This window comes from Mesorhizobium subarcticum (assembly GCF_055456085.1).
Genome location: NZ_CM144237.1, coordinates 3,457,781 through 3,513,958, shown reverse-complemented (window position 1 = coordinate 3,513,958; position 56,178 = coordinate 3,457,781). Strand labels below are relative to the sequence as shown.

General features: G+C 63.5%; 53 protein-coding genes and 3 pseudogenes (2 of these 56 only partly in view). 28 read left to right on the top strand and 28 right to left on the bottom strand.

Going from position 1 to position 56,178, the window contains the following annotated elements; all coding sequences use genetic code 11:
* Together ACZYHG_RS17190 and ACZYHG_RS17185 are read left to right on the top strand one after the other, a co-directional pair.
* Positions 1–761, top strand: a pseudogene (locus ACZYHG_RS17190) (LysR family transcriptional regulator) (it extends 134 nt beyond the left edge of the window).
* A gap of 94 nt (positions 762–855) precedes the next feature.
* Complete coding sequence (locus tag ACZYHG_RS17185; RefSeq protein ID WP_464609563.1) at positions 856–2,502, top strand: acyl-CoA synthetase; 1,647 nt, start codon at positions 856–858, stop codon at positions 2,500–2,502.
* A 44-nt stretch (positions 2,503–2,546) separates the two neighbouring features.
* Here the strand turns inward: ACZYHG_RS17185 and ACZYHG_RS17180 are convergent, their stop codons facing one another.
* On the bottom strand, positions 2,547–3,530 hold the full coding sequence (locus tag ACZYHG_RS17180) for a methyltransferase (RefSeq protein ID WP_464609562.1): 984 nt from the start codon (positions 3,528–3,530) through the stop codon (positions 2,547–2,549).
* 113 nt (positions 3,531–3,643) lie between these two features.
* Complete coding sequence (locus tag ACZYHG_RS17175) at positions 3,644–4,093, bottom strand: hypothetical protein (protein WP_464609561.1); 450 nt, start codon at positions 4,091–4,093, stop codon at positions 3,644–3,646.
* A 183-nt stretch (positions 4,094–4,276) separates the two neighbouring features.
* On the opposite strand from ACZYHG_RS17175, the gene ACZYHG_RS17170 reads away from it, so the two are divergent.
* On the top strand, positions 4,277–5,251 hold the full coding sequence (locus tag ACZYHG_RS17170; RefSeq protein ID WP_464609560.1) for a nucleoside hydrolase: 975 nt from the start codon (positions 4,277–4,279) through the stop codon (positions 5,249–5,251).
* Positions 5,252–5,311: 60 nt separating this feature from the next.
* Here ACZYHG_RS17170 and ACZYHG_RS17165 read toward each other — a convergent pair whose 3' ends face one another.
* Positions 5,312–5,923: a TetR/AcrR family transcriptional regulator gene (locus tag ACZYHG_RS17165; RefSeq protein WP_464609559.1), complete on the bottom strand. Its 612-nt coding sequence runs from the start codon at positions 5,921–5,923 to the stop codon at positions 5,312–5,314.
* A gap of 119 nt (positions 5,924–6,042) precedes the next feature.
* Between ACZYHG_RS17165 and ACZYHG_RS17160 the strand changes: the two are divergent.
* The 3 genes and pseudogenes from ACZYHG_RS17160 to ACZYHG_RS17150 all read left to right on the top strand — a co-directional run.
* Positions 6,043–6,129: pseudogene (locus tag ACZYHG_RS17160) on the top strand (SDR family oxidoreductase); the annotation flags it as partial.
* Positions 6,130–6,154: 25 nt separating this feature from the next.
* Entirely contained in the window at positions 6,155–7,036 is an 882-nt protein-coding gene (locus tag ACZYHG_RS17155; protein ID WP_464614863.1) for a Rossmann-fold NAD(P)-binding domain-containing protein, read from the top strand.
* A 99-nt stretch (positions 7,037–7,135) separates the two neighbouring features.
* A complete protein-coding gene (locus tag ACZYHG_RS17150; protein ID WP_464609558.1) occupies positions 7,136–7,882 on the top strand; it encodes an SDR family oxidoreductase in 747 nt (248 codons plus the stop codon).
* Positions 7,883–8,243: 361 nt separating this feature from the next.
* Here the strand turns inward: ACZYHG_RS17150 and ACZYHG_RS17145 are convergent, their stop codons facing one another.
* Entirely contained in the window at positions 8,244–8,525 is a 282-nt protein-coding gene (locus ACZYHG_RS17145) for a hypothetical protein (protein WP_464609557.1), read from the bottom strand.
* A gap of 358 nt (positions 8,526–8,883) precedes the next feature.
* On the opposite strand from ACZYHG_RS17145, the gene ACZYHG_RS17140 reads away from it, so the two are divergent.
* The 7 genes from ACZYHG_RS17140 to ACZYHG_RS17110 all read left to right on the top strand — a co-directional run bounded on the left by ACZYHG_RS17140 (position 8,884) and on the right by ACZYHG_RS17110 (position 16,834).
* Positions 8,884–9,747 (top strand): hypothetical protein, encoded by an 864-nt coding sequence (locus tag ACZYHG_RS17140; protein ID WP_464609556.1) that lies wholly within the window; start codon positions 8,884–8,886, stop codon positions 9,745–9,747.
* 364 nt (positions 9,748–10,111) lie between these two features.
* Complete coding sequence (htpG, locus tag ACZYHG_RS17135; RefSeq protein ID WP_464609555.1) at positions 10,112–11,998, top strand: molecular chaperone HtpG; 1,887 nt, start codon at positions 10,112–10,114, stop codon at positions 11,996–11,998.
* Between the two features lie 245 nt (positions 11,999–12,243).
* The gene (locus ACZYHG_RS17130; protein WP_464609554.1) at positions 12,244–12,645 is read left to right on the top strand and encodes a GFA family protein; all 402 of its coding nucleotides are present in this window, start codon (positions 12,244–12,246) and stop codon (positions 12,643–12,645) included.
* A gap of 171 nt (positions 12,646–12,816) precedes the next feature.
* A complete protein-coding gene (locus ACZYHG_RS17125; protein WP_464609553.1) occupies positions 12,817–13,695 on the top strand; it encodes an ABC transporter permease in 879 nt (292 codons plus the stop codon).
* 13 nt (positions 13,696–13,708) lie between these two features.
* Complete coding sequence (locus tag ACZYHG_RS17120; protein ID WP_464609552.1) at positions 13,709–14,548, top strand: ABC transporter permease; 840 nt, start codon at positions 13,709–13,711, stop codon at positions 14,546–14,548.
* Positions 14,545–15,687 (top strand): ABC transporter substrate-binding protein, encoded by a 1,143-nt coding sequence (locus ACZYHG_RS17115; protein ID WP_464609551.1) that lies wholly within the window; start codon positions 14,545–14,547, stop codon positions 15,685–15,687. Before ACZYHG_RS17120 ends, ACZYHG_RS17115 begins: the two co-directional genes overlap by 4 nt.
* Complete coding sequence (locus tag ACZYHG_RS17110) at positions 15,680–16,834, top strand: ABC transporter ATP-binding protein (protein ID WP_464609550.1); 1,155 nt, start codon at positions 15,680–15,682, stop codon at positions 16,832–16,834. Before ACZYHG_RS17115 ends, ACZYHG_RS17110 begins: the two co-directional genes overlap by 8 nt.
* A 7-nt stretch (positions 16,835–16,841) precedes the next feature.
* On the opposite strand, the gene ACZYHG_RS17105 is transcribed toward ACZYHG_RS17110, so the two are convergent.
* Both ACZYHG_RS17105 and ACZYHG_RS17100 read right to left on the bottom strand, forming a co-directional pair.
* On the bottom strand, positions 16,842–17,822 hold the full coding sequence (locus ACZYHG_RS17105) for a GlxA family transcriptional regulator (protein ID WP_464609549.1): 981 nt from the start codon (positions 17,820–17,822) through the stop codon (positions 16,842–16,844).
* Between the two features lie 227 nt (positions 17,823–18,049).
* Complete coding sequence (locus ACZYHG_RS17100) at positions 18,050–18,751, bottom strand: alpha/beta hydrolase (protein ID WP_464609548.1); 702 nt, start codon at positions 18,749–18,751, stop codon at positions 18,050–18,052.
* A gap of 208 nt (positions 18,752–18,959) precedes the next feature.
* Here ACZYHG_RS17100 and ACZYHG_RS17095 point away from each other — a divergent pair, with 208 nt between their 5' ends.
* The gene (locus tag ACZYHG_RS17095; protein WP_464609547.1) at positions 18,960–20,549 is read left to right on the top strand and encodes a winged helix-turn-helix domain-containing tetratricopeptide repeat protein; all 1,590 of its coding nucleotides are present in this window, start codon (positions 18,960–18,962) and stop codon (positions 20,547–20,549) included.
* 16 nt (positions 20,550–20,565) lie between these two features.
* The gene (locus ACZYHG_RS17090; RefSeq protein ID WP_464609546.1) at positions 20,566–20,985 is read left to right on the top strand and encodes a hypothetical protein; all 420 of its coding nucleotides are present in this window, start codon (positions 20,566–20,568) and stop codon (positions 20,983–20,985) included.
* 9 nt (positions 20,986–20,994) lie between these two features.
* Here ACZYHG_RS17090 and ACZYHG_RS17085 read toward each other — a convergent pair.
* Positions 20,995–21,114: pseudogene (locus ACZYHG_RS17085) on the bottom strand (glycerol-3-phosphate 1-O-acyltransferase PlsY); the annotation flags it as partial.
* Positions 21,115–21,238: 124 nt separating this feature from the next.
* On the opposite strand from ACZYHG_RS17085, the gene ACZYHG_RS17080 reads away from it, so the two are divergent.
* The 4 genes from ACZYHG_RS17080 to ACZYHG_RS17065 all read left to right on the top strand — a co-directional run bounded on the left by ACZYHG_RS17080 (position 21,239) and on the right by ACZYHG_RS17065 (position 27,222).
* The gene (locus ACZYHG_RS17080) at positions 21,239–23,872 is read left to right on the top strand and encodes a bifunctional diguanylate cyclase/phosphodiesterase (protein ID WP_464609545.1); all 2,634 of its coding nucleotides are present in this window, start codon (positions 21,239–21,241) and stop codon (positions 23,870–23,872) included.
* 275 nt (positions 23,873–24,147) lie between these two features.
* A complete protein-coding gene (locus ACZYHG_RS17075) occupies positions 24,148–25,671 on the top strand; it encodes an FAD-dependent monooxygenase (RefSeq protein WP_464609544.1) in 1,524 nt (507 codons plus the stop codon).
* A gap of 111 nt (positions 25,672–25,782) precedes the next feature.
* Positions 25,783–26,487, top strand: coding sequence for a hypothetical protein (locus ACZYHG_RS17070; protein WP_464609543.1), 705 nt, complete (start codon positions 25,783–25,785; stop codon positions 26,485–26,487).
* A gap of 87 nt (positions 26,488–26,574) precedes the next feature.
* On the top strand, positions 26,575–27,222 hold the full coding sequence (locus ACZYHG_RS17065; protein ID WP_464614710.1) for a glutathione S-transferase family protein: 648 nt from the start codon (positions 26,575–26,577) through the stop codon (positions 27,220–27,222).
* Positions 27,223–27,237: 15 nt separating this feature from the next.
* On the opposite strand, the gene ACZYHG_RS17060 is transcribed toward ACZYHG_RS17065, so the two are convergent.
* Both ACZYHG_RS17060 and ACZYHG_RS17055 read right to left on the bottom strand, forming a co-directional pair.
* Positions 27,238–27,408, bottom strand: a complete 171-nt coding sequence (locus ACZYHG_RS17060; protein WP_464609542.1) for a hypothetical protein — start codon at positions 27,406–27,408, stop codon at positions 27,238–27,240.
* 200 nt (positions 27,409–27,608) lie between these two features.
* Complete coding sequence (locus tag ACZYHG_RS17055; protein WP_464609541.1) at positions 27,609–27,971, bottom strand: hypothetical protein; 363 nt, start codon at positions 27,969–27,971, stop codon at positions 27,609–27,611.
* Between the two features lie 269 nt (positions 27,972–28,240).
* Here ACZYHG_RS17055 and ACZYHG_RS17050 point away from each other — a divergent pair, with 269 nt between their 5' ends.
* Positions 28,241–28,681, top strand: a complete 441-nt coding sequence (locus ACZYHG_RS17050; RefSeq protein ID WP_464609540.1) for a hypothetical protein — start codon at positions 28,241–28,243, stop codon at positions 28,679–28,681.
* Between the two features lie 71 nt (positions 28,682–28,752).
* Here the strand turns inward: ACZYHG_RS17050 and ACZYHG_RS17045 are convergent, their stop codons facing one another.
* Positions 28,753–30,375, bottom strand: coding sequence for an ABC-F family ATP-binding cassette domain-containing protein (locus tag ACZYHG_RS17045; protein WP_464609539.1), 1,623 nt, complete (start codon positions 30,373–30,375; stop codon positions 28,753–28,755).
* Between the two features lie 385 nt (positions 30,376–30,760).
* Between ACZYHG_RS17045 and ACZYHG_RS17040 the strand changes: the two genes are divergently transcribed.
* Positions 30,761–31,072: a hypothetical protein gene (locus ACZYHG_RS17040; protein ID WP_464609538.1), complete on the top strand. Its 312-nt coding sequence runs from the start codon at positions 30,761–30,763 to the stop codon at positions 31,070–31,072.
* On the opposite strand, the gene ACZYHG_RS17035 is transcribed toward ACZYHG_RS17040, so the two are convergent.
* Positions 31,062–32,300, bottom strand: a complete 1,239-nt coding sequence (locus tag ACZYHG_RS17035; RefSeq protein ID WP_464609537.1) for an SDR family NAD(P)-dependent oxidoreductase — start codon at positions 32,298–32,300, stop codon at positions 31,062–31,064. The two genes, ACZYHG_RS17040 and ACZYHG_RS17035, sit on opposite strands and share 11 nt — an antisense overlap.
* A gap of 404 nt (positions 32,301–32,704) precedes the next feature.
* On the opposite strand from ACZYHG_RS17035, the gene ACZYHG_RS17030 reads away from it, so the two are divergent.
* Complete coding sequence (locus ACZYHG_RS17030; protein ID WP_464609536.1) at positions 32,705–33,334, top strand: glutathione S-transferase family protein; 630 nt, start codon at positions 32,705–32,707, stop codon at positions 33,332–33,334.
* A 6-nt stretch (positions 33,335–33,340) separates the two neighbouring features.
* Here the strand turns inward: ACZYHG_RS17030 and ACZYHG_RS17025 are convergent, their stop codons facing one another.
* A complete protein-coding gene (locus tag ACZYHG_RS17025) occupies positions 33,341–33,940 on the bottom strand; it encodes a YdeI/OmpD-associated family protein (protein ID WP_464609535.1) in 600 nt (199 codons plus the stop codon).
* 195 nt (positions 33,941–34,135) lie between these two features.
* On the opposite strand from ACZYHG_RS17025, the gene ACZYHG_RS17020 reads away from it, so the two are divergent.
* Together ACZYHG_RS17020 and ACZYHG_RS17015 are read left to right on the top strand one after the other, a co-directional pair.
* A complete protein-coding gene (locus ACZYHG_RS17020; protein WP_464609534.1) occupies positions 34,136–34,480 on the top strand; it encodes a VOC family protein in 345 nt (114 codons plus the stop codon).
* 153 nt (positions 34,481–34,633) lie between these two features.
* Positions 34,634–35,362: an SDR family oxidoreductase gene (locus ACZYHG_RS17015; protein WP_464609533.1), complete on the top strand. Its 729-nt coding sequence runs from the start codon at positions 34,634–34,636 to the stop codon at positions 35,360–35,362.
* On the opposite strand, the gene ACZYHG_RS17010 is transcribed toward ACZYHG_RS17015, so the two are convergent.
* Positions 35,359–36,333 carry a LysR family transcriptional regulator gene (locus ACZYHG_RS17010; protein WP_464609532.1) on the bottom strand — a complete coding sequence of 325 codons (975 nt, stop codon included), beginning with the start codon at positions 36,331–36,333 and terminating at the stop codon, positions 35,359–35,361. The two genes, ACZYHG_RS17015 and ACZYHG_RS17010, sit on opposite strands and share 4 nt — an antisense overlap.
* 19 nt (positions 36,334–36,352) lie before the next feature.
* Positions 36,353–37,258 (bottom strand): S1C family serine protease, encoded by a 906-nt coding sequence (locus ACZYHG_RS17005; RefSeq protein ID WP_464609531.1) that lies wholly within the window; start codon positions 37,256–37,258, stop codon positions 36,353–36,355.
* 271 nt (positions 37,259–37,529) lie between these two features.
* On the opposite strand from ACZYHG_RS17005, the gene yghU reads away from it, so the two are divergent.
* Positions 37,530–38,402 (top strand): glutathione-dependent disulfide-bond oxidoreductase, encoded by an 873-nt coding sequence (gene yghU, locus ACZYHG_RS17000; RefSeq protein ID WP_464609530.1) that lies wholly within the window; start codon positions 37,530–37,532, stop codon positions 38,400–38,402.
* An 88-nt stretch (positions 38,403–38,490) separates the two neighbouring features.
* Here yghU and ACZYHG_RS16995 read toward each other — a convergent pair whose 3' ends face one another.
* Complete coding sequence (locus ACZYHG_RS16995) at positions 38,491–38,820, bottom strand: DUF1236 domain-containing protein (RefSeq protein WP_464609529.1); 330 nt, start codon at positions 38,818–38,820, stop codon at positions 38,491–38,493.
* 829 nt (positions 38,821–39,649) lie between these two features.
* Between ACZYHG_RS16995 and ACZYHG_RS16990 the strand changes: the two genes are divergently transcribed.
* From ACZYHG_RS16990 to ACZYHG_RS16980, 3 genes are all read left to right on the top strand, one after another.
* A complete protein-coding gene (locus tag ACZYHG_RS16990; protein WP_464609528.1) occupies positions 39,650–40,390 on the top strand; it encodes a sulfotransferase family protein in 741 nt (246 codons plus the stop codon).
* A gap of 104 nt (positions 40,391–40,494) precedes the next feature.
* On the top strand, positions 40,495–40,779 hold the full coding sequence (locus ACZYHG_RS16985) for a hypothetical protein (protein WP_464609527.1): 285 nt from the start codon (positions 40,495–40,497) through the stop codon (positions 40,777–40,779).
* Between the two features lie 73 nt (positions 40,780–40,852).
* Complete coding sequence (locus ACZYHG_RS16980; protein WP_464609526.1) at positions 40,853–41,869, top strand: DUF535 family protein; 1,017 nt, start codon at positions 40,853–40,855, stop codon at positions 41,867–41,869.
* A 205-nt stretch (positions 41,870–42,074) separates the two neighbouring features.
* Here the strand turns inward: ACZYHG_RS16980 and ACZYHG_RS16975 are convergent, their stop codons facing one another.
* The 13 genes from ACZYHG_RS16975 to ACZYHG_RS16915 all read right to left on the bottom strand — a co-directional run.
* Positions 42,075–43,280 carry an amidohydrolase family protein gene (locus tag ACZYHG_RS16975; protein WP_464609525.1) on the bottom strand — a complete coding sequence of 402 codons (1,206 nt, stop codon included), beginning with the start codon at positions 43,278–43,280 and terminating at the stop codon, positions 42,075–42,077.
* A 176-nt stretch (positions 43,281–43,456) separates the two neighbouring features.
* Positions 43,457–44,008 (bottom strand): isochorismatase family protein, encoded by a 552-nt coding sequence (locus ACZYHG_RS16970; protein WP_464609524.1) that lies wholly within the window; start codon positions 44,006–44,008, stop codon positions 43,457–43,459.
* Between the two features lie 132 nt (positions 44,009–44,140).
* Entirely contained in the window at positions 44,141–44,854 is a 714-nt protein-coding gene (locus ACZYHG_RS16965; RefSeq protein WP_464609523.1) for a hypothetical protein, read from the bottom strand.
* A gap of 307 nt (positions 44,855–45,161) precedes the next feature.
* Positions 45,162–46,754 carry a WD40 repeat domain-containing protein gene (locus tag ACZYHG_RS16960; RefSeq protein ID WP_464609522.1) on the bottom strand — a complete coding sequence of 531 codons (1,593 nt, stop codon included), beginning with the start codon at positions 46,752–46,754 and terminating at the stop codon, positions 45,162–45,164.
* A 430-nt stretch (positions 46,755–47,184) separates the two neighbouring features.
* Positions 47,185–48,378 carry a hypothetical protein gene (locus ACZYHG_RS16955; protein WP_464609521.1) on the bottom strand — a complete coding sequence of 398 codons (1,194 nt, stop codon included), beginning with the start codon at positions 48,376–48,378 and terminating at the stop codon, positions 47,185–47,187.
* Positions 48,379–48,507: 129 nt separating this feature from the next.
* The gene (locus ACZYHG_RS16950; protein ID WP_464609520.1) at positions 48,508–49,278 is read right to left on the bottom strand and encodes an exodeoxyribonuclease III; all 771 of its coding nucleotides are present in this window, start codon (positions 49,276–49,278) and stop codon (positions 48,508–48,510) included.
* Positions 49,279–49,285: 7 nt separating this feature from the next.
* On the bottom strand, positions 49,286–49,930 hold the full coding sequence (locus ACZYHG_RS16945; protein ID WP_464609519.1) for an alpha/beta hydrolase family protein: 645 nt from the start codon (positions 49,928–49,930) through the stop codon (positions 49,286–49,288).
* Positions 49,927–50,643 carry a hypothetical protein gene (locus ACZYHG_RS16940; protein ID WP_464609518.1) on the bottom strand — a complete coding sequence of 239 codons (717 nt, stop codon included), beginning with the start codon at positions 50,641–50,643 and terminating at the stop codon, positions 49,927–49,929. Before ACZYHG_RS16940 ends, ACZYHG_RS16945 begins: the two co-directional genes overlap by 4 nt.
* Positions 50,644–50,652: 9 nt before the next feature.
* A complete protein-coding gene (locus tag ACZYHG_RS16935) occupies positions 50,653–51,777 on the bottom strand; it encodes a tetratricopeptide repeat protein (RefSeq protein ID WP_464609517.1) in 1,125 nt (374 codons plus the stop codon).
* A complete protein-coding gene (gene ku / locus ACZYHG_RS16930; RefSeq protein WP_464609516.1) occupies positions 51,774–52,682 on the bottom strand; it encodes a non-homologous end joining protein Ku in 909 nt (302 codons plus the stop codon). The genes ACZYHG_RS16935 and ku overlap by 4 nt, the downstream gene beginning before the upstream one ends.
* Before the next feature lie 451 nt (positions 52,683–53,133).
* On the bottom strand, positions 53,134–55,626 hold the full coding sequence (gene ligD, locus ACZYHG_RS16925; protein ID WP_464609515.1) for a DNA ligase D: 2,493 nt from the start codon (positions 55,624–55,626) through the stop codon (positions 53,134–53,136).
* 54 nt (positions 55,627–55,680) lie between these two features.
* Entirely contained in the window at positions 55,681–55,905 is a 225-nt protein-coding gene (locus tag ACZYHG_RS16920) for a hypothetical protein (RefSeq protein ID WP_464609514.1), read from the bottom strand.
* Between the two features lie 103 nt (positions 55,906–56,008).
* Positions 56,009–56,178: the 3' portion of a Flp family type IVb pilin gene (locus tag ACZYHG_RS16915; RefSeq protein ID WP_464609513.1), read on the bottom strand. The gene runs 7 nt beyond the window's last position; the window shows 170 of its 177 coding nt (coding positions 8–177); its start codon lies beyond the right edge, outside the window — the gene reads right to left on this strand; the stop codon is at positions 56,009–56,011.

Genomic DNA, 56,178 nt, shown 5'->3' with positions numbered 1-56,178 from the left:
CGCGCGGCTGCTGGAGCGGACCACGCGGCAGGTGAACGCCACGCAGGATGGCGAGGCCTATTACCGGCGCTGCCTGTCGATCCTGGCCGAGATCGAGGATGCGGAAGCCGCCTTCCGCAAGGCAGAACCCTTCGGCCTGCTGCGCATAGGACGCCAGCACGCTGCTCACCCGCACCTTCCTGCTGCCGCGCCTGCCGGAGTTCTTGGCCCGATATCCGCGCATCGATCTGCAGATCGGCCAGAGCGACCGGCTGGTCGACCTCGTGCGCGAGGGCGTTGATTGCGTCATCCGTGTCGGCGAGCCGCCCGACAGCGGCATGATCATGCGGCGGCTCGCCATGATCCGCGAAATGACCTGCGCCAGCCCCGCCTATCTCTCTCGCCACGGCGTGCCCGCCTCCCCCGACGCGCTCGATGGCCATCAGGCAGTCGGCTTCGTCTCGTCGCGCACCGGCGAAGTGCTGCCCTTCGAATTCACCGTCAACGGCAAGACGCGCGAGATCCGGTTGGCGGGCCGCGTCGCCGCCAACAATTCCGACACCGCCGCCGACCTGGCGCGGCTCGGCCTCGGCCTCATCCAGGCGCCGCGCTATCGCTTCGAGAAGGACCTCGCCGATGGCACGCTGGTCGAAGTGCTGGCCGGCTATCCGCCCTCACCCACGCCATTGTCGGCACTCTATCCGCAGAACCGGCAGCTCTCGCCCCGGCTGCGCGTCTTCCTCGACTGGGCCGCGCGCATCTTTGCCGAGGCGAACCTTTAGCGACGGGTCCGCCGTTGCCCATCGGCGCGAACTGATGTCATTGTTGCCGCGACAGCGCGCCAGGGGAGATGGGGCGCCGCCAGGGAGGACTGACATGACCGGCTTGCCGCGCTACGAGGACGCTGTTGCGGCCTTTCGCATCGAGGATGAGATCGCCAGGCTCGACGGTGATCCGGCGACCGGCATCAACGCCTATGTCGAATGCTGCGGCCGCCACACCGGCCAGAACCGGCTGGCGCTGCGCGCGATCTCGGCCGGTGGCGAACTCAGGCAGTTCAGCTTCGACGACCTCGCCGATATGTCGGGCCGCGTCGCCAATCTCCTGAAGGCAACCGGCGTCGGTCCCGGCGATGTCGTGGCCGGCATGCTGCCGCGCATTCCCGAACTGGTGGCGCTCATCCTCGGCACCTGGCGCATCGGTGCCGTCTACCAGCCGCTGTTCACCGCCTTCGGCCCGAAGGCCATCGAACACCGGCTCGGCTATAGCAGCGCCAGGCTGGTGGTGACCAATCCGGCCAATCGCGGCAAGCTGGACGAGATCGAGAACGGACCGCCGATCGCCATCATTCTTGGTGCCGGCGACGCCTTGCCCCCAGGCGACATCGATTTCCGCGCCGCCCTCGCCGCAGCCTCCCCCGATTGCGAACCCGTCATGCGCCGGGGTGACGACCTGTTCATGATGATGTCGACCTCGGGAACGACCGGCCTGCCCAAGGGCGTGCCGGTACCGCTCAGCGCCCTGCTCGCTTTCGGCGCCTATATGCGCGATGCGATCGGATTGCGCCCCGACGACATCTTCTGGAACATCGCCGATCCCGGCTGGGCCTATGGCCTCTATTACGCCATCACGGGTCCTCTGCTTCTCGGCATCGCCACCACCTTCAATGAAGGCGCCTTCACCGCCAAAAGCACCTACGACGTCATCGAGCGGCTCGGCGTCACCAGCCTTGCCGGTTCGCCCACCGCCTTTCGCCTGCTGCTTGCCGAAGGACCCGAGGCCGCCGCCCACATCAGGGGCAGGCTGCGCGTGGTGAGCAGCGCCGGCGAGCCGCTCAACCCGGAAGTGATCCGCTGGTTCGACGCCCATCTCGCCGCGCCCATCCACGACCATTACGGCCAGACCGAGAACGGCATGATGGTCAACAACCACCATGGCCTCGCGCACACCGTTCGCACGGGCTCCGCCGGTTTTGCCATGCCGGGCTACCGCATGGTGGTGCTGGACGACGAAGGCCGCGAACTCGGCCCCAACCAGCCCGGCATCCTCGCCGTCGACATCGCCAACTCGCCGCTGCGCTGGTTCGACGGTTACCATCAGGAGAAAACGCCGGCGATATCAGGTGGCTATTACCGCACCGGCGACACAGTGGAGTACGAGCCGGATGGATCGGTCTCCTTCATCGGCCGCGCCGACGATGTCATCACCTCGTCCGGCTACCGCATCGGCCCCTTCGACGTCGAAAGCGCGCTGATCGAACATCCCGCCGTCAATGAAGCAGCGGTGGTCGGCGTGCCCGACCCGCAGCGCACCGAGATCGTCAAGGCCTTCGTCATCCTGGCACCCGCCTACAAGGGTAGTCCTGAGCTTGCCGAAGAACTGGCCCAGCATGTCCGCAAACGGCTTTCGGCGCACGCCTATCCGCGCGAGATCGATTTCGTAGCGGAACTGCCGAAGACGCCAAGCGGCAAGATCCAGCGGTTTCTGCTAAGGAAGGCGGAGGTGGAGAAGCGGAAGGGCTGAGAGGGCCGCCCCCTCAGACCGCGTGCTCCATACCCACCTGATCGTCAGCCGAGGCGCCCACGAAACAAGGTGGTGCCGTCGCTCAGGCGCGTCCTGGAGATGTCGCGCAATCCAGCCTCGGTCATCCACGCGCGATACTGACCTTCCGTGTAGGATTCGCCGTGGCGATAGAGGTTCAGGAAGGTGAGGTTGAGAAAGACCCCCTCGGGCGGGCCGAGGCGGTCGTCATCGACGACACCCCATCCCGCGATGGCGATCTCGCCTCCTTGCGTGAGGCAACGCGCGGCGTTCAGGATCGCACGGCGTGCCTGGTCCGGCGGCAGGACCTGGACGACGGCCTTCAGGATCGCCAGATCGTGCCGGCCGATCGACGGCGCGACGGTTATATCGCCCTCTTCGACAACCACGTCGCTGGCACCGTATTCCGTCAGGATAGAAGGTGCTGCCGCCGCGACCGTCGGCAGTTCCATCAGCGTCGCCGCGATTTGCGGCCATCCCTCGCGAAGTCCAACGAGAATGGTTCCCGCGCCCCCGCCAATGTCGATCACCGAACCGATCGCGGAAAGGTCGATCTCCCGGGCCAGGTTGCGGCCGAAAATCACCCCGCCCGGCGCCAGCATGCGGCTGAAGGCTGCCGCCGCCTCAGGCCCCGCTTCGGAAAAATCGTGCAGTGCTGCCGGCCGGTTCTGTCGCAGCGACTCCGCGGTCAACAGGTCGGCACCCCAGAGCTCGCGCAGCAGCGCATGATCGCCGCCGCGATAGGCCGGCTTGGACGCGTCGAGGAAGGCGGACGCTTCGGTACCGTTGCGAAACTGGCCATCCTTGACGTCGAGCAGACCGATGCTGGCGAGCGCATAGAGGAGCCGCGACAGACGATCGGGCTCGACGTTGAGCGCGGCCCCGAGGCTGTCGGCGGTCGCCGCATCGCCACCGAGAAGGGTGAAGATGCCAAGGTCCAGCCCGGCGCGAAGCGCCAAGGCGGGGGGCACCGCTGCGACCAGCCTGTCGATCCGATCGGAATCCACCATGTCACGCTCCCTTCTCCATCCAGGATCGGCTTCGAAGAAGTTGCCAGATCCAGGGGTTTTTGCCGGGCAAGGCAGAGGTCGAGAGGCGGAAGGCCTAAGGGAACAGTTGGGTCTCAAACCGCTCGGAATTGCTCGACCTCCCAATCGAATGGCCCCCTGCGCATGAAGACCTCCAAGGCTCTGGCTGCAGCAAGTCTCAGCCGCTCCCAAGGCTCAGTTCCTATCACCTGCTCGAGCGGGGGCAACATTTTCGGCGTGTCATCAGATACACGGTCCAACACAGAGCGATAATCCCGAAGTGCTCGCTGCTCGTCGATGGAGAACACCGGTTCAGCATAGTGCTCAAGGACTTTGTCGGACGCATAGTCATCCCATTGATTGAAAGCTTCGTGCGGGATGCGAACATTCGGAACAGCGGCTTGATATTTTCGCTGCTCTTCATGGGACGATACCCACTCAAAATATCCGATCAAATGGTTGCGGTAACGCTGATTCAGGAGGATGTCAGAGATCGGCCGCTCCGCGACTTTGGGCGTCCCCGCGCCGCCGGTATTGTCGGTCATTGATAAGCCACGTGCTTTTCCGAGCGGCTGATACTATGCCATGAACCACTCCAAGTACCAGCTCCCACCGGCGTGTGTGCTGGCGACGCTACTGCCTGGATCAGTCGAGCCCCGGAACCTTGACTGCCCGGATACGGCAGTCTCTTGTCACGACAGATTCGGCCGACAAGGGAGGTGCCCGCCATGGAAAAGATCATTCTCGACTGCGACCCCGGGCACGACGACGCCATCGCCATTCTGCTCGCCGCCGGCAACCCTAATATCGATCTCCTCGGCATCACCACGGTTTCGGGCAACCACAATGTCGAGAACACCACGCGCAACGCGCTTTCCGTCTGCACCGCCTATGGCATCAAGGTGCCGGTGGCCAAGGGCTCGCCCGGCCCGCTCCTCATCGACCAGGTGCTGGCCGTCGAAATCCACGGCGACACCGGGCTTGACGGCCCCGAACTGCCGCCCGCCTCGTTCGACCTCGACAAGCGGCATGCCATCGACTTCATCATCGACACCGTCATGGCGCATGAGCCGAAAACGGTCACGCTGGTGCCGGTCGGTCCCTATACCAACATCGCGCTCGCCGTGCGCAAGGATCCGCGCATCGTCAGCCGGGTGAAGCGGGTCGTCGCCATGGGCGGCAGCTACACGCGCGGCAACATCACGCCGGCGGCGGAGTTCAATGTCTATGGCGACCCGGAAGCCGCCGACGTGGTGTTCCGCGCCAATTGGGACGTCACCATGGTGGGGCTCGACCTCACCCACCAGGCGCTGGCCACCCCGGACCTGCAAGACAGGGTGCGCGCCATCGGCGGCCCGATGGCCAAGTTCATCCTCGACATCTGGGCGTTCATAGCGACCACGCATGGCGGCCTGCTGCAGATCGAATATCCCGCCATCCATGACGCGTGCTGCGTCGCGGCCATGATCGACCCGACCGTCTTCACCACCGAGAAGGCCGACATCCGCGTCGAGCTTGCCGGCCGCTGGACCAAGGGCATGACGGTCTGCAATTTCGAAAAAATGGGCGGCATGCACCATTTCGGCGGCACGGCCAGCGAACAGACCGACTTCCGCCACACCGTGGCGATGAAGCTAGACCACGCGAAGTTTTGTGACCTGATCGTGGACGCGCTGGAGCGGTTGGTGAGGCAGAAGGGGTAGTTGAAGCTTTGTCGGTGCGCTTCGGCATGAAGCGCGACATCAACCTTCTGGCGCCGCATTTCACCGCCTCGACAGTAGGACCAAGTCGGCCGCTTCCTCGGCGTCTTTCAGAAGCGTCTTGCGCGGCATGCCCATCTGCGCACGCATGGTCAGACCGCGCGACAGGTCGAGGACCTGGCTCGAACGCGCGGATACCGGAAAGTCGGACGGTACCTCTCCCGTGCTGATCGCGTCGTAGAATCGCCGTTCTACCAGCGCCATACCGCCAGCTATGGTGTCCTTGAGGAACTGCCGGACCTCGGCATCGTCCACGAGCGGCGCAACGCACAATAGAAGACACCCCGGCGCTTGTCCTTCCTCGGTCGCACTTTCAACGGCGTGCCTCAGGAAGCCGGCGAGCGATTCGCGAAGAGTCGTCGGCGAGAAGAGCGCCTGCGCAGCGCGGGCGCCCTTCGCTTCGGCATAGGCCCGAAGGGCACGCAGGAATATGGCCCGCTTGTCTCCGAAGACGGAATACAGGCTTGGCCGTCCCACACCCATGCCTGCGACGAGATCGTCAATCGTCACTCCGTCGTAGCCTTTCGACCGGAACACTCGGGTCGCCTTTTCCAGCGCGTCCTTCTCGTCGAAGCTACGGGGGCGTCCACGAGGCCTCTCAGCATTTTGAAACATTTAGTTCTAAACTCCTTGACCCCGATCTTTACACCAATATATAATCGAACAGTTCAAAAATGACAAGGCGGCCCTACCCCGTGGGACTCCTTCGACCCTAACCTCACCAAGGAGCCCCCATGAAACATTCGATCGTACTCGTCACCGGCGCAACCTCCGGGCTCGGTTATGCAGCAGCCCGCTCTCTTGCCGAAGAGGGCTGGAGCGAGATCATCATCACCGGACGCAGCCTTGCTGGGGCCAAGGAATCGGCCGCTCGAACTCGCTGCGGAAACCAAACGACCGATCTTCATGCCGATGGAGCTGGAATTGGACACACCGGCCAGCGTCGAGTCCGCGCTCGCCGAGCTGGTCAATCAAGGTCGGGCAATCGATTTCCTGCTGCTCAATGCCGGGATGGTCCCAGGTAAGAAGCGCGTGATCACGGCCGCCGGCATTGAGGCTTCCGAGGCTCCGCTGATAGGCCATCATCAACTCACTGTCGGGTTGCTTCGCGCCAACCTTCTCAGCCCCGACGGGCGGATTGTTATCACCAGCGCGGAGCCCGCCCGCGGGGGCGTACCCATGTTCAAGTATACCGACCTGCCAGCCTTTGCGGCCAAGAGTTTCCAGGGTAACCGAACCGCCGCCGTTGAAGCCTTGATTCGCAACGGGCCGAACGTGAAGTACGCGCCCAACAATGCGTATGCCGACGCGAAGCTCATCATTGCTTGGTGGGTCGCGGCGCTGGCGCGCAGGCTACCCTCCGGCATGGCCGTGTACGCTGTCTCGCCCGGTGCGTCGAACGCCACCAACGTGGCGCGAAACGCTGGCCCGTTGTTGAAGTATCTGATGATTCCGATCGTGAACCTCATTCCCGGCATGAATCAGGCGCCGGAGATCGCGGCCCGTCGGTACCTCCAGGCGTCGGAGTTCGGAACCGACGTCTCAGGGCAATTCTTCGCCTCGGCTCAAGGGAAGTTCTCAGGCCCAATGGAGGTGCAACGCCAGCCACACCTCTACGATCGCGCCAGCCAGGAAGCCGTGTGGCTGGCCGTGGTCAAGGTCTCCGGCGTCGACTTGTCCAACCCAGCACCCTTGCGCCCACAGGATCCTAAAAAGATTTTGTACTAAATAGTTCAAAATCTCTTTGACCGGTTTGTCTGCACCTCATTATCATACAAAGTAGTTCAAAAATAACCAGACGCCCTTGGCGTCGCAAGGAGAGTACGCATGGAACGATACCAAGATAAAAAAGTAGTGGTTATCGGCGGCACGAGCGGCATGGGGCTTGCGACAGCGAAGATGCTCCTCGAGGGCGGCGCGCGGGTCTTGGTGACGGGTCGCTCGCAGGCGGGCCTCGAATCGGCGCGGAAGGAGCTTGGGAACGACGCCGTGGTGGTTTCGAGCGACGCGCGGTCGTTGACCGACATCGACGCCCTCGCCACTCAGGTGAAAACAGAGTTCGGCACCATCGACCTGCTTTTCGTCAACGCCGGGTTCAGCACTCCAACGCCTGTCGCGAACGTGACGGAGGCCATCTACGACGAGATGTTCAACCTCAACGCCAAGGGACCGTTTTTTGCGGTCCAGAAGCTCGCGCCGCTGATCAACCGGGGCGGCTCAGTCGTCTTCACGACCTCTGTCGCCAACGTCAAGGGACTGCCCGGCCAGGCCACATACGGAGCCGCCAAGGCTGCGCTGCGATCGTTCACCAGGGTGCTTGCCGTAGAGCTTCTTCCCCAGGACATCCGCGTCAACGCGGTGTCGCCCGGTCCCATCGACACTGGCATCCTCGACAAGGTGTTTCCTACGGAGGAGATGCGGGCCCACGTGAAGGGGCACACAATCGGCATCATCCCGATGAAGCGCTTCGGCACCTCAGAGGAGATTGCGAAGGCCGTCCTCTTCCTCGCGTTCGACGCGACTTTCACGACCGGCCTAGAGATTCCGGTCGATGGGGGTTGGTCACAACTCTGAAGGCATCATCGACTGCAAGCTGCGTCGCGGACGGCCTTCAATGTCTCTCCATGGCGCAGCTTATGCAGTAGCAATGCTCAAGTGGAGGCCGATGACCATCACAACTCCCCAACCTGCTTATCACCTTTGGACAGGTCGCCGGCGCTGGTGCGACGATGTTTGCATCGCCGCGCGACAACGTGGTGCTGATGCAGCTAGCGAGCATCGCAGCATTGGCGCCCTACAATGACGTGGCTGTCAAAGGCAAAGTTGCAGAGATTTTCGGCAAAAATAAACGCGCCCTAAACGTAATTTGTCGCTGCATTCCAGGCTATGGGCAACGCGATCAAACAGAACTCGATCGATGCGGGTGTGACCGAAATCAATGCGCCACGCCATCCGCAGCATGCAGCAGCTTCCACGTCAAACCAACCCGCCCATCGAACTGCGCCGCAAACCGCTCCGCCGCCCCATCCTCCAGACCGTCGTCGACAAGCGCCTCGATGCTTCGCCGCATCAGGGCGAGCTGCATCTGCCGGGCGTGTTCCCGGTCGGCCTCGCGCATGATTGCCGTCACGTGGTAGGCGACGACGGGCTGTCCCAGGCACGACAGCAGCGCGTTGGCGTCTGCTGTCACGGCCATAACTGCGTCTTCGATCTTCATTCTGGCGCTCCACATCAAGAATGATGTTGACGCCTCCCGGTAAGGCGACGGTGGTCCGTCGCTTCTTTTTTGAATTCAGACCCTACACCCGACCCAAGCGGCGCAGGACTGATGATTGCAGTCTTCTCCGGCCTCTTAAGCAGCCTCGTCTGGCCCAAAAACAGTATCCGTCACATTTGATTCAAAGGCGAATGGATAGTTAACTGATGGTTAATGGCGGCGCATGGCTTGCCTCCCCGATCAGGATGTTTCGCCATGACGTTTCCTGCCGCGCAATAGCCGCAAAGCTGCCCGATGGCTGCCTGGCCTGTTGATCGCCACGAAGAAAGGTTCTGTCATGCGGTTGGTCTGGACGGTCATGTTTGCACTCGCGAGCAGTACGGCTTTCGCCGCAGCGCCCGAGGATGATTATATCGCCGCGCGCGACAAGGCGATTGCGGCCATCGCTGCGATGGACAGCGCCAACACCCCGGTGGAAACGGTCGATGCAGCCAATGAAAAGGCCCGCGCCGATCTCGAAACGCGCCTCAACGCCTTGCTTGGCCCCTTCACGGTCAAGGATTTCCCGGCGGCCGGCACCATCAACCTCGAAAGCCTCAGTTCCTCCGATGTCGGCTTCGGCATGCTGGACGGCCTGCGCCACGGCACCGACGAAGGCCCCAGCATCGTGGCCTCGACACGCGGGCTGGTCGAGCGCTGGCTCAAGTCGCGCGCCTCAGAGACGGATGCCGACCTCAAACTGCCCGCCAGCTTCGACGCCGCGCTGAAGCTCGATGCCTTCTACACCCAGGCCATCGGCAGCGACGCCGCCTTCACCGGCACGCTCGACTTCGCGCTGAAGAAGCCCGAGGGCGCCGACATGGCGATCGCCCGCCTCGGCGGCTGGGCACAGGATGTCGGCCCGAACTACGACCAGCAGGTCGTCGTCACGGTCGTCAAGGGCAACAGCGTCCTGATTGCCGAAGCGCCCGCGACACCGCCCGTCCCGAAGATCGCTGCCTGCGACGCCGGGTGGGCCGCCGCCGACGCCGCCGCTCAGAAACTGGCCAAGCAGGCCACCGACGACAGCGACGAAGGCACATCCGACGCCGCCAACGCCGCCTGGGAAAAAGCCGACAACGACTTCCGCGACTGCATGGGCAAGAACCTGCCCGCGAATGCCGTCTACCCGGCGCTGCTTGCGCAAGCGCAGGCGCTGGCCGATAAGATGGCGGGGAAGTAGGGCGCAAGACTGGCGCGGCGCCGACGCTGCCAATCTCCCCCCTCGTGGGGGAGATGCCCGGCAGGGCAGAGGGGGGCGCGAGGGATCTCGGCCTTGCCTATTGGCTAAGCGGTGCACGTCGCTCTATGAGATGTCGGCGGGACAGCGCCCCCCTCTGGCCTGCCGGCCATCTCCCCCACAGGTGGGGAGATTGGCAGCGTCGCCGCCGGCGCCCACTTCTCCCCCCTTGTCACCTTCGCATCCCATCACAATATTGTCGTCGCGCCGGCACCTGCCGAGTTGCCAGCGCCATTGAAAATGGTTGAAAGAAAGTCCCGCAGGCGCTTCAGCGCGGCGGGCGGATGAACAGCGTGGGAAAACCGAAATGACGACGGATACCAAAGCGACGGAAACCAGGGCGTTCGAGGCGGATGTTTCGCGGCTGCTGCACATGATGGTGCACTCGGTCTATTCCGATAAGGACGTCTTCCTGCGCGAGCTAATCTCCAACGCGGCCGACGCCTGCGAGAAGCTGCGCTTCGAGGCCGTCAGCCATCCGGAATTGCTGGGCGACGATCCCAAGCCGCGCATCTCGATTTCAGCCGATCCCGACAACAAGCAGATCACCGTCGAGGACAACGGCATCGGCATGAGCCGTGACGACATGGCGGAAGCGCTGGGCACCATCGCCCGCTCGGGCACGCGTGCCTTTGTCGAGCGCCTTGGTTCCGGCTCCGAGGACACGCAGCTCATCGGCCAGTTCGGCGTCGGCTTCTACTCCGCCTTCATGGTCGCCGACCGGGTCGACGTCATCAGCCGCCTGGCGGGAAGCGAGGAGGCCTGGCGCTGGTCCTCCGACGGCAAGGGTTCCTACGAGATCGCCCCTGCCCCGATCGATGCCGCCCCCAGGCGCGGCACCCGCGTCGTGCTGCATCTGATGGACGACGCCACCTCCTACACCGGCTCCTACCGGCTTGAGCAGCTCGCCAAGTCGCAGTCAGGCCATGTGCCGGTGCCGATTACATTCATCGAAAAACCCGGCGCCGAGGCGCGCGACATTGCCGACGGCACGGCACTCTGGGTCCGGCCGAAGAGCGAGATCAAGGCGGAAGAATACACCGACTTCTACCGTGGCCTGTCCGGCCAGTATGACGAGCCCGCCGCCACCATCCATTTCCGCGCCGAGGGCCGGCAGGAATATTCGGTGCTCGCCTTCGTGCCGGGATCGCGCCCGTTCGATCTCTTCGACCAGGACCGCAAGGGCCGCATGAAACTCTATGTGCGCCGCGTCTTCATCACCGACGATGCCGACCTTCTGCCGCGCTATCTGCGCTTCGTACGCGGGCTGGTCGATTCCGCCGACCTGCCGCTCAACGTCTCGCGCGAGATGATCCAGGAAAGCCCGCTGCTGGCCTCGATCCGCAAGGGCCTGACCAACCGCGTGCTCGGCGACCTCGTCAAGATGGCCGAAAACGACGCCGAGGCCTATGCGAAAATCTGGGAGAATTTCGGCATCGTCCTCAAGGAAGGCCTCTACGAGGACCACGAACGGCGCGAGCAATTGCTGAAGCTCGCCCGCTTTCACTCGACCGCCTCGGGCGAAGGCTGGCGCGGCCTTGCCGACTATGTCGCCGCGATGAAGGAAGGCCAGAAGGCGATCTTCTTCATCGCCGGCGACGATCGCGCCCGGCTCGAAGCCTCGCCGCAGCTCGAAGGGTTCAAGGCACGCGGCATCGAGGTGCTGCTGTTGACCGATCCGGTCGATAGTTTCTGGGTAACGATGGCGCCGGACTTCGACGGCAAGCCGTTCAAGTCGGTGACGCAAGGCGGGGCTGAGCTGTCCGACATCCCGCTGCTCGACGAGGCCAAGAAGCCAGAGACGGCGGCGACGCCGGAAGTCGACAGCTTCCTGGCCTTCGTCAAATCAGCGCTCGGCGACGCCGTCTCGGACGTGAAGGCGTCCGACCGCCTGACCGAAAGTGCTGTCTGCCTCGTTGCGCCGGAACACGGCCCCGACCGGCAGTTCGAGCGGCTGATGAATGCCGCCGGCCGCCTCGACAAGGCAGCCAGGCCCATCCTGGAAATCAACCCGCGCCACGAGCGCGTGCTGGCGCTGGCAAGCCTCGGCGACGACGACCAGGCCTTCAAGGACGACGCCGCCCACCTCCTCTATGACGAGGCCCGCGTGCTCGACGGCGACAAGCCGGCCGACGCCAGGGCGTTTTCGGAGCGACTGGCGCGGTTGATCGCGAGGGGGATTTCGAAGGGCTGAGGCTCGCCTGGCTGCGGACTCATAGCGGCGAAGTTACAATCCGATGGCCGCCAAGGTTATGCCCGGCAAGAAGGCGCCGCTGGCACTTTCATCGGCATGACGGGCTTTGGCGCCAGCGGCCTGGCGTAGAAATCGCCAGCCCAGAATGTCGCAATCGAGCGCCAGCTCGGCGCATCTCATGGCGTCTCTCTGACTACGCCCGGTACAAATTATCGGTCAGGTCAGTGGACTCAAGGAGAATTTGCATGCGTGGTCATTGTTTATGTGGCGCTATTGCTTTTGAAGTCGATGGCCCGGCACAAGCATGCGTGAGCTGTCATTGTGAAAGTTGTCGGCGGCAATGTTCCGCGCCGATGACCACTTACATTGGCGTCTTGGACGGCCAATGGCGATGGCTGGGCAAGCCGCCGAAGATATTCAACTCTTCTCCCGGTGTGGAAAGAACATTTTGCGATCACTGTGGCTCGCCGCTGTCCTTCCGTTCAAAGAACATGTCCGGTGTCATGCATTTCTTTGCCGCAGCAATGGAAGAGCCGGAAAAATTTGCACCAACGCTACATGTCGCTTTTGAGGAGAAGCTCCCTTGGTTGACACTCGCCGACGGCCTGCCGACACGTTTTGGGCCTGACTATACGAAAGGCAAGTGACGACCGGCGCCGTTGCGTCCCATCCACCGACACGGTTTCGGCTACCATCGCAGCCGGCGACGCGCCTGATGTCCACTGGCTCAATCGCCAACTGTAGACATCAAGCCTCCAATCACCCAATCTGGCACCGGGAACAAAAAAGGCGCTTCAAAGAAAGCGCACCGGGTGCTCATGAAACGACGATGGACATTGTATGATCCACGGCTGGCCTGGATGCTCGTCGCGCCGGTGTTCCTGCTGCTGATCTTCTTCCTGGTGCTGCCGATCGCGGTGATGGCCGCCTACACCTTCTTCACCTTCGTCACCGCCGGTGTGGAAACCAGCGCGCTGACGAGCGCGAACTGGCACGAATTCTTCACCGACAGCTATTATTCCAGCTTCCTCCTGAAGACGCTGCGGGTCGGCGCCATGACGGCGGTGCTCTGCGGGGTGCTCGGCTATTTCCCGGCCTATTTCATCTGGGCGACGACCTTCAAGCACAAATGGCTGCTGCTGCTCCTGCTCATCGTGCCGTTCTGGATCAGCTTCACCATCCGCACCTTTTCGTGGATCAACATCCTGGGCGAGCAGGGCGTCATCAACGTCGTGCTCCTGAAACTGGGGATCATCAACGAGCCGCTGCCGATGCTCTACAATGAGGGCGCGGTGATCCTCGGCATGCTGCACTTCCTGCTGCCCTACATGATCCTCAACGTCTATGTCAGTCTTGAGAGCATCGACCGCACCTTGATCGCGGCGGCCCGCTCGATGGGCTGCACCGGCGCGCAGGCATTCCGCGAGGTGACGCTGCCGCTGTCCCTGCCCGGCCTCGCGGCAGGCCTTCTGCTCTGCTTCGTGCTGGCCGCCGGCAGCTATGTGACGCCGCAATTGCTGGGTTCCGGCCGCGACGCGCTGTTCGGCAATCTGATCTACGACACCATTATGGGCGAGCTGAACTGGCCGATGGGCGCCACGCTGTCGATCGTGCTGTTCGTCGTGCTCGGCTTCTTCGCCGCCCTCTACACCCGCTACATGGGCATGTCGCAGATCGTCAAAGGACTGGGTGGATGAAGGGGTTGTTCCGATGAAGGGCGGGCGCAAGCAGGAAGGCAGATGGGCCTGGCGGCTGACCGGCTTCGTCACGCTCTGCGTCTACATCTTCATGTTCGCGCCCATCGTGGCGACGGTGATCCTGTCCTTCAACGCCTCGATGTTCGGCGGCTTCCCGATGACCGGTTTTTCCCTGCAATGGTACGCCAAGCTGATGGCCAACGAGCAGGTGCTGACCGCTTTCCGCACCTCGCTGTGGATCGCGCTGGTCACCGCTACCGTCACCACGGCGATAGGCGTCGTCACGGCGTTCGCGCTGGTGCGCTTCGAATTCCCCGGCAAGCAGGCGCTGAGCACGCTGGTGATCCTGCCGGCACTGGTGCCGGAAACCATTCTCGGCGTCGGCCTTCTGGTGCTGATCAAGGCGATCGACCAGCCACGAACCATGCTTCTGCTGGTGCTCGGCCATATCCTGCTCGCGGTGCCCTATGTCGTCTTGATCACCCAGGCGCGCATGGTGGGCATCCGCCGCGTCTATGAGGAAGCCGCCCTTTCGCTCGGCGCCTCGAGGGTCTCGTCCTTCCGCGAGATCACGCTGCCGCTGCTCATCCCCGCCGTCGTCGGCGGCGCGCTGCTTGCCTTCACCATCTCGTTCGACAACACGTCGGCCAGCCTGTTCTGGCGGCCGGCCGGCGTCGAAACCATGCCCACCCAGATCCTGTCGATGCTCAAGATCTCGATCAGTCCCGAGATCAACGCGCTCGGCACCGTGATGATCCTGGTGACCGTCGGCATCCCGCTGCTCGGCGGCCTGATCCTGCAAAGCCTGACCAGATTGAAAAGACGCGGCCAACCAACGGAGGAAGCACGATGAAACTGACCAACAGCAAGCGGCTTGAAAGGCTGCACGACCGATACCAGAACGGCGATCTCAGTCGCCGCACGTTCCTGACACTGACCGCGGCCGCGGCCGCCGCGGCGGGCCTCGACATGCCTTGGATGCGCCAGGCGCTCGCCGCGGTCGAAGAGGTTCGCTTCGACGGCTGGGGCGGCACGGTGCAGGACGCGATCGACAAATATGCCTTCCAGCCCTACACGGCCAAGACCAAGCTCAAGGTGGTGCAGGGCACGTTCGGCGACGAGGACGAGATCATCACCAAGATCAAGACCTCCAAGCCCGGCGACTACCAGGTCATCCATTCCTCGGGCGTCAACTACTACATCAAATATGTGAATGCCGGCCTGACCTCGGAGATCAACGAGGCCAACATTCCCAACATGGTCAACGTGCTGCAGCCGATGATCGAGCCATTCCGCAAGCTGACGCCGAAGCTCTCGGCCGTGCCTTACGACTACGGCACGACCGGCATCGCCTACAACACCAAGGTGATCTCGCCCGAGGAAGCCAAGGAAAAGGGTGCGGCACTGTTGCTCGACAAGAAATATGCCGGCAAGGTCGGCGGCTATTCCGACATGACCACGCGCGTCTGGTACGCCGCACTTGCCACAGGACAGGACCCCAACAACCTCAAGGACATGGACGCCATCTGGGCCAAGGTGCGCGAGACGCGCGACCTCGCCAAGAAGTTCTGGAGTTCAGGCGCGGAGTTGATGGACCTGCTTTCCAAGGGCGAGATCGTGGTGACAGACGCCTGGTCTGGCCGCGTCGCCGCCTTGCAGGCCCAGGGCGCGCCGATCGGCTATCTCGATCCTGCCGGCTCCTACGCCTGGATGGAGGACATGCTGATCCTGAAGGGCTCGCCGATGGCCGAGTGCGAGGAGCTGATCAACTTCATGCTCGACCCGGCGACCTCGATCGCGGTGGCCGAGGGCCAGAGCTATCCGCCGTCGCTCGACCCGACAAAGGTCAAGCTCACCGAGGAGATCGAGAAGCTGCCGGCCTTCGACAAGACGGGCACGATGAAGGCGCTGACCTTCGCCGACCCCGTCTACTGGGCGACCAACGAGGACGCCTGGACCAAGCAGTGGAACAGGATCTCGAAGGGTGCCTGAGGCCACGACATCCATTCCCCGGCCGGCTTCGGCCGGGGCAGCTAGTGCAAGCAAGGCCGCCGGGACGAACAGCCCGGCGGTCGAGTTCCGCGACATCGACATCGCCTATGGCAAGTTCGTCGCCGTGCGCGATTTCTCGCTCTCGATCGCCAAGGGCAGCTTCGTCACCTTGCTCGGCCCTTCGGGCTGCGGCAAGACCACGATCCTGCGCTCCATCGCCGGCCTGGTCGACATTTCGGAGGGCCAGATCATGATCGATGGGCGCCGGGTCGACGACGTGCCGATCTACAAGCGCAATATCGGGCTAGTCTTCCAGAGCTACGCGCTGTTCCCGCACAAGAACGTGTTCGACAATGTCGCCTTCGGCCTGAAGTACCGCAATGTGCCGAAGCCCGAAATCGTGCGCAGGGTCGGCCAGGCGCTCGAGATGGTGCGGCTGCCGGGTAGCGAGAAGAAGCTGCCGTCGCAGCTGTCGGGCGGGCAGCAGCAGCGCATCGCGCTTGCCCGCGCCATCGTCTTCGAGCCGCAGGTGCTGCTGCTCGACGAGCCGCTGTCGGCGCTGGACGCCAACATGCGCGAGGAGATGCGCGTGGAGATCAAGAAGATCCAGAAGGAAACCGGCATCACCGCCATCTTCGTCACCCACGACCAGGAAGAAGCGCTCTCCATGTCGGATCGCATCGTGGTGATGAACGCAGGCGCGGTGGAGCAGATCGGCACCCCGCAGGAGGTCTACGATGAGCCGGCCACGGCCTTCGTCGCCAACTTCCTCGGCAAGGCCAACATGCTTGCCGGAACGGTGAGCCGATCCGGCCAGGCAACGGCTGTGATGCTTGCCACCGGCCAGACGATCGAGGTGGCCTGTCCAAGGCCGCTTGCCGATGGCAGCAAGGTCACTGTCGTGCTGCGGCCGCAGAAACTGTCGGTCGGCGCGGCAGCGGGCGCCAACCGTCTGTCTGGCCGCGTCGTCTCCGCGTCCTATCTGGGTGGCAGTGCCATCTACGAGATCGACATTGGCGCCAACACCAGCATCCGCGCCAACGCGCCGATCAGCGGTCGTGTCCTCGGCGAAGGCGAGGCGATCGATCTTGGATTCGATCCCGAAGGCTGCGTCCTGCTCGACGAGGACGGCCAGCGGATTTCGTGATGCAGGTTCATTGCCCCGCCACACCAGCGGGCATGCGGTTGGGATGCCTGAGATGGGTTGGCGTTATCCCGGTCTGCTGGCGGAAGACGCGGCTGAAATGGCCGGCATTGGTGAAGCCGCAGCGATAGGCGATGTCGCCGATCTGCAGGTCGCTGCCTTCCAGCAGCGACTTCGCATGGTGCACCCTGAGCGCCAGGTAGGCCGCCATCGGGCCGATGCCGAGTTCGGCCTGGAAAAGCCGTTCCAGCTGGCGCCGCGAAGAGTTCAGCCGGTTTGCGATCTCGGTGACTGACAGCGTCTCCTGCAGGTTGCTTTCCATCAACAGAAGAGCCCGCTTGACCGCACGGCTCGATGCGGCTGGGAAGAGGTCGCCGACGGGCTGCACGTCGCGGCTGCTTCTGATGCGGTCGAGCACCAGGATCTTGGCCGCCTTCTCCGCGGCCTTGTGACCGATGAACTGCGACACGAAATGCCCGGCAAGGTCGGCCGCACCCGTGCCGCCGGCGCAAGTCGAGCGGCCGCGGTCGACGGAAAACAGGCTGTCGGCATGCGCGTTAACGTCGGGAAACTGGCTGCGGAAAGCCTTGATGTGGAACCAGCTGACAGCGGCAGCGTAGCCATCGAGCAGGCCATAGCGCGCCAAAACGAAGCTTCCCGTGCATAGCGCCGTCAGCGGCACCCCTTTCTCGGCGGCGCGCAACAGGAAGGCCTCCTTGTCGGAGCTCAGGCTGCGGTTGGTGTCGAGCAGGCCGCCGACCACCACGATATTGTCGAAATCCTCCGGATTGCCGATCGCTTTGGTCGGCAGCAATTCGACGCCGCAGCTCGCCCGGATCGGCAGGCCGCGTTCGCCGACGATCTCCCAGTCGAACTCGATCCTGCGGCTGCGGTCGCCCTCATCGCCCGCCAGCCGCAGCGTGTCGATGAACAGCGACAGCGGCGACAGCGTGAAGTCGCGAACCAGGAGAAACGCAAACCGTCTGGCCATGGTGTATTCGGAACCGTCCCCTCGCCCGTGCTGGAGCCTGTTATCGCCGATGGATATGGTTTGGCACAGGCGCCAGGCCCGCGCTTTTCAGGAGCGGCCACCGGATGTCGGAGATGAGATCGACGACCTCGGCAGGACGTGGATATAGGCTCCGTCGGCCAGGCACGCGTGGAACAAAAAAGCCCGGGCGCCAGGCGCCCGGGCTTTTCCTCAACGGTGATGCGGGTTCAGTTCTTGCCGACGCTGGCAGCCGCCTGCTTGATGAGGCTGGCGACGGCCTGCGGGTCGGAAACATAGACGGCGTGGCTGCCGGGCACTTCGACCGTCGTCGCGCCGGCGCGATTTGCCATCTGGCGCTGTGCCGGCGGCGGGATCATGTGGTCGTCGGTGGCCACGAGATACCAGCTCGGCTTCACCCGCCACGCCGGCTTGGTGACCTTGCCTTCGAGCGCCGGAATACCCCACGGAACCTGCGAGTTGGCCATGAAGGCGGCGAGCGAGGGACGGACATCGGCGGCGAACGCAGCGGCGAACTTGGCCTTGTCGAGCAGCAGGAAGCCGTCGACCGGCGGCAGGATCGGTGGCACCGAAGCACCGGGAGGCGGGTTGGCGATCAGGGTCGCGACCGACTCGCCGGCATCCGCCGCAAAGGCCGCGATATAGACGACGGCGGCCACCTTGGGATCGGTGCCGGCTTCGGACACCACGACGCCGCCATAAGAGTGGCCGACCAGGATGACTTCGCTGGAAGCGCCGGCGATGGCGCGCTTGGTGACGGCGACATCGTCGACGAGCGAGGTCGTCGGGTTCTGGACGATGGTGACGTCATAGCCGTCCTTCTTGAGGATCTGGTAGACACCATCCCAGCCGGAGCCATCGACGAAGCCGCCATGCACGAGAACGACGGATTTTGCTGCAGTGTTGGACATTTCTAGTTCTCCTTTTTAAAGCGTTGATTGAGGGTTGGTTGCGAATTGGTCGGGCGCTTGTTGCAGGAGGACTATGCATCGGCGCGGGAGGCCGCGCTTTCAGGCGACCTTCAGGACCTCTTGATTTTGCATTGATATGGCTTTGATTTTGCGACAACGACGCGGCTAGAGTGTCGGCATATTGGCTGCGGGTTTGGAGCGCGTTGTTTTGCCGTATCATTTTGAGGATTTTGCTCTGGATGGCGATCGGCGCGAATTGCGCCGTGGCAACGATCTGATCCCCGTCGAGCCGCAGGTGTTCGACCTGCTGCAATTTCTGATCCGCAACCGCGAGCGCGTGGTGAGCAAGGACGATCTGGTCGATGCAGTCTGGCAGGGGCGCATCGTCTCCGACGCCACGCTTGCCAGCCGCATCAACGCCGCCCGCAACGCGCTCCGCGACAGCGGCGAGGAACAGCGGCTGATCCGCACCATCCTGCGCCGGGGCTTTCGCTTCGTCGGCACCGCTCGCGAGGAAACCGAGGCGACAAAAGCGGGGACGGCGGGGACTGGAGCGATGGAGGCCGGGGCGATAGCACCAGTGGAGCAGCCGAAGTCCGGCCTCGGCATCCCCGCCCGCCCCTCCATTGCAGTCATGCGCTTCGCCAACATGAGCGGCGATGCCGAACAAGACTATTTTGCCGACGGCATGGTCGAGGACATCATCACCGGTCTGTCGCGGATCCGCTGGCTGTTCGTCATCGCCCGCAATTCCTCCTTCACCTACAAAGGCCGTGCGGTCGACGTGAAGCAGATCGGGCAAGAGCTCGGCGTGCGCTACGTTCTGGAAGGCTCAGTGCGCAAGGTGGGCAGCCGCGTGCGCATCACCAGCCAGCTCATCGACGCCGAAGACGGCAGCCATATCTGGGCCGAGCGCTACGATCGCGAACTGACCGATGTGTTCGCGCTGCAGGACGAGATCACCGTCAGTGTCGTCGCTGCCATCGAGCCCAATCTGCGCCGGGCCGAGATCGAGCGCGTCAAGCGCGAGCGGCCCGACAGTCTCGATGCCTATGATCTGCTGCTGCGCGCGCTACCCGATGTCTACACCTTCATGCCGCTGGGCGCCGCCAAGGGCCTGCCGCTGCTCGATCAGGCCTTGGCCATCGAACCCAGCTACGCGCTTGCGCACGGCTTTGCCGCCTGGGCGCATCAAACGCTGTTCATCCGTGGCGGCTTCCAGGCTGAGCATCGCGACAAGGCAGCCCGCCATGCCCATGCGGCGATCGAACACGGTCCGGGCGACGCCATGGCGATGGCGCTCGCCGGCTTCACCATCGGCATGGTCGAGCACGACCGCAAGCTCGCCGACGCGGCATTCGCGACCGCGCTTTCGCTCAGCGCCTCCTGCGCCTTCGTCTATGCCTTTGGCTGCGTGTCGGTGGCTTATGGCGGCGATGCGCCACGCGCCATCGACTGGGGTGAACAAGCGTTGCGGCTCTCCCCGCTGGATGCCATGAACTGCGTGCCGTATGGCATTATTGGCTTCGGCAATTTTCTCAACGGCCGGCACGAGCAGGCCATAGAAGCAGGCCGGCGGGCGGTGGAGATGACCCCCGGCTTCAGCGTGCTGCACGGATGGCTGGCCGCACCACTGGCCAGGCTCGGCCGGCTCGACGAGGCAAGAGCGTCGGCCGCGCGGCTGCTGGCGCTCGACCCGCATTTCACCATTGGCCGCTGGTCGGCGGCGGTGGGGCTGGCGCCGGAGATTGCCGGTGAGGTCACCGGCGCGATGCGGATGGCGGGATTGCCGGCGTGACACGCGGAAGATTGGAATGAGCCTCACGGCAATCGTCTACAAAAGCATGCTGGCTCTGGAAAAGGAGTTCCCCGGAAATCGCTTCGAGCGCGAACCTATGTCGGGAGAATGCGAAGTCGTCTATCCCGATGGCGCACGCCTGCCTTGGGAGGCCGTGAAAGCGTCCGAGCAATGGCTTGGCAATATCGCCCTTATCGGCCACCTTCGAAGCACGATCGCTGGATATGTCGGCAAGTCATCAGCTCTGGAGCGGCTTGTTCTTTATTCCGGCAGCCACGGCGGAGATGTGATCGAGGACGCGAGCTTTGGTGAACTCGAAGAGGAACTGGCCCTCATTGATGCCAGTCCCGACGAATATATCAGGGAATTCGCCGGACACTTGCGCATACTGATCAGCATGGCACGACAGGAACGGAATCCGATCGTGTTTGTGTGAGCCAGCAATCTAGGCCTGCGGCTCCGTCCTCGATTGCGGGCTGCCTTGCCCAAGGCGCGGCTCTGTCCCAGCCAGCAACCGCCCGATGTTGGCACGATGGCGCGCGATCAAGTAGAGGCCGCCGGATATCGATGCCCCTGAGGCCCGCATAGGTTAATGCTGAAACTTCCTGCCAGCCTGGAAGGGCAAATTTAAGCGTTTGCTACTAGGCTCGATCGATGAGCTATTGTTCAGGAAAGCTATCCGGGTTGAATTGACCACAACGAGATTCAGTCTTGGCCGCGCGAGCCGGGCCATTTTTTCTTCCGCCAACTTGCCGGCGGCGATCGCTTTTGTCGTGCTTCTGGTCTGCGCCGTCGTTGCCGACCAGCAGAACAGAAGGGTCTCCGATCAACTGGCGCGCGCCGACGTGCTGGCCAAGGTCAACATCATTCGCGCCAAGCTCGAAGGCAATATAAAGGGCAATCTTCAGCTTGTTCAGGGGCTGGTCTCGGCCATCGATACGGAACCCTATATGGGCCAGCAGAGATTTGCCTCGCTTGCCCGCAATCTGTTTGCGCAAAAATCGCAATTGCGCAACATTGCCGGCGCGCCCGACCTCGTCATCTCGCTGATGTACCCCATGGAAGGCAACGAGAAGGCGATCGGGCTCGATTACCGCAAGAACGAAGCGCAGCGCATGGCAGCGCTGCGGGCGCGCGACCAGCGCGTGCTGGTGCTTGCCGGCCCGGTCGACCTTGCCCAAGGCGGACGCGGCTTCATCGGCCGCATTCCGGTCTTTGTGCCGACCGCGGGCGGCGGCGACCGCTTCTGGGGCATCGTCTCGGCGGTGGTCGATGTCGACCGCCTCTACACTGCGAGCGGGCTGACCGACCCGGATCTCAGCATCGATGTCGCGCTCACAGGCAAGGATGCGCTGGGCGGCGGCGGCGAACGCTTTTTCGGCGGCGACCATGTCATCGCCGGAAATCCCGTATCGGCCGATGTGCAGCTGCCATCAGGCTCCTGGCAGATCTCGGCCATCCCCAAGGGCGGCTGGCCGGCGGCTCCGAAGAACGAGTGGACCTTGCGGTCCCTTATGTTACTCGCCGGCGCACTGGTGGTGCTGCCGATCATGGTGGCCGGCCGGCTATTCGGCGAAAGGCAGAAGAACTACGCCGAGCTGAGGCGCCTGTCCGGACGCTTGGAACTGGCGCTTGAAGCCTCTGGTATCGGCGTTTGGGAACACGACCTCACCACCAACGAAATGGTGTGGGATGACCGCGTCAACGAAATCTACGGCAAGTCAGCCGACGGCAAGCCGCGCGGCTATGATGACTGGGCGCAGACGATCCATCCTGAAGATCTCGGGCGGGCAAGACAGGACTTTGATTCGGCCTCGGCCAGAAAAGGCCCCTACTCCTCACAATACCGGCTCCTGCGCCCAGACGGCACCGTCCGCCATGTGCGCACGCGCGCAACCTACTTCCAGGACATCGGCGGCACACCCAAGTTGATCGGCGCCGAATGGGACGTAACCAGCGACGTGCTGCTCAACGAAAACCTCATTCGCGAGCGCCAGTTGACGGAATCGAAGAACGCCGAGCTCAATCTCGCCAAGGCACATATTGAGTATGCGGCGCTGCACGATTCGCTGACCGGCCTTCCCAACCGCCGCTATCTCGATGAGCTGCTGGCCGAAAACGGCGAACCGTACCGGCGCACGGCACTGCTGCATCTGGACCTCGACCGCTTCAAGCAGATCAACGACACACTCGGCCACGCCGCGGGCGATGCCATGCTGATGCATGCCTCCAAGGTTATCAAGGCCAATGCGGGCCTTGACGATTTCGTTGCACGCATCGGCGGCGACGAGTTCGTCGTGGTGAGTCGTGGGATTGACGACGACGAGCTCTCGGCGCTTGCCGACCGCATCATCGAGGAGATGCGCCAGCCTGTAGATTATCGCGGCCATCCATGCCGTTTCGGGGTCAGCATCGGCATTGCCGCCAACAGCGGCGTCGACGTGAAGCAGTTGCTGGTCAACGCCGATCTCGCGCTTTATCGGGCGAAAAGTCGTGGCCGCAACCGCTACGAATTCTTCAACGAGGAATTACAGAGCGAGATCGTGCGGACCAAGCAGATCGCCGACGAGATTCTCGGCGGGCTGGAGCGGCACGAATTCATCGCCTACTTTCAGCCGCAGTTCGACGCCAGGACGCTTGAGATCGTCGGCGTCGAAGCATTGTCGCGCTGGAGGCATCCGCGACGGGGCATCCTGGCCCCCGACGCCTACCTCAAGGTGGCCGAAGAACTCAACGTCGTGGCGCTGATCGACCGCATCGTCCTCAAACACGCGCTGGAGAATTTCGAACGTTGGTCGCGCAGTCATCTCAACATCCCGCGCGTGTCGGTCAACGTCTCTGCCAGACGGCTGGAGGACAAGGACCTGATCGAGGGTCTGCGCAAGCTCGCCATCAAGGCGGGAACCGTGTCGTTCGAGCTGGTGGAGTCGATTTTCCTCGATGAAAACGACGATCTGGTCACTTGGAATATCGACCACATCAAGGAACTCGGCATAGACATCGAGATCGATGATTTCGGCACCGGCCATGCCTCGATCGTCTCGCTGCTTAAGCTGCGGCCGCGTCGCCTCAAGATCGACCGCCAACTAATCACACCCATCTCCGGCTCAATGGCGCAACGGCAGCTGGTGGCGTCGATCATCGATATCGGCAAATCGCTCGGCATCGAAGTCGTTGCCGAGGGCGTCGAGACGATGGAGCACGCGCGTATCCTCAAGGAACTTGGCTGTGATATCCTGCAGGGCTACCTTTTTGGCCGCCCGATGGAGGCCAAGGCCTTCAAGGCATTCGCCCAGTCGCGCAAATGGCTGGCCGCGGGGTAGGTGGCCCTACTTCTGGCGTTGCCCTTGGCCGCCGCCCCACCCTGTTGCGGATCAGCCATCATAGCCTTATACAGCCGTGTCGGAAAAGGCAGAGTTGGTTTGGTAAGCCCAACTCCTTTCGCTAGCGAAGTCCTTTCGCTGGGGAAAGCTCTGGTCTCCTGCCTCGTGCATAAGATCCCCACGACGAACATCGGACGCTTGGCGTCCATTTGTTCGTCCGTGTGGTTCTCGAACCGACGAACCGCTCCGGTCGAACACCGACAAAGGAGTCGTTCATGCACCACCCCGTTCCCTATGACGTCGTCATTGCCGGCGCCGGCCCCGTCGGCCTGTTGCTCGCCTGTGAGCTGCGCCTGGCGGGCCTTTCCGTCCTGGTGCTGGAGCAGGCCGAGAATCCCAGCTCGCCGCTGAAGCGGCTGCCCTTCGGCATGCGCGGCCTTTCCGTGCCCACCATCGAGGCCTTTGGTCGTCGCGGTCTGCTGGACGACATCGCAATGCCGCGGCAAAAGCTCGGCTCCGGCAAAGATGGCCAGGAGAAAAAACAGCCACGCCGCCAGGCCGGCCATTTCGCCGGCATCCCTTTCGACCATGACAATATCGACAGCGCGAAGTGGCCCTATCGCCTGCCCGGTCCCGCCGGCACCAACATGGCGGCCGAGATGGAGCATCTGGAAATCGCGCTTGCCGAGCGCGCCGGCGCCATGGGCGTCGAGATCAGGCGCGGCCTTGGCGTCGAAAGCCTCGACCAGTCGGATGACGGCGTCAGCGTTCGCGCCGGCGGCGAGACCTTTCACGCACGCTGGCTCGTCGGTTGCGATGGTGGCCGCAGCACCGTGCGCAAGGCGGCTGGCTTCGAATTCACCGGCACCGATCCCGAGTTCACCGGCTATTCCGTCGAAATCGAGATGGCTGACCCCGACACGCTCGGCCAGGGCCGCGTCTACACGCCGACCGGCATGTATTTTCAGTCGCGCCCCGGCACCATCGCCATGGTCGAATTCGACGGCGGCGCCTTCCACCGCAGCCAGCCGGTCACGCTGGAGCAAGTGCAGGCTGTGTTGCGGAAAATTTCCAGCACCGACGTCACCGTGACGGCGCTGAAGCTCGCCACCACCTGGACCGACCGCGCCTATCAGGCGACGGCTTACCGCAAAGGTCGCGTGCTGCTTGCCGGCGATGCCGCGCACATCCATTCGCCGCTCGGCGGACAAGGGCTCAACCTTGGCCTTGGCGACGCGATGAACCTCGGCTGGAAGCTCGCCGCCACCATCCGCGGCGACGCGCCGGCCGGCCTGCTCGACAGCTATTTCGAGGAACGCCATCCGGTGGGTGCGCAGATCATCGACTGGTCGCGCGCCCAGGTCGCGCTGATGCGGCCGAGTCCGAATTCTCGCGCGCTGGAAGCCATCATCCGCGATCTCATAGCCACGCGCGACGGCGCGACCTATTTCGCCGAGCGGGTATGGGGCATCTCGCTGCGCTACGACTTTGGCGGCAGCCATCCGCTGGTCGGTCGCAGCGCGCCCGACTTCGGCCTGGCCGACGGCACGAGGCTCGGCGAACGCTTGAGGAATGGGCAAGGCCTGCTCCTGGACTTCGATATCAGCCCTGCGCTGCAAGCGCTTGCGAGCCGCTGGAGCGGACGGTTCACCTATGTCGCCGGCAATGCCCGGGAGCGGTTCGGCCTGAGCGCCCTGCTCGTGCGCCCCGACGGCTTCGTCGCCTGGGCCGCTGATGCCGAGCCTGATCTGGAGAGCGCTGCTCAGGCTGCCGCGCGATGGTTTGGCGAATCCGAATAGGATCGACCGTCCTCCGCCTCCACATGACAAAGGAACTGTTCGAGCCTGATTTCGGTTGTCCGCTGTGCGAACTATGGTTCCACGAAGACACCAGATGAGCGAAAAGGACACATGGCAGACAAGAAGCGCGGTTCCCTGCGCAAGATCGTGAGCGGCATCGTTGCGGCAATTGCCACCGCTCCCGATCGCAAATCCGAGCGCGGCAAAACGTCGGTGGTCGCCGAATGGCCGCTGCCGCCATCGGCAACGCTTGGGTCCGCCATGCGCCTGAAGGGCATCGAACGCGAAATCCGAGCCCGCTTGCCATGGGTGGTGCGGAAATTCGCCAAGGCAGAGACCGGCCGCATTGTCTTGCGCATGCTGAAGAAAGACGCGGATGCGTTCGAGGCTGCCTCGGCAACCATCTCCAGGACGCTGGAGGCCATCGAAGCCCTGCCCGTGCTGCCGCGCGAGGCTGAGGACATCCTCACCATCTCCGCCCGCGAGCGTCACAAATGGCTGAGGGATGGCCGTCTGAAAAGTATCGGCACCCGCACCGTCAAGATGCGCGGCCGATCCAAGGCCGTCACCTTCCATGTCTTTGATCCACGCCATATCGAGGACATTCTCGATCGCGATCTGGCGACAGGCTGGCGGGAGGAGGATGCGCTGGAAGTCACCGAGAACAGGCGGCGCGGCGCCGGCAAGGCCGCGCTGACGCGCGCGGGAAAGCGGGAGCGCACGGCCCGCAGCGCCAGGAAATCGGGGAAGGATGACGCTCCGCAGCCAAAATTGGAAGGCTGGGATACGTTCGAGGCGGAAGGCCTGCTGCGCTAAAAAAACGAGACAGCTTGTCGGTTATTGCCCCGGTCGTTCGTCCTCTGTGTGCAAGCACCAAAACTGGACACCACGCGGAGCCTTTCCATGATCCCCACCATCACAGCCTTTGAACGATCGCCCGACGGCGGCAAGGGACTGGCGCGCGATACGCGCGTTCGCTGGGCCCTCGAAGAAGTGGGCCAGCCCTACGAGGTTCGGCTTGTTTCCTTCGCCGGGATGAAGGCGCCTGAGCACCTGGCCATCCATCCCTTCGGCCAAATCCCCACCTATGAGGAGGGATTTCTCAGCCTCTTCGAGACCGGGTCGATCGTCTTCCATCTTGCCGAGCAGCATGCGGGCCTGCTGCCCCGGGATCGCGATGCCCGCGCCCGTGCGATCACCTGGATGTTTGCCGCGCTCAACACCGTCGAGCCGCCGGTCCTCGATTTGACGACGGCCAGGATCTTCGAAGCCGACAGGCCCTGGGCCGAGCAGCGCCTGCCGCTGGTGAAGGACCGTATTCGCGCGACGTTGGACAAGCTCTCGGCCTATCTGGGGGCCGCAGAATGGCTTGATGGCGCGTTCAGCGCCGGCGATCTGTTGATGGTCTCAGTCCTGCTTCGCCTGAGAATGTCAGGCATTCTGGACGAATATCCAAACCTGGCTGCCTATGTGGCCCGCGGGGAAGCCCGGCCCGCCTATGCCAGGGCCTTCGCCGCGCAACTGGCGATCAATGCCCCATCAAAGAGCTGACTTTATCGAAACGGATCAGCGTTCCTGCGACCAGGCCCCGAGGCCAGCCATGTCTGTCAGACGGATTGCTGCCAGCGTATCGATCTCCCTGGAGATCGGCGTCTGCCGGGTGATCTGCACTTCGGGCTCGCTCTTGGCGGTGGTGAAGCGGGCTTGGCCAATCATGGCTCGAACGGCGGTCAGCATGTGCGATGTCCCTTTGCTTGTCCTGAAGCCAAGAACTTGACCGAGCCGTTTACGTTCCAAGGGCTGGTGACAAAAACGTTCGAGCCCAAAGCTTCTACGCTGGGGCCGATTCATTTCGGCGCCGGCACCGGCTGCAAGAGCCAGTTTAAACGTGGGCCAAAGCAGGCTCTGAGCTCTTATGGCTAAGGGTACTTCTATGGCTATGGATATTGCGCCTTCGCAACCGCCGGACCCAAATCGCCTTCCAATTCTTTTGGCAGCGGCAGGCTCGAGCATTGCAGGTGCACGTTGCGGGCGAACAGCTTTCGATGCTTCTGCTCGGCCTCCTTGGTAGCCGCTATGATGCCCAGCCCATACGGGCCAAGTGCCGCGAACTCCCAGCCCGGATGCTGTTTCTCGCGAACCGCGTAGTCCGAAGCCGCGGTGCGGGCCTGCTGGCATTGCGGCGACGCCCATTTCGGGTCTTGCTGCGAAAGCGAGGCGCCATAGTCGACTGGAGAGGTCGCGCATCCGCCCAATGTCGCGGCCAATGCGGACATGGCAATTTCCAGCCTAATTCTCATTCGAAGCCCTTCCCCCTCAGTTGCATCATCTTAGATTCCGCATGGGCGCAGCGAAATGGGGGATGCCAAGAATCTGGCAGGGCCCGCGGTGCCAATCACGTATACGCGATATCAAGCCCTGGCGCTTGCCTTCGGCTCCGCTTCGTGGCGATAACCAGATTCAGGCCGCATGCCTGGAACCAAATCACTGCCGAGACTGTTCAGTTGAAACTTTGACACGACGCTGACATCCCAGCCGGCAAAGCGGCCACCTTGAGGAGCTCCCCATCATGAACATTTCGTCCGGATTTCGTAAAATCGCGGTTGCCGCCATCGCCACTGCCGGCATCGGCTTTGCCAGCGCGGCACATGCCGACAGCGGCACGATCCGATTTGCCGTCTACAAGGCTGCCTTCTTCGTCGGCGGCTCCGGCGGCGAAGGCACTTTCACCTTCCACGGCAAGTCGTATCCAATCTCCATCGGCGCCGTTTCGGGCGGCCTCGCCTTTGGCGTTTCCAAGACCTATTTCCACGGCACGGTGCGCCATATCAGGCGCGCACGCGATGTGACGGGCGTCTACGGCGCGGCGGGTGGCGGCGGCACGATCGGCAAGGGCGCCCAGGTCATCGTCATGACCAACGACAAGGGTGCCCAGCTCGAACTCACCGGCAAGCAGGTTGGCCTGCAGGTCAACGCCGATCTCAGCGGCTTTGCCATCTCGATGAAGTAAGGACCTCGTCCCTTTCAGGGGCAGGCTGAACACAATAAAGGGCGGCGTCGGTTCGACGACCGCCCTTATTGCTAGCTCCGCAGGCCCGGCGCTTCCTGCCCAGTCCTCTCGACATATTCCGTATAGCCGCCGCCATAGGTGTGGATGCCTTCGGGCGTCAGTTCCAGAACGCGGTTCGACAGCGCTGCGAGGAAATGCCGGTCGTGCGAGACGAACAGCATGGTGCCTTCATATTGCGACAGCGCCTCAATCAGCATCTGCTTGGTGGCAATGTCGAGGTGGTTGGTCGGCTCGTCCAGGACCAGAAGATTGGGCGGGTCAAACAGCATCAGCGCCATCACCAGCCGCGCCTTCTCGCCGCCTGACAGCACGCGGCATTTCTTCTCGATCTCGTCGCCGGAAAAGCCGAAGCAGCCGGCAAGTGCGCGAAGCGGCGCCTGGCCGGCCTGCGGGAACGCGTCTTCCAGCGTCTGGAACACGGTGCGCTCGCCCTCCAGCACTTCCATGGCGTGCTGGGCGAAATAGCCCATCTTCACGCTCGGTCCACGCGCCACCGTGCCGGTGTCGGGATCGGAAGCACCCGCCACCAGCTTCAACAGCGTCGACTTGCCGGCGCCGTTGACGCCCATGATGCACCAGCGCTCACGGCGACGAACCTGAAAGTCCAGCCCCTCATAAATGGTGCGGCTGCCATAGGCCTTGTTGACGTTCTTGAGCGTCACGACATCCTCGCCGCAGCGCGGCGCCGGCTGGAACTCGAAATTGACGATCTGGCGGCGCTTGGGCGGCTCGACGCGGTCGATCTTGTCGAGCTTCTTCACCCGGCTTTGCACCTGTGCGGCATGCGAAGCGCGCGCCTTGAAGCGCTCGATGAAGGCGATCTCCTTGGCCAGCATCGCCTGCTGGCGCTCGAACTGCGCCTGCTGCTGCTTGTCGGCGATCGCCCGCTGCTGCTGATAGAATTCGTAGTTGCCGGAATAGGCAGTCAGCGAGCCGGCATCGATCTCGACGATCTTGTTGACGATGCGGTTCATGAACTCGCGGTCGTGCGAGGTCATCAGCAGCGCGCCGTCATAGCCTTTGAGGAACTGTTCCAGCCAGATCAGGCTTTCCAGATCGAGATGGTTCGATGGTTCGTCGAGCAGCATGACATCGGGCCGCATGAGAAGAATGCGCGCCAGCGCCACGCGCATCTTCCAGCCGCCGGACAGCTTGCCGACATCGCCGTCCATCATTTCTTGGGAAAAGCCCAGGCCATCCAGCACCTCACGCGCCCGGCCGTCCAGCGCATAACCGTCAAGCTCCTCGAAACGGTGCTGCGCCTCGCCGTATTTCTCGATGATCTCGTCCATCCTGTCGGCCTGGTCGGGATCGGCCATGGCCGCTTCCAGCTCCGCCATCTCGGCCGCCACGTCGCTGACCGGCCCCGCACCATTCATCACTTCGGCGACAGCACTGTGGCCCGCCATGTCGCCGACATCCTGGCTGAAGTAACCGATGGTGACGCCGCGATCGACCTGCACCTGGCCTTCATCAGGCTGCTCCTGGCTGGTGATCATGCGAAACAGCGTCGTCTTGCCGGCGCCATTGGGTCCGACAAGGCCGACCTTCTCGCCCTTCTGCAGGGAGGCCGACGCCTCGATGAAGACAAGCTGACGGCCGTTCTGCTTGCTGATGCTTTCAAGTCTGATCATGCGGTTTCCGGACTATGCCTGCGCTGAAATGATTTGCCCGGCGCCTTACGCGAAGGATGGCGCGGGGGGAAGAGGCACAAGCGCCGCAGCGGACGCGGCGCTCTCCCTTCTCCCCCTGCGGGAGAAGGTGGCCTCGCGCAGCGAGGTCGGATGAGGGGTGCTCCAGCTTGGCAACAACGGCACTCCGTCACCCACCCCTCAACCGTCTCGGCGCTGCGCGCCGATCCACCTTCTCCCACAGGGGGAGAAGGGAAAACCCAGCCAGACACACTTCAGAAACAAGATTCAACATGCGGGAAAAACTGAGGAAAACATCGCCTGTCATAACCATCCTCGTAGCAACCGATCAGCGGTCGCACACCAACGCAAAGAGATGGCCCCGACAATGCAACGACGTTCGACCAGATGGATGGCTGCCCTGACCGGCATTTCGCTTGCCATGCTTGCGGTCGCACAGTCGGGCGCGGAAGCGGCGGTTACCCGGAGCGAATATTGCAGCCGGCTCGGTCTTCAACTCGACGGAGCCATCCAGACCAAAGCCCAACCCGGTGCCAGTGCGAGTGAGATCGCCGAGGCAACGGCACTGCAGGACAAGGCGAACCGGTTCTGTGCCGAGCGCAAACAGGCGCAAGGCATCCGGACCTACGCCAACGCCCTGAAGCTGCTCGGCGTGACGCCGGTCGACCTCAACCAGTGACAGCAACCCTCGAAGGAAAGAATCCATGAACAAGCCCCTCCTCTCCGCGCTCGGCCTGGCCATCGCTCTCGGTCTGGCAATGCCGGTTGTCGGCACCGCCACGGCTGCGACGACCACCACCACGACGACCGCTCCGGCAACGACGACCGCTCCGGCGGCTCCCGCTGCCGTGGACGCTGCGAAGACCCCGGTCAAGGCGGCCGCGCACAAGCATCACCGCCACCACAAGAAGCACCACAGGCATGGGCACAAGCACGCTCACCGGCACGCCCACAAGAGGCACGGCCACAAGCACGTCGCACGGAAGCACCACCACAGGAAGCACGCCCACAAGCACGCCAAGGCAGCTTAAGCTGCTCTGACCTCTCTTCTGACTTCCTCCCGGGAAAAGGCCGCCACTCGCAGAAAGCGAGGGCGGCTTTTTCTTGTGTGCGATCGAGGCGAGGCAACCCGCCGGACAAGTGTAAAAACAGACACTTGCAGCAATTCGGCGATTCAGATGGCGAGCTGCTTCATGCGACGCTGCGTTTTCACCACGGGAGTCGTTTGCCATCGCGAAAAAACCGCCGGTCGGGCCGTCATCCGGCAAGGTCGCGGCCCAGACGATGCCGGCCGCCCCTTGCGCCACCGGGCGTCCGCCCGGCCCGCCCATATCGGTGGCGACCCAGCCCGGGCAGATGGCGTTGACCAGCACGCCGGAGCCGCGCAGTTCGCCCGCCAGCACGCAGGTCAGCGCATTGAGCGTCGCCTTCGAGGTCGAATAGGCCGGCGCCCCCGCCCCCATCGAGGCCAGCGATCCGCCTTCCGACGACACATTGACCAGCCTGCCATGACCGCCCGCTTTGAGCAGCGGCGCAAAGGCGGAAGCCGCCCGCCAGGCGCCAAAAACATTGGTCTCGAATGCCTCGCGGATCACGGTCCAGTCGGGCCGCAAGGCGCGCGAGCCGCTGTCATAGTGAATGGCGGCATTGTTGATCAGCACATCGAGCCGGCCTAAGCGGCGCTCGACGTCCGCAGCTGCCTGCATTGCTGCCTCAGGTGCCGCGACATCGAGCTCGATGGCTTCGACACGGCCATCGAGCCCCCTCGCCGCCGCCTCGCCCTTGGCGAGATCACGCACGCCGAGCAGCACGGTGAAGCCAAGTTTCGCCAGTTGGCGGCCGGTTTCCAGACCGATGCCGCGATTGGCGCCGGTGATCAGGGCGACTTTGTTGGGGTGGGTGGTCATGGGGGATGCTCCTGGATTTGCTTGAAGAGAAAATGGAACGCGGCAGATTGATTGATTAGGTGGCCGAGGGTGCAATCATTGTGCAACTGGGTGCATGAGTTGATTGAGGTTAGTTTCCAACGTTGCATCCCGTGGCGCCCCCTCTGTCCTGCCGGACATCTCCCCCTCAAGGGGGGAGATTGGATGTCGTTGCGGCCTTCGCCAATCACCAAAATTGCAGGATAAATGGCAATATAGAAGCTGCTGATCTCCCCCTTGAGGGCGAGATGGCCGGCAGGCCAGAGGGGGGCGTTCAAGCGCCAAGGTTTCCGCAATCTGCCTTGCCCAAACGTCGTCCACCGCAGGAATCGGGTGTCGGCTGGCATCGCGCCATGCGATCATTCACTTCATCACGAGGACCGGCCATGCTCACGCTTCACGATTATCTGCCATCGCAAAATGGCTGGAAAGTCCGGGTCCTGCTCGGCCTGCTGAAGATTCCATACGACACGCGCGTCGTCTCGATTTTCGAAGGCGAGAGCCACACCGATGCTTTCCTCGCCCTCAACCCGGCCGGTGCGGTTCCCGTGCTCCAGCTCGAAGACGGCAGCGCCATTGCCGAATCCAATGCGATCCTCACCTACCTCGCCGAAGGAACCCCGTTCCTGCCGGCCGACCGCACCCGGCGCGCCAAGCTCATGCAGTGGCTGTTCTTCGAGCAATACAATGTCGAGCCCGTCATCGGCTCGCTGCGCTTCTGGACCTTGACCGGACGGCTGGAGCGCAACCAGGCCATGGTTGCCGGCAAGCGCGAGGCCGGCGCGCGCACGCTCGCCGCCCTGAACCGCGGCCTTACCGCAACGCCGTTCCTCATTGGCAACGACCTGACCATCGCCGACATAGCCATCTATGCCTACAGCCACCGCGCGGGGGATTGCGGCTTCTCTCCTGCGGACTACCCGGCATTCCTCGCCTGGACCGGCCGCGTGGCTGAAGCCATCGGTAAGGGCTACCCCGTCCACCCCTACAGCATCGATCCGCATTCCGGCGGCTGAAAGCCCCTATTTCTTGCCCTGCGGATAGATCGTCTCGCCGCGCTTCAGCATCGCAACGAAGGTCTCGATCTTCTTGCGGCGCCCGGCCTCGGTCTTCATGTTGTGGGTGCGGAAGGCGAGCGAGAAGCGGTTCTGCGCGCTGAGTTTTTCCAGCATCGCTTTTGCTGCCGGCTCGGCGTCGATCGCGGCCTGCAGATCATCGGGAATTTTCATCTCCTTGCCGCTGCCATAGGCGCGCGCCCAGCGCCCGTCGGCCTTGGCCGCCTCGACCTGCTTCAGCCCATGACCGGTCATGCGGCCCTCCGCGACCAGCCGCGCGACATTGTCGATGTTGATCTTGCTCCAGATGCTCTTTTTGCCGCGCGGCGTGTAGCGCTGGAGAAAACTGTTGTCGTCCAGCCCCTTGCGCACCGCATCGATCCAGCCGAAGCACAGCACGACGTCGATGGCTTGCTTCGGCGTGATCGATTTCAGTCCCGACCCTACCTTGTGGACCTTGATCCACACTTCGGTTTCCGAGGCGTGGTGCTGGCTGAGCCAGGTGTAGAAACTGGCCGGGTCCGGAAATTCCCGGACCTTGTCGGGATCAACCTTGACCGGCGCCATCAGGCGGCCTGCCGGTTCGGAATTGTCGTCGCCTGCGTCACCATCATCCTGCCTCCGTCATCCCTTGATTCCCGGCATCATCGCATGGTCCGCTGTCAGTTTTCGTCAGCAATGGAGCACGCTGCCAGGCAGCACCGGAACGCGCCATCGCGTGCCGCGTTGCGGCAAGAGTATACACTCCGATGGAGGTTCCCGATGGCAATCCAGACCATTTTCGCCCATGTCAGTTGCTCCGATCTCGAAGCCAGCATCGGCTGGTACGAAAAACTCTTCGGCAAGCCGCCGCTGCGCCGGCCGATGCCGGGGCTGGCCGAATGGCAATTCACCGAAGGCGCCGAAGTGCAGCTCTTCGAGGAAAAGGAGAAAGCCGGCACCTCGACACTGACGCTCGGCGTGCTGCCGTTGGCGCCCGAAAGGCAGAGACTGCTGGATGCGGGACTGGAACCCGGCCCGATCGAGGAAGCCACGCATTTCTGGATCATGCGCATGCGCGATCCCGACGGGAATCTGGTGGTGTTTGCCAGTGCTGAGAGGGAATAGAAAAACAGGCGTTCATGAGCGACACTGATTTCATTCATCACAGCGGCACCACCATCGGACTCTCCGATAGCACCATCGGTTTCTTCCGTTTTCCCATGGCGCCCTGACCTGCCAATCCCCTGCCCTTGTCCCAATCAGCAAAGGCAGAGCGAAATGAACCTTTCGAACCAGAAGATCCTGATCGTCGGCGGCGGCTCCGGCATGGGCCTTGCGCTGGCAAGACTTTGTGTCGATGCCGGTGCCGAAGTCACCATTGCCGGGCGAAGCAAGGACAGGCTGCAACAGGCCCACGAAGCGCTTGGCAATCCCCCTGACCTGCAAATTGCCGTCGTCGACATCACGCGGGAAGACCAGATTGCAGCGTTGTTTGCCGGGATCGGCCGCCTCGACCACATCGTCAGCACGGCGGCCGACATCGAAGGTGCCTACAGGCTGCTGCCGGAGCTTGACCTCAAGGCGGCGCAACGCGTCGTCGCCAGCAAGCTCTTTGGCCCGCTGCTGCTCGCCAAGCTTGGTGCGCCGCAGCTTGACGCGACGGGCTCGATGACCTTCGTCTCCGGCATCGCCGCCTACCGGCCGGCGGCGCGCGGCTCGGTCGTCGCCGCGGTCAATGCCGCGCTCGAAGGCCTGGTGCGGGCACTTGCCGTCGAGCTGGCGCCGATCCGCGTCAACGCCGTTTCGCCCGGCTGGGTCGACACCGAGATCTGGGCACAGGTTGCCGGCGACCGGAAAGCCGAAACGCTGGCCGCGATGGCCGAGCGGCTGCCGGTCGGCAGGGTCGGCCAGCCCGCAGACATCGCCGATGCCATTGCCTTCCTCATCGGCAATGGCTTTACCACGGGAACCACGCTGCATGTCGAAGGCGGACACCGGCTGGTCTAGCTGGCGGCGGCTTCCGTCAGTCTGTTTGGCAACAAGGGCTTGGCGCTATCAGCCGATTCAACTCCTGAACTCGCCTCGGGACGCGCCAGCGTGTCACGCGCGGCGGCGAGCAATTGCCGCAGTGCGGGCGGCTGGACGCGCCGGCGGCGCCAGATCATCGTCAGCGGTGCCGCCTGTGCCGGGCCGGGCCACGGAAGTTCGACAAGCTCACCACGCTCAAGCGCGTCGCCGACGGCGAGACGCGGAACGAGGCCCAAGCCGGCGCCGGCTGCCACCAGCCGGGCAATGGCACTGATGCTGCCGACTTCAGCGGCAAGTCTGGGCGCCGCCATGCCCGCCTCGGCAAAGGCGGTGTCGAACATGTGCCGGTACACACATCCAGGCTCCGTCACCACGAAGCGCAGCGCTGCAAGGGCAGCCAGGTCGTGTGGCGGGGCGTCCTGCCCCGGAGCCGCGACCAGCACCAGCGGTTCGGCCACAATGGTTCGCCTTGCCAGACGTTCATCGGCCTTCGCAAGATCGCTACGCTCGAAGCAGAAGGCGACGTCGATGTCGCCATCCCCGAGCTGACGCAGCAGCGTGCCGCTGTCGGCCACCTTCATGCGCACGGTGATCTCGGGATGGCTGGCCTGGAATCCCGGCAGCCAGGGCGCCAGCCGCGCCGAGGCGATCGTCTCCAGCGCGCCGATGGTCAGCGTTCCATTTGTCTGCCCGGCAGCCAGCAGCACCGCCGCGCGCGCCTCGCCGTCGAGCCGCAACAGCTCTTCGGCGATCGGCTTCAGGGCCAGTCCGGCCAGCGTCAGGTCCAACCCGGACTTCGTGCGTGTGAACAGGGCAGCACCCAGTTCGGCCTCGAGCGTCTGGATCTGGTCGCTGACGCTCGATTGCGCGAGGTGAACAACCTCGGCGGCGCGCGTGATGTTGCGGCTACGCGCCACCGCGAGGAAGGTTTTGAGCAGTCTTGGATGCATCGCCTGGCCGAAATCAGGCCTATTGCAGCTGCGGCTTCTTCAAGAAGCTGCCACGGTCGGCGGATTTCACCCGCAGCCAGGTCTCGCGGCCGTCGCGCACCACCCGCATCGGGATCTCGGCACCGGCCGAGCCGCTGTCCCACAGCTTGCGATAGAAATCGGCGAGCCCATCGACCGCGCCGTCGCGGATCTCGGAGATGACATCGCCCTGGCGCAGACCGGCTTTGGCCGCCGGGCCGCCCTCGGTCACGCTCATCACCACGACCTTGCCGTCGCTTTCAGCCGACAGAGCGCCAAGCCATGGGCGCGGCGGCCTCGCCACCTGGCCGCGCGTCAGGAGATCGTCGAGGATCGGCGGCAACAGATCGATCGGCACCACCATGTTGATATCGGCGACCTCGCCGGCGCGGCTCATCTGCAGGCGCAGCGAACCGATGCCGAGCAGCGCGCCATCGGCGCTGAACAGCGGCGCCCCGCCCCAGGACGGATGCGCCGGCGCGATGAAGATCGCCTCGTCGAGCAGATACTCCCAATAGCCGGCGAATTCCTGCTTGGTGACGATCTTGGCCTCGACCGCCCGGCCGATGCCGTCGGCAAGCACCACCGCGTCGCCGATCCTGGCCTTGCCGGCATCGCCCAGCGCCACGGCCGGCAGCCCGGTCGGCGCCAGTGCCTGGACCAGGCCGAAGCCCGATTCCTGGTCATAGGCCAGCGCGTGCGCGGGGATGACGCGGCCGTCATGCGCGGTCAGCCAAACTTCCTCGGCCTCGGTGATGAGATAGCCGATGGTCAGCACCAGTCCGTCGTCGCGAATGACGACGCCGCTGCCTTCCCTGAGCGTGCCCAGCGCGCCGGCGGTGAACGCATCGTCAGGAACGGTCGCGCGCACGGCAACGACGGAGCGCGGATTGGGATTGATGGTCATGATTGTGTCCTGCGATGCGGCTCTGGCGGTTTCTCTATAGGTATGCCGTTGAAAGGAGCGCGCAAGGGGTGAGAAGCGGTCCGCGCAGCGGATGAAAAGCCAATTGCTTGACTTTTCGAGCTTCGAACGCCCTGAGCCCAGCGAAGGGCCGGGCGCGAAGGCGCTTCACCAACATTGACAATAGTTCAACGCAAGTTGAACTTTCCCCTCCACAGCCCTAACTTCACACCGACCAAACCCACCCTTCCCCGCCACCAAGACGAGGCCCGACATGACCGACTACACCCCGCCGAAAGTATGGACCTGGAACAAGGCAAATGGCGGCGCCTTTGCCAGCATCAATCGGCCGATCGCCGGGCCGACGCATGACAAGGAACTGCCCGTCGGCAAGCACCCGCTGCAGCTCTATTCGCTGGCGACGCCGAACGGCGTCAAGGTGACTGTGATGCTGGAGGAACTTCTGGCGCGCGGCCACAAAGGCGCCGAATACGACGCATGGCTGATCAAGATCAATGATGGCGACCAGTTCGGCAGCGGCTTCGTCGAGGTCAACCCCAACTCCAAGATCCCGGCGCTGATGGACCGCAGCGGCAAGACGCCGGTGCGCGTGTTCGAATCCGGCTCGATCCTGGTCTATCTCGCGGAAAAGTTCGGGGAATTCCTGCCCACCGAGCAGCCGGCCCGTGCGGAGGTTTTGTCATGGCTGTTCTGGCAGATGGGCTCGGCACCTTATCTGGGCGGCGGCTTCGGCCATTTCTACGCCTACGCGCCGGAAAAATTCGAATATGCGATCGACCGTTTCTCGATGGAGGTGAAGCGCCAGATGGACGTGCTCGACCGCCGGCTGGCCGAAACGGAATATCTCGGCGGCAAGGATTATTCGATCGCCGACCTGGCCGTGTGGCCCTGGTATGGCGGGCTGGCGCTCGGCCGCATGTACAATGATTCCGCCGACTTCCTGTCGGTGCAGGAATACAGCCACGTGCAGCGCTGGGCAAAGGCGATCGACGAGCGCCCGGCGGTCAAGCGCGGCCGCATGGTCAACCGCGCCTTCGGCGAGCCTTCCATGCAGCTGCACGAACGCCACGACGCCAGCGATTTCGACACCAAGACGCAGGATAAGCTGGCAACGGCCGCCGAATAGGCAAAGGCAAAGCCGTCCTAGCCAACAAAAAACCCGTCACCAATGCGAAATTGGTGACGGGTTTTTTATGCAGGTGACTGCCGAAAGTTCAGTGCAGAACTTCGACGATCTGATGCGTGTCGGGGTCCACCAGGACCGTCTGGTCATTGATGACGGCCACGCGGTACTTCACGTCAGGCACTTCGCGCAGCACAACCGTATCCGGGACCGGTGAGCCGAGCTTCAGCTCGACGCCCAGAAGGTTTACCGATGCCAGCGGCTCCTTCTTGATATATTGACGAACGACCGTTTCCTGCTCGGGCTGGACAACGATCTGCTGCGCCGGCTGCTTGACAACGATGACGTCTTCAGCTGCCGCGACACCAATGCCGCTCATCAGGAACAGTGCGGCTGCCGCACTCGAAAGATAATATTTCATAGTAACCTCCATTTTGTTATCCGAATTCCGCCTGCAGGGAAAACGCTGCCACGACCGCGAGGTTCCATCTCAATTTCTGGAATAGATATGGGGATTGGTCGATAAAGATGATTTCGATTTCCTGCCCGATCGAGCGGTCGCGCTCACATAATGCTTTTGGGATCTGCAATTAATTGCCGAAAACTGCGAAAGCCACTTAGGAATGGGCCGCAAAGTCGACTTGCCTTGGAGAGGCACGCCGGATGCTTCTTTCCCCGGTTTCCCCGGGGAACTCGATCCGCCGTTGCTAGCAACAGGCAACGTCGAGCGCGCCGTGTCGTTCCCGAGTGCTCGTCCGGCGCACGAAAAAGGCTCGCCCTGCCGGGAGCAGAGCGAGCCTTAGAATGCGCCGGCGGAGGTGGCAGCCTCACCGGTCACACCTGGAAAACGTCGGTGCCGGAGTCCGGTTCCAAATCAGTGTGCAAGGCGGCCTGCATCAGATGCAACCATGTTGCCATGGCGACGTTGTGCACAACATTTCCGAGATGAAATCTTCCAGCAAGGACGATCGCGACATGGCTCCCAGACCCTCCGTGACCAAGCATCCCTTCACATTGATGTTTGTGGTGATCGCGCTGATGGCGCCCTTTGCCGGCCTTGCCTGGCGCACGCGCGAATGGATGGGCTGGTAGGCCTGGAAACCGCAGCACATCATCACAATCTTGGCCCTTAGCCCGAGACAGACGGCATCTGATTTTGAGAATTTTATTGCGCCATTCGTGCAATGAGCGCAATCTGAGCCCCGTGGACTAAGATACCAGAGAATATCCGTTCATCGGGGGATGGGGGAATGACGCTCAAACTGATCGGGGCCGGTTTCGGCCGCACGGGCACGTGGTCGACTTTTGCCGCGCTGAACAGGCTCGGCCTGCCCTGCTACCACATGCAGGAAGTGATCATGAACAAGGCCAACAAGGGCCATCTGGACTTCTGGCGCACAGTGGCCAACAGTCCGCCCGGCAGCCAGCACGACTGGAACCGCGTCTTCGCCAATTATACGGCGACCGTCGACAATCCCGGCTGCTGCGTGTGGAAGGAATTGCTGGCCACCTATCCCGACGCCAAGGTGCTGCTGACCCTGCACCCGCGCGGCGCCGAAGCCTGGTACGAAAGCACCATCGACACGATCTATTTCACCAAGAATGTCTGGCAGTTCAAGATCCTGGAATGGCTGACGCCGTTCGGCCGGAAATTCGGCGACATGTCGAGCAAGCTGGTGTGGGGCCGCACGCTGGACGGCGTGATGGACGACCGTGCCAAGGCCGTGGCGCGATACAACGCCTATATCGAGGAGGTGAAGGCAGCGGTGCCGCCGCACAAGCTGCTGGTCTACAAGGTGACCGAGGGCTGGGCACCGCTCTGTGAGTTCCTGGGCGTGGCGCTGCCCAACGATCCCTTCCCCAACCTCAACGACCGCGAGACGATCAAGAAGATCATCCGCGACATCATCAAGGGGTCGTACATCATGCTGGGGCTGGCTATCGCCGCTGTGGTGGCGGTGCTTGCCGCGCTGTGGTGGTGGCTGGGCTAGCTGCCTGCACCGGCAACCCGAAGTACGCCCGCACCCCTGCCGAGGGAACAAACAGCAATACCCCGAGTTTCGCTTCCAGTCTTTTCAAAGGATTGGAGGCCAACATGGCACCGCACGGCAAACCACGCACCGACGATGAGGACAGCCCTGATGTCGATGGCCCGACCATCGAGCAACTGGACTGGGACGCGGTCAAGGGCGGCCAGATCCTGCCGGATTCCGTGCCGGAAAACGGCGACATGCGCTACGGCACGGAAAAGGACGGCGACCTGCCGGACGAAGACGACGACAATGCCGATCAGGACAGCGACGACGCTTTGCCCGACGACGAGGAAGAAGCCGCGATCAAGCGCCACCCCACCCGCGAGGGCCGGTTCGACGAGACGTGAGCGGCACTCCCGCAATGTCGGCGTAATCCCTCCGGGCTAACCCCGCTCCCACAACAGCGGTGTGGGATGCATCTTGAGTTTCGAAACGAGCGAACGCGCCTGGCTGCGGGAGGCCGCCGGCGTCTTCTGCCAGATGCTGGGCCTTTGCGGGCGGCTGGGGGTCGGGCAATCCAGGATTTTCCTCACCCGCTTTGCCTGCAAGCCGGTGAGCTTCTTCAAATGGTTTCGTTTCCTGTCGAGCTTCCGGCGGCGGCATGGGCTGGGCTGCCCGCATGACGATCTCTTGCGCAAGAAGCCCTACAAATTCTTTGCCCTTGGGCTGCCGCGCCATCGCGGCTTCGACCTTCTGGTCGACCATTTCAATCTGGCGGCGGCGCGCCTGCCTCGGCACCTGCTCGAGGCCACCTGGCGCGGGCGGGCCATCGACATCGGCCTGGTGACCGGGCGGCGCGATGCCTATGCGCTGACCATGCAGCTGTCCGTTCATTCCGGCACCAGCCACGAAGGCGCCTTCTCGATCAAGCTGACGCGGCAGAGCGACAGGCTCGACCTGGTCAGGTTGAGCTTCATCCTCTATCCCTTGGATGCCAGTCCCCTGGGCGCCAGCCACCTGGATGCCAATCCCCTAGGCGCCGGCCACCTGGATGCCAATCCCCTAGGCGCCGGCCGCTACACCGTCGCCATCGGCGGGCTCCAGGGCAGCAAGAAGCCGGAGGCCAAGCGCGCCGTCATCGACGCCACGCGCGACCTGTGCGGGCTCAGGCCCAAGGACGCCGCCCTGCTGGTCATGGAAGGCATCGCCATTGGCGGTGGCGCTGATCATGTCCCCGGCGTCTGCGATGCCAGACACACCATCAACTTCCGCTCGCCCGAAAAACGCGCCGGCAAGCGCGCCGACATGGACCGGTACTGGATCGATCGCGGCGGTTGCGAAAGCGGCGAATTCGGCTTCGCCATGCCAGTACGGAGCCGTGACATGGCAGCGCCGCTCAGCCGCCGCGATGTCTACAAGTTCGAATTCCTGGAGTTAGGCAGGCGCCTGTTTGCCTCGCCATGCGAACTGAGCGAGGTTCCACTTGATCTCCGATGATATGTGGAGGGTACCACACCCCGGCCTGAATGCCGCCCTTGCCAACGCTGCTCACCTCTTCAACTGGGTGAGGTCATTATATCTCAATTGACTAAAATAGCGGAACGTCCAATGGACATTGCCGGAACCGAACAGGCCCTCTCGGACCTTTGCCTCAGCCACCTAAGACTTTGGTCCTACAAAAAATGCGAAGTCCGCCATATGGTTAAGCCGTTGGCATTCTGATTTTGCCGCCCTTCGCCACCACCTTGCCACGCCGGTAGACCGTGCGGTCCTTCGGCATCGCCACCACCGCCTCGGGCACGTGCTCAGCCCCCATGGCGACGAAGTCGGCCCTGGCACCGACCGATATGCCGTAGCCCTCAAGACCCAGTGCCCTGGCACCTGCGTGAGTCACCACATCGAAGGCCGCTTCCAGCTCGTGATCCTCGTAGAAACCGGAGCGGTAGCCGATCATGTTGGCCCGCGAAAGCATGTCGCCATCGCCATAGGGCCACCAGGAATCGCGGATATTGTCGGAACCGCTGAACACGGTGACGCCGGCCTGCCGCAGGGCTGCCACCGGCGGGAAGGCGTGGTTGCCGGGCGCGTTGGTCATGATCGCCACGCCTGAAGCCGCCAGCATCGCGCCCGCCTTCGCCAGCGCATCCGCCGGAATGTCGCCAAGCCCATAGGCATGGCTGACGACGACATGGCCGCTCATGCCGAGTGCCCTTGTCCGTGCGGCGATCTCCTCGACCTGGAACAGGCCGAGCGTGCCGCCATCATGCAGATGGATGTCGACACCGGCGCCGTGCTTGCCCGCCAGGCCAAACACCACATCGAGATGGCCCTTCACGTCGCGGTCGAAGCTCGCCGGGTCGAGCCCGCCGACAAGATCGCAGCCGAGCTTCAACGCCTCGTCGAGCAGCTCAGCCGTGCCGGGGGACGAAAGAATACCGCTTTGCGGGAAGGCGACGAGCTGGATGTCGATGAGGTCGCGGTACGTCTCGCGCACGGCCAGGATGGTCTTGACATGCCTTAACCCGACCGAGCCGTCGACCATGACATGGCTGCGCATGGAAAGGCTGCCATTGCCGATGCAGAGCTCGAGCTGGTTCCTGGCCCGCTCCGCCATCGGCGCCGCGGCGGCAAGGTTCCGTGCCTGGAAAGCCACGCGCTCACGCACGTCGAAGCCGTTGGTACAGGGAATGTGCGGGCGCCAGGCGTCGCCATAAAACGACGTGTCGAGATGGATATGCCCCTCGACGAAGGCCGGCACGACGAGTTGGCCGGCAAGATCGATAGTCTCAGGCATTGCCGGCTCGCTGCCAACCGGCGCGATGGCGCTGAAGCGGCCGTCGGTCACGATGAAGTCGACCAGCGAACCATCAGCCAGTTTGGCTTTGGTGAAACGGGTGGTGGTGGGCATGGCATCCCTGTCGTTGGTGGCGTTACCCCGCCTAGACCATGCGTGCCAGTCGCGAGTCTACACGGCAAATGCCGAAAACTGTTTCAGAATCCGCCGCGTGACGGCGCGAAAAACACATGCCGAACAGAGGGATGCGGAAGATTGATGAATCAGGACGGGAGCACAGCAGCCCTGTTTCAGTCTCCCGTCAGCACCTTCGTCGTCAGCACTGCCGCGCCATCCCTGGCAAATTCGCTGTTGTGCCTGTCGATGATCTGCCGGGCGGTCTCATCGGTGCTGTCGAGCGTGCTGTGGGCATCGGAAACCACGGTGACGCCGAGCCCCCTGGCGATCGCGCTGCGCACAGTTGCCGCGACGCAAAAATCAGTCTGCGCGCCAAGAATCACGACGGCACCCGCCCCCTGCACGGCCACCCAGTCGCCAAAGGCCGGATTGCTGAAAGCATCGCGCACTGATTTGGCGAAGGTCGGTTCATCATCCGCTTGCCCAAGGGCAGGCCACACCGGCCAACCCGGCTCGCCGGGTGCCAGCGGGTCGCCTTCGGGTCCATCGTGCCTGACAAAGGCAACCTTGCGTCCACCGCGCCGTGCCCAATCGATCACCGCCCGGGCGCGCTCGGCAATGGCAGGCGCATCATCGATCGGCGGCTCGTGCACGCCATCGAACATGCCGGTCTGGAGGTCGATGACGATGAGCGGCGCTTTGTCCGTGAGACTGTGTGCTGACATGGCGGCGATGATACCGTTGGGCGTTTTCGCGTCAAGAAAGACTGAGCAAAGCTGTCGAACAAGGCCGTCTGCGCGGATGCAAAGCACAGTCAAAGACTTCGGCGTTCCCGCAAAACGATAGATAGCCCTCGCCTAGGAATTCCGGGCATCGGCCTTGCACTGCGCGATCGCTTTCGTGGCGTTGATCAACCCGGTACGCACTTGCGAGGGCTGCCGAAGGTTCTGCCAGTAGGCGCCGGCGCCCTTCATTTCATAGCCGGCGCCACCGCCGATCATGCCGTCCGCACTGACAAGCATCGTCACGACCTTGATGCCGCAGGCAAGGTTGCGGTCGGGATCGGTAATGTCGACCTCCGAGCTGAAACCGCATCTGTATCGCCCCTCGTCGGCCAGAGAAAGCTGCAGCAGCCCGATGGAATACTGGCCCTGGTCCTCTTCCCAATAGGCCGCCGCGCTGTTGTTCACGGATTCCGCGCCAGCCAAGGCTACAATCATTGTGCGCCAGAACACTGCCCGCCCCTGTCTGTCCTGCAACGCGTAGCCGGGACAAAAAACCGCGATGTCGGCGGGCTCAAGGGCGGTCAGCTTCTGCTCCGCGTCGATCAGCGCGGTCACCTTGCGGGTCACGGTCTTGCTGTCCAACTGCTGTTCCCGCGCGCCTTGCGCATCGAGGCATTTCCGGGCGAACGCCTGTGCTTCCGGCTGTGTCGTATGGCCCCGGGCACGCCATTGCGCCGTGCAAGATTGCCGGGCCTCGTTCGGAGGAGCCGCCGGTACGGCGCTGTCAATGATGCGCGGGTTCGCGCAGCCCTCGATCAGGCACACCAGCGCGGCGGGTACCGCCATTCCCCGCAGCAACCTCAAGCGCAAATAAGTAATCAGCGGAGCTGACGCGTACACAAACACCCCCCACCCGCGCATTGATCGAGGCTGGCCCCGACCTGCACGGCTTTTGTTGGCGCTAACTTGGCAGATCGGTATCTGCCTGTCACCCAAAGCTGCCGGTTACGGTAAAGGCGCCGTTGGTGTTTTCAGCCGGAAGATCACGATGATGTTGTCTTTGCTTCCTGCTGAAACTTCAGACCTGGCGCAACAACCGTTCAGCACGATCTCCAGCCCCCGCGACGATCGCTTCCATCGACCGCTTCGCGCCTCATCCCGGCGCCCCGGCAAACAGCACCACGCCATCGCCACCCCCCGCCGGCCAATCCCTGATTGTGCGGTCGTAGCCGCCGGTCAGCACCGTGCCGTCGGGGGCGAAGGCCACGGCGTAGATCGGGCCGGTCTGGCTGTCGAACATCGCGATCTGGTTGCCGGTTTCCATGTCCCACAGCCGCGCCGTGCCGTCGAGCGAGCCCGACAGCAGCCGCTTGCCGTCGGCCGACAGCGCCAGCGTGTAGACCGTGCCTTCATGGCCCTCGAAACGCTTCACCTCGCGGCCGCTGTCGAGATCCCAGACCTTGATCGTCAGGTCACCGCTGCCGGTGATCACATGGTGCCCGTCGGCGGTGAAGACGGCGCCATAGGTGCCCTGCTCGTGGCCGTGCCAGCTGCGCAACTCCTTGCCGCTTTCGATGTCCCAGAGTTTCAGCGTGCCGTCGATGCTGCCGCTCAGCGCCTGCTTGCCGTCGGGCGAGACGGCGACCGCGCTGATCGACCGGTCGCGTCCGGTCAGGACATGCAGCACCGCGTTGTTGACGAGATCCCAGACGATGACATTGCCGGTGTCGTGCCCACTGACGGCGCGCTTGCCGTCCGGGCTGATCGCCAGCTGCCTGACGCCGCCATTCTGGCCGGACTGGAAGACATGCAGCACGGCGCCGTCGGCAAGGTTGCGCAGCACAATCTCGCCGTCGTCGCCCGCCGTCAGCGCGCTGGCGCCATCGGGCATGTAGAGCGCGGTGCGCGCCATGTCCTTGTGGACGCCGAGATTGCGGATCAGGTGCTTGCCGCCAATGTCCCACAGCTTGATCACATGGTCGGTGCTGGCGCTCATGATCGAGTGGCCGTCGGGCGCCACCGAAAGCCAGACGACCGCGTCGCGATGGCCATCGGGCTCTGTCGGCAATGCCGGCGGCGGTGGCGGCAACGGCGCCACCGTGGGCGGCGGGATGACAGCGACCTCCGGCGGTGACGGGGCGGCGGGGACCGGCGCAGGCACGGGCGGCGCTGGCGGCACCGGTGCGGCGGGCGGGCTGGCGGCTACCGGGGGCGGCGCGGGTGGCAGAGCTGGCGGGGCTGGCGGCGTTGCCGGCTCCGGAGCCGGCGGCGCGCTGGCGACATCCTGGCCCTTCGGCTCGCTGGGCCTGGGTTCGGCAAGCTTGGGTTCGTCGGGCTTGGGTTCGGCCGCCTTGGGCAGGTTGGCCATCTCGCCGCCGCCCCACGGGCCGAACCGGTCAACGGCCAGCCCGGCGACAACAACCAGTGGCAGAGCGAGAAAGAGCTTGCGCAGGCCGGGCCTGCCGGTATCCTGCACCTCCGCCGCGCGGCCAAACAGCGGCACTCCAGCAGCATGCGCCGGCCGCCCCGGCAACAGCCCGGCCCAGAACAGAAAGACGCCGATCAGACAGGCAAGTGCCGCTAGCAGGAGCCCGGTCAACCGCAAGGAGGCCGCATCCGAGGGCAGTGCGAAAAAGTCTTGCCAGCCAACGGCACCAGTAACGACGAGCGGATAGACCCGCGCCAGGCAGCCGAAGGCAACCACGGCCAAGGCAAGCGCCAGCACCCTGTCAGCCAATCTGTTCATTGCGCCCTCCGCCCGCGGATCCAGATAAGATTATCAGCGCCAGCGTATACGGCAAAGCGCCGCCCTCGCTACCGGCCCTGATGTATGTCGGCGCAACTGTCCCGGCTTGAGCTGGGGATATGCATAGAAACAACAGCTTAAGCATGTCGGGACATGCCTTAGAGTGCCGATTTATGCCCGATTGGGCCGAAGCAATCGGCATTCTGAATGCCGGATTCTCCGATAGTCTTGTTGAGATAGTCTGGACTATCCCCAGCGCAACATTGACAGAGGACCACGATGTGTCACACTCGCGACGGGATATAGTGGAGAGTCCGCACCATGAAGAAGATTTATGAACGGCCTACGTTGATCAAGAAGGGAAATCTGAAATTTCTCACGGCCGCGACCAACGGTGCAGCGGTCTCGCCCCCGGTTACGCCGCAATAAGTCAGCCCGTCAGCATCAGGTCGTCCAGCACCATTTGCCAGTAGTGTTTCGTTGAAAGACGGACACGGGTTACTTCCTTGAGCATCGGGGCATAGTGCAGCGGCGTCAGCGCCGACAGCACCAACTGGTTGCTGGCGACCAGCTGCTCGCCCAGCCAACACTCGATCAGCGCCATCTCCCCTTCCGACTTCAGCCACGCAGCGCTCAGCAGCACCGAGTGGAAACCGAACGGGGTTTCGCGGCTGAATTCGGCCGGGTAGCCGCTGCTTGTGTAGGCCACGTGGTCGCCCGAAACATTACCGTTGACATAGCCTTCGCTGCCCTTGGTGTGATCCTGCGCCATGGCGTTGAGGTTGCGCCATTGCAGCCCGGCATGGCCGCACGGGATCTTGCGGAAGCCGCGTCCGGTGACGTCGTCGAAGCCGATCGTCCGCAGCGAGGCCTCGCTCGGCAGCGTTTGCAGCGAAAGCAGCCCGAGATCGGCCGGATAGGGTGAAAGCGCAAGCTGCCGGTTAAGGCCGCCACCGGCGATCACCACCGTGTCGGCCTCACTGGCGAGGTCGAACCGGAAGGATGAATCCGGCGCCAACGACCGGCTCTCCAGCACCTGCCCGTTTGCCATCACCGACAGCGTCGCGGTGCCGTCCGCCGCCGTCCTGCAGACCAGGCTGCGAGCCGGCGCCAGCCCGACCGGCAGAGGCAGGTCCCGCGACACCAGCCCGGCGGGCGAGCCGGGCGCCAGCCGGAAATCCTGCGATTGCGTTTCATTGGCGCTCGGCGAACGCCAGCCCGCAGGCACCGAAACCGCAAACCGATAGGCGCCGGGAGAGCGGATCATGGCATTGGCCGAAGACGTCGACATGGCGAAGTTGGCAAAGCCGCCATTGTTTGTCCGGGTTGAAGCGACGAAGCCGCCCTGCCCGTCGAACAGCCGCACCATGATGCCAGCCATCGGCCGGTCGCCCACGCCGTATGTCCCGTCACGATCGACATCGAAATAGACGAAGGACGAGTAGTTGACGGTGCCGGTGCTGCGCTCCCAGTCGCCGCGCACGGCATAGTCGTTGGCCGGATCCGCCCGTCGCCGGGCGCGGCGTCGGAGACGCGCCTTGCGCAACAGCCAGACGCCGCATGCCGCGACCGCAATGAGGCCGGCGGCCGCAAGCAGGATTTCGACGGGGTGGAAATCATGCATGGCGGGCAGGCTTCGATAGTGGCCTCTCGCGGCTCTCAGACATGCAATGCATCAAACGCCCCCCGATGCTGATCATCGCCAGATTAGCGCGAGATCGCGCCTGCGCAAAAGGAACGCGCGGATAATGCCTCACCTCAACTCCACCCAAACCGGCGCATGATCACTCGCACCATCTTGACCGCGCACCTCACGGTCGATGCCGGCCCCTTTCAGCCGGCGAGCGAGCGTCTTCGACAGCAATATGTGGTCGAGCCTGAGGCCCGCATCGCGTGGCCAGCGGTTCCGGCGATAATCCCAGAAGGTGTAGAGCGTCTCCTTCGGGTGCTTCTTCCGCAGCGCATCGGTCCAACCCTGGTCAAGAAGGGCGGCGAAGGCGGCCCGGCTTTCCGGCTGCACCAGCGCGTTGTCGTCGTAGGAGCGGGTGGCGTAGATATCGCGCGGTTCGGGCACAATGTTGTAGTCGCCGGCCAGCACCACCGGCAGGCCGGTGTCGAAAAGCTGTTCGGCATGCGCTTCCAGCCGCGCATGCCAGGCGAGCTTGTATTGAAATTTCGGCCCCGGCTGCGGGTTGCCGTTCGGCGCGTAGAGGCAAGCGATGATGATGCCGTTCACCGCCGCCTCGATATAGCGGCTCTGTCTGTCGGCATCGTCGCCCGGCAGCACGTCGCGGGTCAGCACCGGCTCGGCACCGCGCGCGAGGATGGCAACGCCATTCCAGGTCGGCTCGCCCTTCCACACCGCGCCATAGCCGGCGTCGGCCAGCGCGGTGCGCGGAAACTGCATGTCGCGCGCCTTTAGTTCCTGCAGGCACACGACATCGGGTTTTGCCGCCGCCAGCCACGCCAGCAGGTTTTCCAGCCGGCTGTTGATGTTGTTGATGTTGAAGGTGGCGATCTTCATTGGCGGGTCAGGAGGCGACCCTGCCTGCCCACACCTTCACCGTCTCCGCCACCGTTTTCAAATGATCTGCCGTCGAAAACCCCGAAATGCTCTTGCGCGGCTTGAGGTCATGGTCGCCATCCTCCAGCCACACCACCTCGATGCTGTCGGAGAGCCCATAACCGGCAACCTCGTCCGGCGTACCAAACTCGTCGCGCGTGCCCTGGAAAATCAGCGTCGGCGTCTTCAGTCCGGCCAGATGTTTGGTGCGCAACTGCTCGGGCTTGGCGGGCGGATGGAAGGGATAGCCGAGGCAGATCAGCCCCGAAATCTCGCCCTTGGCGAACATCTCGTCCGCCACCATCGAGGCGACACGCCCGCCCATCGACTTGCCGCCGATGATCAGCTTGCCAGTCACGCCCCTGGCCCTGAGGTCGGCGATCGCCTTGATGTATTCCGGGTTCACCGTCTCGGCCCGAGGCGGCGGCTTGCGCTGGCCGTAGCGGCGGGCGGCCATATAGTGGAATTCGAAGCGTGCCACCTGGAAGCCCGCGGCGGCCAAAACCTTGGCGGTGGCGGTCATCGAAGGCGAATCCATCGACGCGCCAGCGCCATGCGCGAGCAGGATGGTGACAGGAGCGGTGTCGTGGCCGTCGAAGAGGAAGCTAGTCATGTGGCGGCCTCGCTGGAGAGGCTATCGCGTTCCTGTTGTCCAGAGACGCCGCCACAAACCTGCAACTGCAGATATTCCACCTGCGCGGCGAGCAATAAGGGCCATCCAGTTGCATCGATGCCGGTTATCCATCTGCACGCGGCTTCACGCCCATGAACCTGCTCAAGCAAGCAGAAATAGGCTGTGTTTCGCCAAGCGCCGCACAATTGCTGATTCCCGTCCATCACATCCAGAGCCGATGCCCAGGTGAACCATCGCCTGATCCAAGCTCCGACCCTGCCGTCAAGGTCGGTAATGCACTGGGCCATGAAAGCATCCAGGTCTTGTTCGTCGGCGACCCAGAAGAAATCCCGACTGGGGCGCTGAAAGTCTCCGTCGATGGCATTGAAGCCTTTTCGGAGGAATACCTGGTTCAGCATTCGCGAGCTGCGGGTTTTGAACTGGGCTGAACTCGGATTCTTGACCTCATACCAAGCGTCAAACTCCTTCCACAGCTTTGCGAATTTCTTCCACTTGAAGACAGCGGTTAGCTCGCATTCATACTCGCCGAAGCGGTAGTCCGTGTCACAATCCAGTTCGATGCTGAAATCAGCCAGATTGTCCGCCGACGCAATTATCAACTTGGGGCTGCTCGGCTTGAACCATCTCTCGCCAATGCGAGCATGGAGCGCCTCCGGAACCCTTGCTCGAATGGTTTTCGCGTTGAGCGCCATGTCCTGCTCTCACCCAGCCGTCCGCGCCAGCTGCATATCCACGAATTGCACGCCCCTGACCGCCACCCCACCCCACTCGGACTCCGCATCCAGCTCCAGATAGCGCACCCACAGCCGCCGCGCCTCAACCAGATTGCCGGCATCGAATTCCAGCCGCGCCAGATTGAACACCGGATCGGCATAGCTCTTGTCGAGCGCAATCGCCTTCTGCAGATGCCGTCGCGCCGAGGCGTCGCGGCCTTGCTCGCTCATCAGGCCGGCCAGGTTGAACCACGCCTCGACGAAGGCCGGGTCGAGTTTTATTGCCCTGGCATAGTCATGCGCGGCCTCCGCCGCGTGGCCGCCGGCGCGCAGGCAGTTGGCGCGGTTGAAGGCGGCGATGGCGTCGCTCGGGTCGATGGCGAGGCAGCGCTGGTAAAGCACAGCCGCCCCGTCATGGTCGCCGCCCTCCTCCGCAGCTTCGGCCTCGGCGAACAAATCTTCCAGCGTGTCGTCGCCTTGTGCCGCGGCACCCAGATCGAACAACAACTGCCCGTCGAGTTCGCTCTGGCCGCCCTCGAGGTAGATGGCATCCGCGCGACCGTGCTGCGAGCCGACATTGAGCGATTTGGCGGTAAGCGAGGCGACCGGGCCGGATCGATGCACGGAGCGCGCAATCGCGCCCCAGGTCGCACCCCCGGCCACCAGCCCGGCATATTTGCGCGCCAGGATCAGGTCGCGGAAGGAATAGGGTTCACTGTCATGCTCGAAGGCGTCGAACAGCGACAACAGGTCAAGGTCGGCGCCCGACAGCCGCGATTGCTCGATCAAAGATTGCCGCGACAGCGACGACGCCTCCGGCGCCTTCATCAGCCCGAGCCGGCGTAAAAAACCGTTCTCGCTGAGCATCGTGCGCCCGGCGGCGCGCTCGGCAGCAGCGCGGCGCTCGATCCCGGCATCGCCAATCTTGGTAAGCCCGGCCTTGGCCAACAATGTCCGGCCGAACACGACATACGTCGTGCGTCTGGTGATGCCGCGCGTGAGCTGGCCGTGCTGGCGCTCGACTTCACGCGCGGCGAGCCGCAGCGGAAACGCCGCCAGCGCGCCGATCGTGCCGAAGACGGCCCCCGGAACCGAAACGGCCGGTGCCGTCATTTCTTGCTCTTGCCGACCGCCTTCAGCAGACTGGCTTTGAGCGGATTCTCAGCCGCACCGCCCGCTGCCGCCTTCTTGGCGGCCGGTTTTGCCGCCACCTCGTCGGCCTTGCTCTTCGACTTGGCCGGCGGCTTCGACTGCGACAGGCTGGCCTTCAGCGCATCCATCAGGTTGATGACATTGCCGCGCTCGGGGGCGGCGGCGATGATCGGCTTGTGGCCCTTGAGCTTCTCGCGGATCATCGCCATCAGCGCGATCTCGTAGCGGTCCTCGTAATTCTTTGGATCGAAGGTGGTTTCCTTCTGCTTGATCAGCGCTTCGGCCAACTCAAGCATTTCCTGGTCAGGCTTGCCGGCCGGGATGTTGCCGAAATACTCAGCCGTGCCGCGCACTTCGTTCGGGTTCCTCAACGTGCACACGAACATGCCGTTCTCGCGCGCGCCGATCGTCACGATGCGCTCGCGGCTGGACAGCACCAGCCGTGCGATCGCCAGCTTGCCCGATTTGCGCATCGCTTCACGCAAGACGGCGAAGGTCTCCTCGGCCATCGCTCCATCCGGCGCCATGTAGTAGGGCGCATCCTGGTAGATGACGTCGACCTCGCCCTCGTCGACGAAGGCCTCGATGTTCATCGTATGGTTGGATTCAATCCGCACCGCGTCGAGGTCGGCATCATCGATGATGATGTACTGCTTGTCCTCGTACTCGTAACCCTTGACCAGGTCCGAGCGCTCGACGAGCCCGAGTTCCGGGTCGACCGGCTTCATGTTGATGCGGTTGTGGGTCTTCTTGTGCAGCTGATTGAACGAGATGCGCTCGCTGGTCGTCGTCGCCGGATAAAGCCGGACCGGACAGCTGACGAGGCTGAGCTTGAGATAACCCTTCCAACTTGCCCTTGGCGCCATGATACACTCCTACGCGGCCACGCACTGACATTATGTTGGAGCATGGTCTTGTCCAAAAACCGGTTCCCACTTTTTGGGATCATGCTCTCTGCAGCGCTTTTCGTCCGAAGGACGATTGGCGCCGTGGAAATCCTACACCGACCCCACACAATACCGGCAAATCCCTGACGAAATGTTCCGCAGCGTCCTTGAGGTCGTTGGCAGAGAATAATTCAAATTGTCGGAAGCGTCGATGGAGCGGAATTTGAAACGCTGGCGGGACAGCACCCCCCCTCTGCCCTGCCGGGCATCTCCCCCTCGAGGGGGGAGATCAGCAGCCTCAGCGCCTCGCCCACTTCAGCAACGTTGTAAATTGGCGAAAGCCTGGGTGATGGCCAATCTCCCCCTTGAGGGGGAGATATCCGGCAGGACAGAGGGGGCGACACAGATCGCGGCAGTCCTCGTTACGCGACTACCTCCTCGCTCCCCCAATCACCGGCAAATCCCGCGCGAAGTCCTCGATCTCCGCCCACGGATCACCAGACGTCTCCAGCAGCCCCGGCAGCGACGAATAGTTCAGGTCCTGCGGCGCATCGATCGCTTCCAGATCGCTCCAGCTTACCGGCGTCGAGGCCGGCAGATTGGTACGCGCCCGCAGCGAATAGGGTGCTGCCGATGTGTGGCCGCGGGCGTTGCGGTGATAGTCGATGAAGATGCGCTTCTTGCGGTTGTCCTTGCCCATTGTGGTGGTGAACGTGTCGGGTGCGGTGGCCGCCAGATGTGTGGAGATGGCGCTGGTTGCCTGGTGCAGCTTCTTCCAGTTCTGCTTTGATGTCACCGGCACGGTGATATGGATGCCATTGCCGCCGGAAGTCTTGGCGAACGGCACCAGCCCCAGCCCCTCCAGCTCGCCCTTGATGTGGACGGCAGCCTCCACCACCTCGCGCCAGGAAATCCCCTCACCCGGGTCGAGGTCGAAGACGATCTGGTCGGGTTTGTCGAGGTGTGTCCGGTGCGTGCCCCAGGTGTGGAACTCGACGACACCGAACTGCGCCAGCGCCAGATACCCCTTGGCGCCCTCGACCGAGAGATAGGATTTGGTCTCGCCGTCGGAATTGGCGGTCTCGAACGTCACCACCGAGGGCGGCATGCCGGTAAACGCGTGGCGCTGGAAGAAGCAGTCCTTGGGCAGGCCGGTCGGGCAGCGCACCAGCGACACCGGACGGCCGAGAATGTGCGGCAGCATGAAGTCGCCGACCAGCGCGTAGTAGACGGCGATGTCGAGCTTGGTCGGCCCGGTCTTGCCGAACAGTCGCCGTTCCGGATTTGTCACCCAGATGGTGGCGAGGTCGGCCTCCGAGATCAGCCGCTTGCGCCTCGCCGACACCGGCGTCGACAGGCCGACATCTCTGAGACCCCTAAACACGCCATGGCGCAACGAATTGTCCGCCGTGCGATTGGCATAGTGGATGCGCGCCGAAAACAGCGGCTTGACCCAATGCATCTCGCGCATGATTTCGCGCGGCACGCCTTCGGGCGGTGTTGCGCCCGATGTCAGCGGCTCCAGCCGGGCGAGCAGATCCTCCGCCGTATCGCGGTCGAAGCCGGTGCCGACCTTGCCACGATAGTGCAGCTCTCCATTCTCCCACTCTGCCATGCCAAGGGCTGCCAGCCCTTCCGCCGCGTCGGAGACAGTGTAGCCGGCAATGACGAAGTCGCCGCTTTGCAGTGCCTTGGTCTTGGTCCAGCTTTTGCTGCGGCCAGTCTGGTAAAAGGCGGTCGCCCGCTTCGACACCACCCCTTCCAGCCCGAGCTCCGTCGCCTGATCAAAAAGCCCCTGCCCCGAGCCCTCGACATGGTCAGAGAACTGGATGGCGGAGTTGGCGCCCAGCCCAGCCAGCAGCTCGGCCAGCAGCGCCTTGCGCCGGATCAGCGGCACCTTCATCAGGTCCCAGCCGTCAAGATGCAGCAGGTCGAAGGCATAGAAATGCAGCTTGCTGCCGGCGCCCTCGGCCAGCGCGTCCTGCAAAAGCGCGAAGCGGCTGATACCCTTGCCGTCGAGCACCATGATCTCGCCATCGATGATCGCCTCGCGGCACCGCAGTTTGGCAAAGGCATGCGGCAGGTCGCCATAGCGCTTCGTCCAGTCGATGCCGCCACGGGTGATCAGCTTGACCACACCATCAGCCAGATGCGCCATGGTGCGGTAGCCGTCGAACTTGATTTCGTGCAGCCAGAGCTCGCCTGTATCCTCGCCATCGGGCGGTTTTGGCCCCTGCGTCGCCAGCTGCGGCTCGATGCGGCTCAGTGCCGGGGCTTTGACGGCGCCCGGCAGTTCGCCCGGCTTCAACGAACCCGGCCTGGGCGCGGACTTCGTCGCCGGCTTGGCGGCCGCCGCCAGTTCCTCGATGCGCAGGCCGGATTTCACGCTTTCCGGCCGCGCTTCCAGGATGTTCAAAGCCGTGTCGGCGGCAAGGTCGCGCTCCTTGAACAGCAGCCAGTTCTTCTTGTTCTCGTCTTCGCCGGGCTTGGGCTTCAGGCGGGTCAGCATCCAGCCGCCATGGAGCTTTTCGCCGGCCAGCCGGAACTTGAAGGCCCCGGTGCGCAGGCTCTTCTCGACATCGTCCATCGGCGCCCACGTGCCGGTGTCCCAGACGATCATCGGCCCGCCGCCATACTCGCCGTCGGGAATGACACCCTCGAAGTCGATATATTCGAGCGGATGGTCCTCGGTCTCGACCGCCAACCTTTTGTCGGCTGGGTTGAGCGAAGGCCCGCGCGGCACCGCCCAGCTCTTCAGCACATCGCCGACCTGGAGACGCAGATCGTAGTGGTCCGCGTTGGCGTGGTGTTTGTGGACGACGAAGTGGTTGCCGTCGGCGGTGATGAGCCCGCCGGCGGGTTCGGGCGTTTTCGAGAACTGGCGCTTGGCGCGATAGGTTTTGAGTCTGGGCGGGGTGGTCATGGCACCGACCAAGCCCCGGCAGCCAGCGTTCCGGAAGGAGTGGAGATCACGCTCTCAATCGTCGGCGGCCGGCGTCAGCTCAAGCTCGGCCGGTGACAGGCCCTGCCGCAGCTGGCCCAGCCGGAACTCATCCACCCAATAGGCCTCGCCGTCGACCAGCACGCGTGCCTGGTAGGCGCCGTCCGAAAAGCTCTGCGCGGTGATGTAGACCTTGTGCTGGTCGAGCGCCTTGCGCACCGCGGCGCGCTTGGCATTCTGGCCGATGACGGGACTGATCATGACGCTGCCCTCGGTCGCCCACACGCAACATCTGGCGACGTGCCTTAAGGATGACGGAGACGCCGTGTCCTGTCAATTTCGCGTGGTGGCTGCCCTTTGCGGCCTACGACCCGCTGCTGTTGAGCGTCGTGCCGATTTTCGTGAACTTGCCATTGATCGCATTGCCGAGCGCACCAGCGCCGGTGATGATGGCGAGCGCGATGAGGGCGGCGATCAGGCCATACTCGATGGCGGTCGCGCCGGATTCATCCCGCACGAAGCGGGAAATTATTG

Coding starts and splice junctions, on each gene's coding strand:
- ACZYHG_RS17125 (WP_464609553.1), top strand. CDS start 12,817: ATGAAACGACGATGGACATTGTATGATCCACGGCTGGCCTGGATGCTC.
- ACZYHG_RS17035 (WP_464609537.1), bottom strand. CDS start 32,300: ATGACCACCCACCCCAACAAAGTCGCCCTGATCACCGGCGCCAATCGC.
- ACZYHG_RS17070 (WP_464609543.1), top strand. CDS start 25,783: ATGGCAGACAAGAAGCGCGGTTCCCTGCGCAAGATCGTGAGCGGCATC.
- ACZYHG_RS17025 (WP_464609535.1), bottom strand. CDS start 33,940: ATGGCGCCGGTCAAGGTTGATCCCGACAAGGTCCGGGAATTTCCGGAC.
- ACZYHG_RS17090 (WP_464609546.1), top strand. CDS start 20,566: ATGAGCCTCACGGCAATCGTCTACAAAAGCATGCTGGCTCTGGAAAAG.
- ACZYHG_RS17130 (WP_464609554.1), top strand. CDS start 12,244: ATGCGTGGTCATTGTTTATGTGGCGCTATTGCTTTTGAAGTCGATGGC.
- ACZYHG_RS17175 (WP_464609561.1), bottom strand. CDS start 4,093: ATGACCGACAATACCGGCGGCGCGGGGACGCCCAAAGTCGCGGAGCGG.
- htpG (WP_464609555.1), top strand. CDS start 10,112: ATGACGACGGATACCAAAGCGACGGAAACCAGGGCGTTCGAGGCGGAT.
- ACZYHG_RS16990 (WP_464609528.1), top strand. CDS start 39,650: ATGACGCTCAAACTGATCGGGGCCGGTTTCGGCCGCACGGGCACGTGG.
- ACZYHG_RS17060 (WP_464609542.1), bottom strand. CDS start 27,408: ATGCTGACCGCCGTTCGAGCCATGATTGGCCAAGCCCGCTTCACCACC.
- yghU (WP_464609530.1), top strand. CDS start 37,530: ATGACCGACTACACCCCGCCGAAAGTATGGACCTGGAACAAGGCAAAT.
- ACZYHG_RS17180 (WP_464609562.1), bottom strand. CDS start 3,530: ATGGTGGATTCCGATCGGATCGACAGGCTGGTCGCAGCGGTGCCCCCC.
- ACZYHG_RS17040 (WP_464609538.1), top strand. CDS start 30,761: ATGCAACGACGTTCGACCAGATGGATGGCTGCCCTGACCGGCATTTCG.
- ACZYHG_RS16975 (WP_464609525.1), bottom strand. CDS start 43,280: ATGCCCACCACCACCCGTTTCACCAAAGCCAAACTGGCTGATGGTTCG.
- ACZYHG_RS17115 (WP_464609551.1), top strand. CDS start 14,545: ATGAAACTGACCAACAGCAAGCGGCTTGAAAGGCTGCACGACCGATAC.
- ACZYHG_RS16920 (WP_464609514.1), bottom strand. CDS start 55,905: ATGATCAGTCCCGTCATCGGCCAGAATGCCAAGCGCGCCGCGGTGCGC.
- ACZYHG_RS17075 (WP_464609544.1), top strand. CDS start 24,148: ATGCACCACCCCGTTCCCTATGACGTCGTCATTGCCGGCGCCGGCCCC.
- ACZYHG_RS16940 (WP_464609518.1), bottom strand. CDS start 50,643: ATGGCGCTCAACGCGAAAACCATTCGAGCAAGGGTTCCGGAGGCGCTC.
- ACZYHG_RS17105 (WP_464609549.1), bottom strand. CDS start 17,822: ATGGCCAGACGGTTTGCGTTTCTCCTGGTTCGCGACTTCACGCTGTCG.
- ku (WP_464609516.1), bottom strand. CDS start 52,682: ATGGCGCCAAGGGCAAGTTGGAAGGGTTATCTCAAGCTCAGCCTCGTC.
- ACZYHG_RS17045 (WP_464609539.1), bottom strand. CDS start 30,375: ATGATCAGACTTGAAAGCATCAGCAAGCAGAACGGCCGTCAGCTTGTC.
- ACZYHG_RS16970 (WP_464609524.1), bottom strand. CDS start 44,008: ATGTCAGCACACAGTCTCACGGACAAAGCGCCGCTCATCGTCATCGAC.
- ACZYHG_RS16985 (WP_464609527.1), top strand. CDS start 40,495: ATGGCACCGCACGGCAAACCACGCACCGACGATGAGGACAGCCCTGAT.
- ACZYHG_RS17140 (WP_464609556.1), top strand. CDS start 8,884: ATGTTTGCACTCGCGAGCAGTACGGCTTTCGCCGCAGCGCCCGAGGAT.
- ACZYHG_RS16995 (WP_464609529.1), bottom strand. CDS start 38,820: ATGAAATATTATCTTTCGAGTGCGGCAGCCGCACTGTTCCTGATGAGC.
- ACZYHG_RS17120 (WP_464609552.1), top strand. CDS start 13,709: ATGAAGGGCGGGCGCAAGCAGGAAGGCAGATGGGCCTGGCGGCTGACC.
- ACZYHG_RS17030 (WP_464609536.1), top strand. CDS start 32,705: ATGCTCACGCTTCACGATTATCTGCCATCGCAAAATGGCTGGAAAGTC.
- ACZYHG_RS17020 (WP_464609534.1), top strand. CDS start 34,136: ATGGCAATCCAGACCATTTTCGCCCATGTCAGTTGCTCCGATCTCGAA.
- ACZYHG_RS17145 (WP_464609557.1), bottom strand. CDS start 8,525: ATGAAGATCGAAGACGCAGTTATGGCCGTGACAGCAGACGCCAACGCG.
- ACZYHG_RS17165 (WP_464609559.1), bottom strand. CDS start 5,923: ATGTTTCAAAATGCTGAGAGGCCTCGTGGACGCCCCCGTAGCTTCGAC.
- ACZYHG_RS16950 (WP_464609520.1), bottom strand. CDS start 49,278: ATGAAGATCGCCACCTTCAACATCAACAACATCAACAGCCGGCTGGAA.
- ACZYHG_RS17055 (WP_464609541.1), bottom strand. CDS start 27,971: ATGAGAATTAGGCTGGAAATTGCCATGTCCGCATTGGCCGCGACATTG.
- ACZYHG_RS17010 (WP_464609532.1), bottom strand. CDS start 36,333: ATGCATCCAAGACTGCTCAAAACCTTCCTCGCGGTGGCGCGTAGCCGC.
- ACZYHG_RS17050 (WP_464609540.1), top strand. CDS start 28,241: ATGAACATTTCGTCCGGATTTCGTAAAATCGCGGTTGCCGCCATCGCC.
- ACZYHG_RS17170 (WP_464609560.1), top strand. CDS start 4,277: ATGGAAAAGATCATTCTCGACTGCGACCCCGGGCACGACGACGCCATC.
- ligD (WP_464609515.1), bottom strand. CDS start 55,626: ATGACCACCCCGCCCAGACTCAAAACCTATCGCGCCAAGCGCCAGTTC.
- ACZYHG_RS16955 (WP_464609521.1), bottom strand. CDS start 48,378: ATGCATGATTTCCACCCCGTCGAAATCCTGCTTGCGGCCGCCGGCCTC.
- ACZYHG_RS16945 (WP_464609519.1), bottom strand. CDS start 49,930: ATGACTAGCTTCCTCTTCGACGGCCACGACACCGCTCCTGTCACCATC.
- ACZYHG_RS17015 (WP_464609533.1), top strand. CDS start 34,634: ATGAACCTTTCGAACCAGAAGATCCTGATCGTCGGCGGCGGCTCCGGC.
- ACZYHG_RS17150 (WP_464609558.1), top strand. CDS start 7,136: ATGGAACGATACCAAGATAAAAAAGTAGTGGTTATCGGCGGCACGAGC.
- ACZYHG_RS17065 (WP_464614710.1), top strand. CDS start 26,575: ATGATCCCCACCATCACAGCCTTTGAACGATCGCCCGACGGCGGCAAG.
- ACZYHG_RS16965 (WP_464609523.1), bottom strand. CDS start 44,854: ATGGCGGTACCCGCCGCGCTGGTGTGCCTGATCGAGGGCTGCGCGAAC.
- ACZYHG_RS17100 (WP_464609548.1), bottom strand. CDS start 18,751: ATGTCCAACACTGCAGCAAAATCCGTCGTTCTCGTGCATGGCGGCTTC.
- ACZYHG_RS17005 (WP_464609531.1), bottom strand. CDS start 37,258: ATGACCATCAATCCCAATCCGCGCTCCGTCGTTGCCGTGCGCGCGACC.
- ACZYHG_RS16960 (WP_464609522.1), bottom strand. CDS start 46,754: ATGAACAGATTGGCTGACAGGGTGCTGGCGCTTGCCTTGGCCGTGGTT.
- ACZYHG_RS17185 (WP_464609563.1), top strand. CDS start 856: ATGACCGGCTTGCCGCGCTACGAGGACGCTGTTGCGGCCTTTCGCATC.
- ACZYHG_RS16935 (WP_464609517.1), bottom strand. CDS start 51,777: ATGACGGCACCGGCCGTTTCGGTTCCGGGGGCCGTCTTCGGCACGATC.